Consider the following 57,671-nt stretch of genomic DNA (forward strand, 5'->3'; position numbering starts at 1 on the left):
CTGCTTTGGTTTTTTAATTATTATTAATCCATTAAATTCTTATTTTTTTACCTTCTTTATTTTACTTGAGTCATTTCCATATTTTTCATATGAGTTTTTAGGTAATTTATTCCAAAATTTTAATATGTTAAATCCACATACTTGCAATCTTTTCCCCAAATTTGTGCAACTAATTAATTCTCTTTTGTATTCTTTTAAACTATTACTTTTTGTAATTTCTATAACATTTTTTACATTGCATGCACCAACAAGCTCATCCTCTAAATTGTTAACCTGTGGTATGCAAATAACATCTTTAATTGCACTCTGTTTTTTTAAGAACTTAACATTGTAATCTAAAATATCTATATTCGTTTCAACATCTGTATCATATACTAGTACTACGGTAGTTCCACTTTTTAAAGGTCTTATTCTTGCAATAGAAAATTTGTTTTGTATTACATTAAATTTTTCCACTTTTCCACTTTCAATACAACCTATCTCCTGTTTCAACGCATTTACTATTTTTTTATCATCTTCACCCTCTACATAATATTGGTATATTCCATTTTTTCTCATCCCGCACCACCCTAACTATAAATCAGCAATTTCATATATTCTATTTAATTCCGGAGCAGTACAAAACAAATCATTTTCAACAGCATTTTTCAGCGAATCTGTATTCCTTTTTAAATACTTAGACGCACTAATACATTTTATTGTTGTTTCATCATCTGACATATCCTTTTTCAAAAATGAATAGGCATGTTTTGGTAACTGCATATCTAAAATATCAGAATTGTGGGTTGTGAAAAACAACTGTTTTCTTCCTTTAAGCTTATCTATTATAATCGATAAACATGCCTTCTCAATGTCACTATTAACAAATGAAAATAACTCATCACAATAATATAAATCATGCATATTACATATAAGTGATGTTATTATATAAGATATTTCAAGTCCAGCTTTAGTCCCACTTGACATTACATTACTATTTTCAATTCTTCCATCTTTGATTATTACAGAACAATTCTCCCAAATAATTGCATATGTGTTTTCAACTTCATTTACCTTTACTACTTCTTTTACTGATGGATCTAACGTTTTTAATATTTGTTCTAAAATAAATATATATTTATCATTTTCTTCAATAGTTTTATATTTTTTTTCCTCTATTACATCTATTGGATACGAAAAACTCCAACCATTTGTATTTATCTTATCATATGTTGTACAACTACAATTTTTCTCATTAAGTTTATTTGCGCACATTTCATAATTATCTTTAATTAAAATAGGAGTATAATATATTTTAATGTCCACTTCATCCTCACTATAATCATCTTTTCCTTTTGGCAATACCTTCATTTCAAATCTATAAAGAATATTGGTATCTGTAACAAAATCAATTGAAATTTTTGCTTCTTTTTTTTCATCAGAAATTCTATCTGTAAATCTTCTAAATCCACCATCATTTAAATAATTTGTAAACAACATAAGCAATCGTCCTAATGATGTTTTCCCAGTGGCATTTCCACCCATAATTATATTTACTTTCTTATATCTAAAATTAGGTCTTTCCTCTAAAAATTCCTCTTCTATTGTTGAATCTACTATTTTCTTTGGATAAGACATATTCATATGAAAATTTTTAAAAGCATAAAAATTATCAACTTTAATATCCATAATAATCATAGCTCGTTCTCCTTTGTTTATTTGTTCGTGTTTTATGAAGTAATACTCTTCCATTTATTATACCTCTTTTTGTTTTATTTTCAAGCATGTATAATTTTATACTTTGTGTACTAAAAAACAAATAAGTTTTAGATGTATATTTTAAATGTTTTTATATTAATCCATATATAACGTCGAACTTTGACAAACCAACACTCAATTGAATTTATAGTATACTTTTTAGTCTTCTAATAAATGACATCATTTTACTAAGATAATTTGCAGTAACTTAATATTCTTCCTTACCTCAACTACTTCTTAAAAACTTCCCGAAGCTCACCCGCGACTTTTTTTCTTCGTGTAAATGGCATTTTGCCGATTCTATAAATGTACAAGAATGGGATTGCCCATTTATGCTTGTAAAAAAATGGGAAAAATTCCTCGATTGTATCCATTGAAGGGAAAAGTCTGCGGAATATGTATTTTGCTTTATCGGATGCTTTCTTCTTCTCACCCTTAGTATACCCCATCTTGTGGGCCACACTATTTTCCAAATTTCCGTATGTTCCGGCGTCAAGAATATATGACAACATATCATGTTCTTTATCATCAAATGAATTCCACCACTTGTCTTGCTCTTTAGCATCAAATGAGCCACATAACTTGTCCTGTTTTTTAGCGTCAAATGACTCTCGCAACATATCCTGCTCTTTAGCATCAAATGAATCCTGCAACTCATCTGCTGCCGCATTGCCTTCTTTAGCATTCTCCCCAAACATTTTAAAGGCAAGACTTCTAAATGTCTGCTCAAAATCATAAGCATCAAGTTTCTTTAGCTGCTCCTCAATATAATCAAAATCAAGCTTATCCTGTAAATTATTAAGATACAAATAAACATCCAAAACAGTTCTTAAGCCCATGCCACTATTAAGAAAATGCTTATATGTGTGCACTATAAAATAAACATAAAAATCATTATCAGAAAAATAAAACTGATTTTTGCCATTTGCATCATTTATCAAAATTGACTTAACATCTTTATAATATTCATACCACTTAGGTCTTTCCTTTGAGCTGACCAACTGTCTGTGCATTTCAAAATTATAAGCAGGCGGTTTCAAATACTCGTCATGATATCCTTTGTTATAGTCGTCAGATTTATATCCTCTTGCTGTCATAAAATCATAGACTTCTTTAGAATATTTATTATCAAATAAAATATCATTGTCAGCCATTTCTCTAAGTTCCGGAGCAGGATAATACTTTCTTATAACCATTCCTTTAAGAAGCATGTACCAAATATTATTTTCCTCAAAAAAATCCTGAATTGCCTCACGCTCTACATCCATGAGAACGCTTTTGTAAATAAGCTGATTCTTCTCCTTTAACCAACGTTTCCAAATATCACTATCAGACTCAAATCCCATCTTCTCCATAGCTTGTTCCATGAGCGAAACAAGATTATGTTTCTTTGCAATATAATAAAATCTTCCTATATTGTTAGCCTCCGAATTATTTTCCCCTACATTATTCGTTGCCTGAGAATTTTCTTTATATGCCTTATTAGCCATCGAAGCTTCTTCCCCAGTATTCTCATTTTTCGCCTGAGAATTTTCTTCATTCGGCATATTCATAAATTTCTCATTAAAAAAATCCTTATCAATTGTCTTATTATTAACAAAATTTCTAATAAGTTCTATTGCCGTATAATAAGTTCTTAAATTTATATTTACCATAACAATTTATCTCTTTCACAAATCTTTAAATCTTTGTTACAAGTATAACATATATTTTAAACTATATTTAACATATCTTCCAAATCTTGTATTATGAAATATATCATCTAGTGTATTGATTTCCAAATCATCAGTAATTCTTATAAATATTCCATTAATGACTTTAATTTTTCTGAAAACAGTTCTTTTTCCTGCTCTGTAATAACATAATTTTATGTGCCTATCTGATTGTGCATAATAAATAAAAAAAAGAGAAACCTTTTTCCATCTAAGGTTTCTCCAAAATACTAAGATAGCTTTCTTACGACCTCATCCACATCGCATTCCGCCGGACTATCACCAATTGCTTCACATATTTCTTTTACATATGAAATATCTTCCTCTAACAATTCTGCTATATTCTCCTGTGACATTCCTTTGTTTAACTTCTTGCAAATCAATGCGACCTTTGTTTTAATTGCCCCAACTGCCTGCCCCTCTTCAAAATAGTCTTCTTTTATATGATCCATAGTCTTTGTTTCATCATATTCCATTCTAAGCATATCTGCCACCTCCGACTTATGCTCCAACAGAAAATCCTTTAAAACATCATGGGAAACACAATATTCTATCGCTTTCTCTATTGCCGTTTCCAAATCATATGTCTTCTGCTGGAACTCTCTAATCTTTGAGACCATTGTAGCATATTCGCGCAGAATTTTGCACTTATTCATCAAATCTTTATTGTTGCCTTCATTAACATTGTAAACTGTTGCTGTCCACTCATATTCTCCTTCTCTGCATGGCATTATAAACGCATCCGAAACACTTTGTCTTTATGTTTTATGTTAGCTTCCGCCATAAACCCTCCATATAAATCGCTCTAGCTAAAGTATCATAATATTTGTAAAACGTTTCATATACCTAATATATCATATTATGTGAAATTATGCAAATATATTTTATGTGATGTTTTCCACTGAATATGAACTATATGTTCTTACTCTTGTATTAGCTATCATAAATATAAAAAAGTAGCGCTCTCAGCTGATAAATGTAGCGCTACTCTGTATATTTCTCTTATTGTAAAAATTGGATTCTATGTAAGCAAATAATGTGCCTTTCTATATTCATTTCTTGCATTTAAAAGATTATCATTCATCATCTTTCCAGTTACAAATTCGTTTTCATCTTCATCACTATTAGGGCATAAATAATATGTCTCCACATAATTAACTTCTTCACCTTTAATGATTATCTTAGCTAGTTGTGTCCTTTCCTCAATCTCATGAACCTTGTCACATATAGGACACTCCATATGAATTCTTCTAATAAGCTTGCTTCCATTCATCGCAACTTCTCCTTTCACAAATGTCGTCATTGTTTACATAGGAAAACAAAATTATATTATACTTCACATAATGAATCATCAGACACAACATCCTTTTTAGTCTCTCATCCTCTAACTTTTGTTAATTTGTATTACTTTATTTCTACAATTATTTTTTGTTTTCTTCATTTACCCTTTCTCTTTCAATTTCGTTTAATGCAATTAAAACCGGCTGATATTTCTTTCTATCCTCATTTACAACTGTATAATATAAAATTCCCAAAATAATTGCCACTATTGCTATACTTGATACTATGGTTTTAATTATTTCTTGTCCAGAAATATTGTCAATTACTAGTGATACCGCTGAAATAAATAAAGCTAATGTTGCCATCCAAAATCCTGGAAAGTTTAAGTCCATTTCTTTTTCTAAAACTGATTTATAAGCAAGATATTTGTTCCTATCATCCCCAATTGATTTTTTCAGACTTATTATATACTGTTTCATTCTTTCCTCAAGGTCATTCTCAGCGAACTTTGTATTTACACCATCTATAATACTATCTAATTCTTTTTTACTAGTGTTTTCATTCATTTTCATAACTATACCCTCTTTATCTTTTTTTTTAGTGTCATAACAATTTTTATTTGAACAATATTTTTGTTTCTCACTATTTTTCAATTTTCTATTATCATTATCTATGTAATCTGATACGCTTTTTTCATATTTCATATAAAACTTTTTTTCTTTATAAACGCTTAAAACTGGATATGCTATAGACATCATATATAAACTCTCAGCAATAGCAATAATAACTCCATTTTGATTATATATTACATAAAAATATATAACTATAAATATTATCATTATTCCTGCGCATACAATTGCGATCTTAAAATAATCAATATTTTTATACCAAGTTCTACAAATTTGAGAATCCATTTTTTTAATCAATAACGGAATAAGCATAATTAAACTTGGTAAAACAAACACCATTCCATCTGAAATAATTTCATATATAGTCATTTTAGGATTTTGCCAATAATATAATAGTACTCCTCCTACTCCAACTGCTAATAAAAATATTATTGATGACATAAAATCAAAAGCACTGTTTGTCTCATATTTACTTCTATCCCAGTCAAATTTAAGCAATAATCCTATATAGTCAATTAATCTTTTTTTGTACTCTTCAAACTTTTCTATATCTTCCTGTTCATTTGCGCAATAATCTTCAATTTCGTATATAACCTTCCATATATGCTCGTCCTGCACTATATCAAGATCTTCATCTTTTTTATTTTTACAATTAACAGAACCATAATAATTAAGATTTATTTTCAATTGCGTTAGATATTCGTTAATATTATCTACATTCGATTTTTTAATGTCTAACGCTATGTCCTTTAGTTCCTTTCTCCAGTCTCCTCTTTTGCTTGTTATCATATTCAATTTATTTACCTGATTTTGTTCTATTCCTTTTACTAACGCTGCTACGACAGCTGATGACAGAACAATATTAAATAAACTATCCATTAAACCACCCCTTTTGTAATATAAATTTGTTTAATTAATATTTTTGGAAAATAAAGATTACGATTGCAATATCCTTTGCAATCTTGCTTGAATTTCTTTAGATAATTCAATTATAAATTAAAAAGAAAAATAAGCTTTTCATATCCCCATTTTCATCTTTCAATTTATTATACAACATATTGTTTTATTTTTCAAGTTTAATTTTTATATTCAGGCTAACTACTAAAGTCCAACATCGTATAGTAAAAATAAGTATAACTATTATCTTTATGCTCTTGATACTATAACATTCCAATTGATATAAGTATAAACGTTTTTGCACTGTTAAATTTAACGATAGTTTCTATTTCTGCAAATAAAAAACACCTACGCCGAACGTAAGTGCTTTTCAACCGAAATCAATTCGGTTATCTCTGTACCAGTATATTAACATATAGCTCTAAATATTACAATCCCTATCAATCTTCCCATTGTTCACAAAAATAAGCCATTAAAAAAAGTCCAATCAACGCCTCCTCCACTAAAGAGTTAAGCATCGACCGGACTATAAAATCAAAACGAAAATCTATCCGTTCCTATATCTAAACTTATAAATTATATAATACGCAAGCCCTCCGACAGTTCCACCTAAAGTATTATAAACCAAATCCGATATCTGGAAGGTTCCAAGGTGAAACAGTAGCTGTGAAAATTCAATGACAAATGAAAAAATACCAACTGTTACGGTAGATTTCCATAAAACTTTTACAATTCTTACATCTTCTCCAATAATCTCATTCTTAAAAGCCCAAAGCAGAAGTACTACAAAAGGTATAAAAAGCACAAGATTTTCTATAGGTTCAGTAGATAATGATCCATCTGATTTATGTAATCCCCAGTCTCCTAATACATCACTTAACGGATCAAACCAAATATTTCTATTTAAAAAAGTTCTAAAAAGAATCATTGCAGAATAAAACATCAAAAGAAAAACTCTTCGAAAAGTAGAACTTTTCTTAAAATTTCTAACCCATGTTCCGAATATATTTTTAATTAGATTTCCTTTTTTCCATCCATGTTCCTTCACATAAAGAAAAACGAACATAGACACAAATGCCAAAAGCACTGCTGCTAAAAACGATTGATAAAGTGCTGTAAGTACACTTTTTATAATATTTGCAATAATATCAATTTCTTTACTCATAATAAACTTTCCTATATACTTTTTGTCTAATTTATATTCTTATGTAATACCTTATAAAATATCCATGGCAACAACTACTATAATCTTAAAATTCAAACAATTTTATATAAATTTTATTTTTAATATATTCAGACATTACCATCATTACGATTATTTCTCTAATAAACTTTTCTTTATTAACATAAGCATTTCATCTTTAGTTATAAACAAGTAAATCACAGTTAACAGGCAAAAAAAGACTCCACCTGCAGCCACCTGTACAACAAGTGTCTTTATATAACATCCCATAATACTACCAATTTCTCTTACTATAGCCATCATACCTATTCCGATTCCCATAATAGGAACATATTTTACTATATATCTAATTATAGGTAATTCTCTTCGAACTGCTATTACCTGAATTATCATTACACTAAATTCTGCTACAACTGTACCAATTGCAGCTCCATTTGATTGATAATGTGGTATCAACATATAATTTATAAGGAAATTCAAAACAGCTCCAACAATTGTCGATATTACATATATATTGTCATATCTATTTGGAATCAAATACTGTGTTCTAACAACATTTGCCCAAGCAATAAAGAAAACACTAATTGACAGTAATGTTATAATCTGAGCACAATCTACAAATTCATTTCCCAGATAGACAGGTGCCAACACCGGTGCAATTCCCATTAATCCAAATGCTATCGCTGAACATAATATAGTAACAAGCTTAATTGAAGTTCTAATATATAAAACCGTCTTGCCTTTCTCACCTTTTGCTATTATATTCGACATTCTTGGAAGCATTACTGTTCCTAAGGCGGTAATAATTCCCATAGGAACATTAATAATTTTCTCTGCATTTTGATATAAGCCAACCTGTGTGTATGTAGACATATCTCCGAGCATAATTTTATCCATAACCTTATATATACTATATGCCAATACTGGAATAAACAAAACTAGTACTGGTTTTATATTTTTTAGGACTTCATTAATAGATACTCTAACAAATTTAACCTCTTTCTTTACATATATCCACAGATATACCTGACTAAAAAAAGTTCCAGCAGACATAATTAATGTATATTTCCATAAATCTGCTGGTGTATGCACAAAAATGAACATACAAATTATTGTACCAATTTTAATCAAAAGATTTCGCCCAATTGTAAGTTTGAATTTTTCTAATCCAAAAAACAACCAGGTAATATCAAACATTCCTGATATAACATACAATAACTGTATTAAAAAAATTAGTTCATTATTTTTAGCAAAGAAAATAGCATATATAATATATGCTAAAATTGCTATGATAAAAGTTGATACCTGTAATATATATATACTGCTAAACACTCTATTTAAAGACTCTTTATTATCCCTAACCGCAGCTACACTACGATTTCCATAATTAGAAATCCCAAGCATTGCCAGCATAAGGAAATAGTACGCAACTGAGTTTGTATATGAATAAATTCCTACTGCCGTTGCACCTAATGTTCTTGAAATATACGGTGCTGTAATTAATGGTAAAAAAATCAATAATACTTGGTATACAATATTATATATAAAATTCTTTTTAATAGATTCCATTCTCTGCCTTTCCTCGATTTATGTATAAATACAAAACTATATCTGATTTCTAATTTTTATTCATCAACTAATATTATTTAAAGATTCTTGAATAACTGTTTCTAAATTGCTTCCTATAAAGGCTATACATAAAATTAAAATCAAAAAATTTTGTGAATAAACTTCTGTTATGCAACATGTAAGATATCCACATATACATGAATTAATAATTATATATGATTTCAATTTTGAATATTTCTTGCATTTTTTTAATACTACTCTAAAGACATTAATATAACACAATAGCCCTATAATTCCCGACTGAATTAAAATTTGTAGGAAAAAGCAATGTGCATTTCTATCTTGTATAACAGTTGCCAACGTTCCTGCTCCATAACCTATAATCGGTTCTTTTCCTATCAATGCTAGAGCTTTATCCCATATGATTGTCCTACTTGATAATGTTAATGTTTTTCCAAGTATATTCTCTATTATAAAAGAAAAAATATATTGAATTCTAAATATAACTATAGATATTCCAACTACCACTACTATAGCCATTGCAATTCTAGGAATTTTATATTTTCCGGTAGTTTTTGTTATAATAAAAATTACCAACATCACACAACTTCCAACAATCGCAGTTGCTGAAGACATAAAATAGATATTTCCCAATAGTACAATTCCATACAAAATAACAAATTTTATGTTTTTTATTTCATATTGAAAAAGAGCTGTCATCAACGCTATCAAAAACATAGGTGTTAGCTGATTTCCCAACCCCAAAAACATATAATCTGCTTCTGTTCCGTAGATTGACATTGTTTGCCAAAGACCATTTGGAACTATAATCGCTACAACAAAATTAATCAAAAACAATGAAAATAACATCAAAGTTAACGCATCAAAAAACGCCTTGATATCCGTGTGCTTAGCTTCCTCCACCATAAATATTAATGTACAAATAACAATACTCTCTTTTGCATACTCCACTATACTCTCTTCATTTATAAATACAGATATTCCCCAAACAACAAAATACATTCCTATTGCCATATCTAATACAGAAATATAGTGTCTTATCACTTTTTTACCAAAGTAATAGATAAAAACAAACATCTTTAAAACCAATAAGAATATAGCAAATTTGCTGTTAATAATAGTATACACAACCTGAGATACTAAAATTGGGAATAAGCTCATCATATATATTAAACTATTCTTGTTAATTTTCATCTTTTATCATTCCTTTTTGAAAAACAATTTCCTGTTCAATAAAATTAATTGACTCTTCCACATACGGTTGTAACTTTTTATCATCATATTCTGGTACTTTTAATAAATCCTTTTCCAATGCTTCTTGTGTTTTAATATATCTTTCCGAAAGTCCCATCTGTTTTAATAAAAATGAAGCTCTGTCATCGTTCCCCCCATCTTTATTTAATCCAATATACCAAAAATTTTTCTTAAACACATACGAAAAAACACTACCATGAAACGAAGATGTCACAACCATTGTTGCATTTGAAACAAGTGACAAAAATGCACTTGGTCCACCCTTTGGTGATAATTTAATTCCTTTTCTTCTTAACCCTCTTCTTGCCCATTCTTTTCCATTCATAATATACACGGGCATATCATATTTTTCGCTCAATTTCTTCAATATATTTGCCTGTTCAGCTTTATAAGTCATCGCATACCAAAAGATATATGGACCTTCTATCATAGACTCATCCGTTATTTTAAGCCATTCCTTTTCACTTATCAATAGTGTCGGATCAACGCAAATATTAACTTTACGTCCTATTAGATTTTCAATCCATTTTTTTGCATTTTGCTCCCTAACTGATATTGCTGAAAAATCTTCGATATAACTTTTATACACATCCTTATTGCTTGATTCATTTGGATTTGAAGCGCCCAAACTAACAGCGTATGCAATTTTTTTAATATTTTCAAACGGAAGCATATAATTTTCATCAAAATCCATCGCATTAATATTCCAAACTTGATCACTTCCAGCTATGATTGCTAAATATTCAGATTCATCAATTTTTAAATCTTCACTTTTTCTGTATTTCTTACTTAATTTGTAATATTTTTTAAATTCATCGTATCCTTTTTCTGTCCTAGCTATACTTTTATAATGTGAAAGATATAATATGTCCCTCAACAAGTCCTTAAATGTCTTTGGCTTGCATAGTATAGAGTACATTCTTTGCTGTACCTCATTCGAATAATCTATAATCTCAGTATCAATTTTATATCTTTCTCTAAAAAAATGCTGTAAAGCATATGCCTGTAGCATAGAACCACTATTGTTAGAAGCATGAAATGTCATTATTCCTATTTTTTTCTTCATATCTTTATATAATTCATTATCTATATATTTAATGAACTATTCTCCTTTTCAATTCTTATAATACTCAAATAATAATTTTTATTTTGAAATTCTATTCCTTATCATAAACATAAAAATAACAGAACCATATTTTTTTTCCTTTAGTAGCGAGACCATCATACGTTGTTTTGAATTAATATTTTCCATATTAATATTTTTTGTTATGACTGACTTATAAGGCTCCATCTGAATCATATTTTTTAAAATATTTTTTCTTTCGCCAAACTTCAACTTATTTTCTGTATGACATATATTTTGCCCACATACAATCCAAATGCTGTTAATTATCATACAATTAATTCTATTATTTATTTTTTGCTTTAAATCTATGTTAAAATCTTCACCTAATCTTTTATCTATCTCATATGTAAATATTTTCTCATTTTCCAAACTATTACTCTGAAATTTATGGGTTGCTGATGTATCTGTAGGTATATATTTATAAATCTCTTTGTTAAGAATAACTGCAGTTTTGCATTTTAAAGCAACATCTACATTAAAAAGCAAATCCTCTCCATGGAACAACTTTTCATTAAATCTAATCTTATTACTATCAAGCATCTCTTTTCTATATGCCTTTGCCCAAACAGCATTCATTTTAAATCCAATTGCGTTACTCTCACCAAGCACTTCCAACAGTAATTCATCTTTATTTATTTGTTTTCTATCCCATTCTTGTATTTTTTTTGTCCCAAAGGCAACAAAATCTATGGATGATTCAATACCATCTAACGCATTTATTGCATCACCCTGCACTAAATCATCTGCATCTACAAAAATTATCCATTCTCCTTTTGCGTTATAAATACCTGTATTTCTTGCATTACTCACGCCTGCATTTTTTTGATGTATAATTCTTATTCTTGTGTCATTTTTTGCTATTGAATCACATATAGATGCTGTTTCATCTGTGGAACCATCATCGACAATAATTATCTCATAAGTTCCATTCCAGTTTTCTATAATACTATCAATACTTTTTTTTATAAACTTTTCTCCATTATAAACAGGTATAACTACACTTACCATATCCAGTACTCCTTAACCAAAGATCTTGATTGCTACAAATACCAATCTATATTTTATGTTAAACGATTTATCAATAGCAAACTTCCAATCAACTTTCTTTATTCTGTCTGAAAGTTCCTTTTTGTAGCCTACATTTTCATCATCATTTCTTATCATTTTCCACAATGACAAACAATGTCTTATATATTGATGTTTATAACATCTATACACAGTTTCCTCTCCCCTAATCAGCGGTTTACTTAACAAATAGTCATATGCCTTTATAACTGAAAATCTTTTAGCACTAAATATATTTGCACTGGCACTTACACCTCTGTGTTCATAGTAATACAATGGTTCCAAAATAAATGCTGTGGTTATGTTATTTTCCAAGAAATCAATACAAAAACATAAGTCTTCACACATATGAATATCATCTTTAAATTTTATATCATTTTCAATAACAATGTTTCTTTTAAATGCTTTATTCCATACAAATCCTCTGAAAGAATTCAATCCCGATATTAGTATAGCACTTTCACTCACATCATCACAAAATGGAGAAACCTCTTTTTCTACTTTGTTTACAATTCCATTATCTTTAAAATTGTACATTATCATTTCCGCTTTTGATGAACATTCAGAAATTTTTTCTAATAAATTTTTTTCTACATAATCATCCGCATCCACAAAGATAACGTATTCTCCTATAGCTCTTTCAATTCCTTCATTTCTAGCTGATGAAACTCCTTGATTTGTTCTTTCTATAAGCTTTAGTCTCTTATCTGATGTGCAATACTTCTTTAAAATATCTCCACTTGTGTCACTTGAGCCATCATTAATAAAAATCACCTCAAAATTTTTATATGTTTGACCAATTAAACTTTTTATACATCTTTCAAGAAATTGTTCTGCATTATATACAGGCACAATTATACTATATTTTACTGATTCCATTTCCTAACAATCCAATGCTTTCTTGTCTTATTTATGTAACATATCTATACATATGAATATTTTTAACCATTAAATTTTCTTATGTAATATATACGTTTCATTTTCTCTATGAACTTGTCTTTTAAAGATATCTTCATAAACTTCAAACAATGTTCTTCTATGTTTTCATTATTAATATTATCAAAAAACCTTTCTCGTTTATCATTCCACTCAACCGAATTTTCTACCATAATCCCATCAAGTTCAACCGCCTTTAAAGTATCAATGGGATATTTTTTCAACGTCTTTAAGCCGTCTAAAATTTCTTTTCCTTTATTACTTTGTATTATAATATTGGTATATCCTCTATCATCATCCTCTATGTTTGCTAATTCAGACGCATGCCAACCGTCATAAAGTGTAAGGTCTGATTTATGCTGTATATGCTTAAAATTACATTCATAACATGATGGACGTGAACACAAATCTGAAAAAAATGCTTTAAGAAAATAATTAGTTCTTGCAGAACCAAAATATACTTTTCCATTTCCAAACACAACTTTCATTGTTCCACTGTGATAACCGAATGTTTTGTTTCTAAACCTTACATCAACTATTTTGCTTTTATATTTCTTTTCTAGGTACTCCACATATTTTCCCAAAAAAAGTGGAGATGGATTTCCACGACATATAACATCAATCGTTAATAAATTTTTGTAATCTCTATTTAAATAGCTTTTCAATCCTTCTACTTGACATGGTACTCCTGAAAAGCATACTAATTTACCACTTGTTAAATCTTCCTTTATCTTTGGAAAAATGTCTCTTATTTCACTTCTAACATATTTTGAGCATGGTATTTTTGATATTCTATTATCATTTTGAGAATCCACTCTAATATGCTTTACTACCTTTTCTTCATCTACAATTACTCCGTATACAACTCCGTCTTTCTGTAATACATATTCCATAATTGAAGTAAAAACACTTCCTGATGTTCCCGTCAAGAGAACTTTATCTCTTACATCTCTTGCCAAAATACTTTCAGGAATTCCCTTTTCATTTTCTCTTTTCTTTGTCATAGGGCATACCTGCTCGCATAATTTGCAATCAATACACTCAATTACGTTTACATTAGGATAAATAAATCCCTCATTATCTTCTTTCATGTCAATACATTTTTTAGGACAAATACTTGAGCATGCGGTACATCCGCAACACTCCTTTTTATTTTTTATCTCAATCACGAATTTTCTCCGTTTCACTCTCTATTATTGTTAACACATTCCTATTTAATATCAGCAAACGCCTCATCTAAATACTTATCTGTATCCTGTTTTAGCTTTCTAATTTTATCTGTTACCAACTCATAGTCTATATTTTCATTTAACTGTTCTTCTAAAGTTTTATTAGAGTTATATCTTCTTTCTTGTAAGCCAAGATTATTGCACAGAGTATCTATTCTTGAATTTTTTGAATTCTTTGATCCCGCTGCATATCGATTAAATACTATAAACTTTTTATTATTTATAATTGAAAAGCACGAACCATGAAATGAATCTGTACATACATACGCTGCTCCTCTTAATAAATTTATAAATCGTTCCGGTCCAACATCGTAAAGTGCAATATCTCCAAATGTTTCATCTTCTGGAATGTACTGATCTAAATGTCGTAGTACCACAATCTTATACCCTAATTTATTGGCTGCGGCTTCTACTTTCTTTCGATATTCGACTGTATTCCCCAAAAAGTATGCAAAAATATATTCTTCTGATATTTCATTCTTAACCGGAATCAATTCTTTCCATTGTTCTTTATCAAAATTAAACACTGGGTCTAAAATCACAGGGACCTCTTTTCCTATTAGTTCTTTTACGATTTGACTTCCTCTGTTTTCGCGCATGCTAATATAATCTAAACGTTTTAAATAATTTGCTGTTCTCTTAGTTTGATACCATGGAATCTGGCTTACTCCAAAACTTGATGCATAAGATATTTTTCTAACTTCATCAGGTACAAACATCAAATTATAAAAGTTTGTAGGCAGTCCTGCCGGTGACCAAAGTTGATCACTTCCTGATATAACTGCACTATATTTCTTTGCTCCCTTGCATAACTCCTTATACCCTACATACTCTGTTGAAAGTTTAATGAATTTATTTTTTTTGAACTCATCAAATGCTTTCATACGAATTGCATTATTTTCCGCAAATTCCGGGTGTTTCATCATCCCTTTTTTCTTTAAAAAAGCCTCATATTTATCCTTTAAAAGCACAGTATTCAACAATCTTGGAATTGATTTTATTTTTTTTCTTAAAGTTAGATTCTTTTTGTATCTAATTAATTCATATTCCATTTCTCTTGATTCTAGCATTTTTATTGTTGCAAATGCTTGTAACATTCCACCATAATTTTCATGAAAATATTTAATGCAAACACCTATCATTCTTTTTTCTCCTATCAACTCTTCTTTGCAAGTAACTGTTCATATATCTCACTCATTTGTTTATGTGAAATATCCATTCTGAATTCTTCTGCCTTATCAATACATGCATTTTTCATTGATCTTCTTAAATTTACATCACTTAATAATTTTATTTTATCTGCAAACTCATCCGCATTTAAAGGAGAACACAAATACCCTGTTTTTCCATCAATAACATAATCCTTTATTCCTTGCACTCTGCTACCAATAACAGGAACTCCTGAAGCTAATGCCTCAATTCCCGCAAGTCCCAATCCTTCCCTCAAAGAAGGTAATACTGCAATATCTGCACATTTATTAAGTTCTGGAATATCTTTTCTAAATCCAAGAAATTTTACTCTTACATTTTTTTCTTCAGCATATTTTTTTAAGAAATCATATGTTCCAAAATTAGTCATTGCCTTTCCGCAAATAAGAAAAACATATCTTTCGTCTTCTAACTTAGATAATGCTTCAATAATAACTCTATGATTTTTTCTCTCTGATAACTCGCCCACTTCCAAAACAGCAATGTCTTTATCTGTTAATCCTATAGAATTTCTGTAACTGTATCTATCTATTTTACATTTATGATATCTATCTGTATCTACACCAACACCATTAATATGATAAACTTTCTTGCAGGCCATTTTCTTCATTTGTGCGAAATCTTCATTATTAATAGTAATAATACCATCTGTAATATGTGAGCATATCCTTTCTATACTTCCATATACAATCTTTTTCTTTAAAGAACATCCCTTTGGAAAAGTTAAGCCATGTGTAGTATAAGCCACAACACATCCTTTTCTTCTCTCATGCATAGTTGCAATTCTCACAATTGCCCCCGGTATAGGCGTATGTACATGAACAAAATCAAAGTGATACTTTTTTATTAGTCTTTTATATTCTTTAAATGCTTTAATGCTTTCTTTACTAATCGGAGATGTTGATGAAAAATCAATTTGATGGAACATAACTCCAATAGAAGCAAAAAGTTCTTCCGGTACAAATGTTGACACTGAATTTCCATTTGCCGCACAATGCACTTCATATCCCATTTTTTGAAGCAATTTCATGTCAGATATCAAAAACCCCTTTAAGAATCCCCCTGTAGCTGCTACTATTAGTGCTCGTTTCATATTTTTACCTTTATTCTCCCATCTGTTTTGCAATATCTGCATCAACTATTTCTTCACCGCTCTTATCTTTAAGCTGTTCTCTTGAAGCGTCGCTTAATCCGTCATTAATTGTTGCGCACATATCACAAGTACTGCATTTATCCAATTCCTCTTTAGTTACCTTTCCATCTCTGTAATCACGTACAATTTTGTTTTCATACATGCTATATGGATGTTTGCTAAATAAAGCTTTAAACTTGTGTTTAAGTACCCAGAATCCAGGTTTCCAGATGTACTTGTGCATTGCTGGAGACACTGAACCTATCATCCAACAGTCTCTGTCACAGCAGCGAACCTTTGCTCTAACATGCTCTGCTTCAGGGCTATTCCATAATTCATCCCAGCTCTGATTGTTTAAGTTACCCATTACTTCTTTGTCTTTTGTTCCGTTACATGGCATTACATCACCATATGGATCAATAAAGAATGTATCAAAACTCATATCACAAGGAAGTAATCTTTTCTGTCCATAAATATAATTAATAAGACCATGGTTAAAATATGCTCTCATCCATTTCTTAGGACTCTTTGATCTAAGTAATTCATTAATTAAATCTTCGAAATTCTTAGCTACCATTGGACGATCTTTAATTATATTTTTTGCTTCTACAAAATAGAAACTATTATGTAATGAAGCAGTTGCAAATTCCATTCCCATTTCATTAGAAATCTTATAAAGTGGTACTAAATCAGGTGCATTCTTGTCCTGAACTGTCATTCCGAAACCAACATCCTTCATTCCCATTTCACGTAATTTCTTAAGTGTTGTATAACCTTTGTTATATCCGTCATCTAATCCACGGATTTCATTGTTTGTCTGTTCAAGACCTTCAATTGAAATACGAATTCCGATATTAGGAAATTCCTTACATAAATCAACAATTCTATCTGTAAAGAATCCATTAGTTGAAATAACAATTCTATCGCTCTTCTTATATAATTCTCTAACAATGTCCTTCAAGTCTGTACGTATAAAAGGTTCTCCACCTGTTATATTTGTAAAGTACATCTTCGGTAATTTCTTAATTGTTTCAATTGAAATTTCTTCTTCCGGTTTTGATGGTGCCTTATATCTGTTACACATTGAACAACGTGCGTTACATCTATATGTTACGATAACTGTACCATTTAATTTTTTCTCTGCCATTACGTTCTCTCCCTTTTTCCCTTTTATTCGTATATCTTAATCAATTTATTACAATATTTCTCAATAGTATCAAAGCTAATATTTTTACAGTTTTCACTGTATTTATCTAGCTTTTCTTTGTTATTCCATAGTTCTTCAATTTTATTTTTCAAATCTTCTCCATTGCCACTTTCAAACAACTCTCCAGTACTACCTACAGATATGAGCTCAGGAATTCCTCCAATGTTGGCGCCAAGAACCGGTGTACCATACATCTGGCTTTCCATTACTGAAAACGGACAATTCTCATACCATTCTGATGGATATATAGAAAATCTTGCTTCTCTTATAAGTTTTTCAAGAGCTTCTCCCTTTTGAAAGCCTAAATTTTTAATATTGCTAATTCCATTAATCTCTTCTTCCAAAGGACCTGTTCCCGCAAATATAAACTGAATGTTCGGAAGTTTCTTACAAACATTTATAAGAGTTCCTATTCCCTTTTCCTCTGAAAATCTTCCGAAGTAAAGAACATAGTCTTTCTTCTCTACTTCTTTCCATTCAACTTTATCTATAAAATTATGTAAAGCAATTGTTTTCTTTGCAAACAATGGATTTGTGTCCAATTTTGTTTTCATAAATTCACTACAGCATATCATAGAATCAATATACTTATATGTTCCCTTTATTTTCCAAAACATAGCCTCCATTGTTCCAACTGCTGATTTTGCTGTACTACCATGAATACACTTACCTTTAAAGCAATTCATAAAATGTCCGCCTAAACACTTTTCACAATTTTCGTGTGTATTTGGATTGTTGCACATATGATTTGGGCAAACCAGATTATAATCGTGTGCTGTAAACACAATCTTGCATTTATGCCCTGTCCGTTTTGACCATTTCTTTATTTCTAATATAACACTCGGTGTTATCTGATATGTAAAGTTGTTTAAATGAACTACATCTGGCTGGAAGTCATCAAGAACAAGTCCGATTTTCTTTCTTGCCTCACTTGAATATATAGTTTTAATTGGATAAGTCAGTTTAGAAAGTTTTGAACCTCCATGAAAGTCCATGTCGGATGTATAGGCTTCTGCGTGATTTCCAACACATCTTCCTTCATGTTCCATTCCAAAGTACTGAACTTCATGTCCTTGACTTTCTAAATACTCACCTAATTTGAATATATATGTTTCTGAACCTCCATTTGGATACAAAAACTTATTTACCATTAAAATCTTCATATTTTATTCCTTATATTTTTTACTTTATTTTACTTTCTACAACTTCAAACACTTTTCTGACTATAATTGCAAATATAATCGCTCCTATTAAAGTTAATATTACTGTAATAAAATATTGAATCCATGCATTTCCAAATATATTAGTAATCTTCATTTTTTGTAATATTCTAAACACCATCATATGGCATAAATATATCTCCATACTTATTCCACTTAAGAATTTAGCTATCTTATTGTCCAATACTTTTACATTTGAAGTAATTGCATATAATAGCATCACTACTGAAACTAATAGACACATAAACACATTACCATTCAGCAGATAATATACAACAATAGTAATACTCATAACACTTAATATTTGCCATGCTTTTATTTTTGATATTTCATTTCTATATAAATAAACTAATCCTCCAGCTATAAAGAAACATGCACTATAAAGGATATTTGTTCTGTTTATCTCAAAATAATTTGAACCTATTAAATTATATATCACACTAATTCCGAAAGCTATCCAAGCTCTCTTTTTATTCTGTATTAAAACACAATAAAAAGGAAAACATATGTAAAAGACAAATATCAGTCCTAAAAACCAACCAACTCCAATAACAGAAATATTACCTGCGTTTGGCAAAAAACCAAACATTAATGTCAAATCTGCAAAGGCTTCATATAAAGATTCAATCGAAGGTGACATAATTAAATCTACAAAAACTAATAGTGCAAAAAATGGCAATATTTTTTTAAATCTTTTTACATAAAATTTTTCTAAAGAAATTTCATTTTTTAATATTTTCTCATAATATCCGCAACACATTCCAAAAGCCGAAATCACCATAAACAAAAATACAAAATTAGTAAATGATGGAATAATTTTATTATAAATATATCCACCTATTTCATAGTTATTATTTGCTCCCATATGCATCATAACGATACCAATTGCTGCAATAGCTCTTAAGCCATCTATCGCACCATAATGTTTCTTTTCCATATTCTTACCCTCTATACAACTCCATTGTTCTTTCCACCACATCATCCCAATTATATTTCTCACAAATGAAATCTGCAGCTTCTTCTTTATATTTCTTAACCATCTTAGGCTTATCACAAGCCTCCTGTAGTTTTTCCTGCAATTGCTCTACATTCGACTTTTCAAATACAAGTGCCTTATCTTCAACTACAGATGCGCATTCATCTATATCTGATACAAGACAACAATTTCCATAGCTCATTGCCTCAAGCAGACTAAGTGGCATTCCTTCCAAATCACTTGGCAAAGTGTATACATACGCATTACTATACAACTCATACAATTCCTCGCCCTGAACAAATCCTGTAAATATTATTCTGTCATCGTCCTTTGCCATTGCTTTTATTTCATTTGCAAATTCATCCGTATCTGAACTTCCACCGGCTATTACAAGTTTCTTATTCGTATTCACATTTTTAAATGCTTCCACAAGATATCGCAATCCTTTTTCCGGCACTAATCGGCCAAGATACAATATGTAATCGTCCTTTTCAAGTCCGAATTTATATTTAATTATATTTGCTTCTCTTATAACCGGTCTGTTTACTCCATTAGGAATAAATCTTGTTTCACGGCCATATTTTTCTCTAAAATAATCCTGTACGCCCTTACTTAACACTATTATTTCATCAGCATGTTTTACTGCACATTTTTCGCCCATCATTATGTATGTACTTGCAAGTTTTCCCCATTTTGCTCTTTGGTGGTCAAGTCCGTGAATTGTTGCCACGCATCTTTTCCCAAATAATTTAGGTAGCCATAACATGGCACAAGGACCCTCTGCATGAAAATGTACTACATCATATTTGCCAAATGCAGCGCATACTCCTCCCGTCACAGAAGCAGTCATAGCAGCTAGTCCTTTCTTATCTAATGTAGGAACTGTTTTTAATCTGATTCCCTTATATTCTTTTTTATTTTTTTCATCGAATTCTTTTCCACTTACATGATGCCCGGCACGGTTAAGACAAGTAACCTCATTGCCTCTTTCCACCATTCTGGTAGCTAATTCCTCAACTACTATTTCGACTCCGCCTTCTCTTGACGGTATTCTTTTATGACCAAGCATTGCTATTCGCAACTGTCCATTTTTCATATTATCTGTTTCTCATTTCTCTTATTTTTATTATCGGTATCCTACCTATTATTCCATATAGTGCCAGGCATCGCCCGGCACCACATTTCACTTATCTCATCATTTTTATCAGCTAAGTTTATTTAGCCAAATAATTTTCACATAGTTATTTTCGTCTGTACTTAAACCTTATCAAATCATTTTATACTGACCCTTTTCTGGCAATTACCACAAGAAAAGTCTTAAGTATAATCTTTATATCCAGTCCAAAGCTCCAGTTCATTATGTACTCATTATCAAGTTTTACTATTTCTTCAAAGTCCGTCATATCGCTTCGACCGCTTATCTGCCACATTCCTGTAAGTCCCGGTTTTGTTGCAAGACGGCTCTTGTGATGAGCTTCGTACTGTTCGTATTCATCCATTGTTGGCGGACGTGTTCCTACAAGACTCATGTCGCCTTTTAATATACTGTAAAAATTCGGAAATTCATCTATTGATGTAGCCCTAAGGAAATGACCAAGTCCTTTCTTTGTGCCATCTTTTCCGCTTCCTATAATTCTAGGGTCTGCGTCCATTTTAAACATAAGTCCGTCCATCTTGTTCTGTTCCATAAGTTCTTTTTTGCGTTCTTCTGCATCTGAATACATTGAACGGAATTTGTAGAACTTAAATGGTTTTCCATTTTTCCCTGCTCTTAACTGGCAGAAAAATATTGGTCCGTTAGGGTCTGCAATCTTAATCGCAGGCGCTACAAATATAAACAATATTCCTGTAACAAGGCACCCTACAAGTCCTGCGCATATATCAAGTGCTCTCTTTGCAAATGCTCCAACCGGTGACACCTGATTTATACTTGTCGTTACAACTGCTACCTCGTTAATTGTCTCAAATCCTGCATTTGGCAAAGCGTGTGTAAGAAATTCTACATTTATATGAACCTTAATTCCCATATTCAAAAATCCATATGCCATGCCTTCTACGACGAAACTGTTTACTCCGCTTACTCTGATAAATACGTCATTTATGACATTTGCCCTCGCATATTCGTATACGGAATTGGCATCGGCAACTACAGGTATTCCTTCTATTTCATCTATGTCTGATTCTTTAATGTCCATCACATCTGTCAATGCGATTCCCACTATCTCAAATCTCTTGTCCGGTCCGTTGCTTATCTTGTTGATAGTGTCTGCTGCCATGTCTGATGATACAACAAGCAGCATATTTTCCTTAGCATTATCATAATTCTTACGTACTGCATAAAATTTCTTAAATGCTATATGGCTTATGTACATTAGTATTGTGTCCATCACAAAGAATATTAATATTACTATTCTCGACACGTTATTCGCCTGGTGTATCAAAAACAAATATACAAATAGCACTGCCATTATTATTGCGTTATGATACACTACGTCCTTCATTTCTTTCAGATATCCTCGTCTAAGGATTCCTGAGTATCCGTTCCTGAAAAATGCCACGCAAAAGTGTATCAGTGTTAATGATATTGTTACATTTCTATATAGGGAAGTGTTGTACATATGCCCAGACCCTGAATATATCAGTGTAGCTAGAAAGAACGCTACATTAATGCATATAACATCTACTATTATGAAATCAAAATGCTTTGTCCACTTATTACTTGTTCCGTTGTACACTCTCTATCCTCCCCCTTTGTATTTTCTCTAGTTTGCTTTATATATTAGTTAGGCGAATGATTTTATTACTTATTTACTTAATGAATATTTACCCTATCATTATTTGATGTATAATCTTCTTGTTTATTATCCAATAAACAATCACTTTATTTACCGTTTGGTGAATAATATTCATATTTTTATTAAATTATCTATATAATTTTCATTCTTACAACTTGTTTTATTTTTCGTTCAATATGTAAATTTGTTGCTTATTTTTTTAGACACAATCTTTTATTATTATATCATCTACGACATTCTTTGTACATTGATTTTGTTAGTTTTATCAATATTTTCTGCTTTTCTTATGGAAAAGTTACAATAAAAATATTTTTATTATATATTTACTATATATGTATTTTAGTTCATTTTAAAAATTTCCCATAATATTTATGCTATTTTCTATCTTTTTTATACTATTTGCGTTGTTTTGTTTTTACCTTTTATCTGTTTGTTTATAATATACACCAATTTTTTTCAGTTTTTTTCGCATACTGACCTTTCTTGCATTCTTCTTTTGTCTATTTTGTTAACATTTGTAACGGATTTGTTAATTCTCTTTATATTACCTTGTTTTTATTTTTCATTAGGGTTAATATTTCTTATAAGTAAGGGGCAAAGTTTTAAGGTTTTATGATAGACTTTAGAACTTTTCTTATTTTTATATGGAAGGAGTCTTAGATTTGCGTGAAAAATTAGCGAAGTTAATGTACGGGAGGTATGGAGTAGATCAACTTGGCAGAGCAATGCTTATTTTCGCACTGGTTTTATGCGTGCTTTCGTTATTTGTCCCAAGACGTTTGTCCGGGATTATTTATTATATTTCACTTATTTTAATTATTTTGATGTATATAAGAATGTTTTCAAAAAATATTCAGAAGCGCTACCAGGAAAATAACAAATATTTAAGTTTAAAAGCTTCCTTCTTAAGAAAATTTCATAGAGAAAAAGAGATTTTCAGTCAAAGAAGATTTTATCATTTTTACAGATGTCCACGTTGCAGACAACGCATTCGTATTCCTCGTGGCAAAGGCCGCATCGAAATCCGTTGTCCAAAATGCTCACAGACATTTATCAAAAAAAGTTAATTTATCAGATGCATAAATAGTCTGCAACTGATTATATAATTTAACAACATGCGTAAGAATTTCCTTTTAAGAGGGCATTAAGTATTTACGACTGATTGTGTGATTTAACTTAGAGCCGATTTGATTTGTGGTTCTTTACTTATTTTGTCTGGAGGACTCCATGTTTGGATATGTAGTTGTAAACAAACCCGAACTCAAATTTAGGGAATTTGATGTCTATCGGGCGTATTATTGTGGCTTATGCCACTCACTTAGCAAGCGACACGGTCTGTCAGGGCAATTAACCCTGTCCTATGACATGACCTTTTTAGTTATCCTTCTTTCTTCACTTTATGAGCCGGAGCACAGCGTAACTTCAAAGCGTTGCATTGTGCACCCTCTAAAGCGTCAGAACATCATTTCCTCAGAATTTACGGATTATGTTGCTGACATGAACGTCATCCTTTCTTATTTCAAATGTCTGGATGACTGGCACGATGACAGAAGCGTTCTTAAACTTGCTTATTCAAAATTATTAAAAAAAGGTTCAATTGGGAAAAATTTAAATAATGTACATGCCACTTCTGATTCAACTGCCGATGGTTCAGTTGCAGCTATTCAGTCAAGCGCTGTTGACGATGGTTCAGTTGCAGCTACTCAGCCAAATTCTGACAGTAACAATCAGAATTCTTATTTTACTGACGATTCCGGGCATTTGCATATTTCTCCTGATTATTCCTATAAAAATAAAATCGAAGCTATTTCATCTTTGTTGGACGAACTCGGTACCCGCGAAAAAATGAATGAAACCAACGTTGATGTGGTAGCCGGTTTATTTGGCCGGATAATGCAAATCCTATTCGTGCCTTTTGACGATATTTACGCCAACGGTCTTGGTCGTATGGGCTTTTACCTTGGGAAATTTATATATATTATGGATGCATTTGACGATGTTGAGGACGATGTCAAAAAGGGACGTTACAATGTATTTTCGAAGTACTATACTGACCCGGATTTTGAAACTCATGTCAAAGATATGCTTACAATGATGATGGCTGAGTGTTCCGATGCTTTCGAAATGCTCCCTGCTGTTGACAACGCTGATATTCTTCGTAATATTTTGTATTCCGGAGTTTGGAATTCCTATGAACGGCGTGTTTCAAAAAATTTAGAAAACAAATAATTTTTTATTGTGATGTTTTAATTTTTCAGAATTAATTTTTATTAACAATATTCTATCGCATTATAACATAATCACAGCAAAAATTTAGAAAGAGAATAGATATATGAATCCTTATGATGTTTTAGGGGTTAGACCAGATGCCTCTGAAGATGAAATAAAAAAAGCATACAAGGCTCTAAGCCGCAAATACCACCCTGATGCAAACATTAACAACCCTAACAAGGAACAGGCTGAAGAGAAATTCAAGCAGGTTCAACAGGCATATAGTCAGATTATGGATGCACGCAAGCATGGTGCAAATGGCTATGGTGGTTCTTCTTATGGCAGTGGAACTTATGGCGGCTATGGCTCCGGCTATGGTAATTCAGGCAGTTATGGATCTGGAAATTCCGGTGGTTCCGGTAGCTATGGCTCTAATGGTTCCGGTGGCTATAATTCCGGTGGTTTCGGCGATTGGGACTTTGGTGGATTTGATTTTGGAGGTTTTGGCAATTTTGGTGGCTTTGGTACAGGCTACGGTGGCGCAGGTAATTATGGCAACTCTTCAAATATGTCAGAAGACGAGATGCATATGCGTGCCGCAGCCAATTACATCAACAATCAACATTATGCCGAAGCTCTGAATGTATTAAATACAATTTCCAACAAAACAGCTGCATGGTATTATTACAGTGCGATTGCAAATAAAGGCGTGGGCAACAATGTCCAGGCTCTTGAGCACGCCCGCATGGCATCTTCAATGGAGCCTAATAATGCTACTTACCGGCAACTTGTCCGTACATTCGAAAGTGGTGGCAGCTGGTACACTTCTCGTCAAAGCAGTTATGGTGGAATGCCTACAATTATTTGCAGTAACCCACTCTTAGCCTGCTGTCTTGCAAATCTTTGTTGCAATGCTTGTTGCGCAGGTTGTGGTGGTGGATACACTTACCGATAAAATAAATTACAATTTAATTTATTAATAAAAAGAACTCAAAGTTTGAAAATTATTAATAACTTTCAGGCTTTAAGTTCTTTTTTATTAATAGATATTTTATTATGCTTTATCAGGCATCAAAATCACTACTTTTAATCTCACATGAGCTTAATCATAATTTGGTTCTTTTGCCCCGACATCATTACAAAATAAGTCCACATATACAATTCGGCCAAATGCTATACATTCCAATTGTTATATGTGGACTTAACTTATTCATCGGTTATTGTTTAAAAAACAAATCTACATGACCTGCCATTCACTATGGCGTAACGATTTATTCTTCCACAAAATCACTTTCATCTTCTTCGTCGTCTTCAAATAAATCATCGAAATCATCTTCAAAATCATCATAATAATCTTCTGTAATTTTATTGTAAATTGCATAAGCTACTCCGGCAATTGCTGCCACTACTGCAAGCACTCCAAGTACGATCCCAACTATCTTAACTACGTCAGACTTCTTTTCTTCTTTGCCGATAATCTTGCCAATCTTAACTCCCTTGATTAATTCGTCCATATCCGTACTCCTTTCACTACAAGTTATATTTCATAAGAATAGTATATCATTTTAGTGCTGTTTTTACTACAGTTTTTTAAGTTTTGCAAATGAAGCCATCATAATTTTCTGACCTGCTTTGTCAAATGCTACCGTAACCTGATAATCTTTCGGACCATCCTCAATATTAAGCACTGTTCCTTCACCAAACTTAATATGTTTAACTCTGTCTCCAATTACATAATCAACCGGCTGTTTTGTAATTGTAAATGATTTACCAAATGCAGGTTTTGTGCTAGGTTCACCATACGAAGATTTCATAAATGGTTTATTTCTAAATGCATTCTGACTTGCTCTGCTTGCATTTCCAAATTCTTCTTTCTTTGGAATCTGTCCTGCTGCGACTCTGTCTGTTACATTTTTACTATTAATAAGCTGTGTTGGTATTTCCTTTATAAATCGTGAAATAATATTATATCTTGTTTCTCCATGAACCATACGTCTCTTTGCATAACTAATTACAAGATTTTCCTTTGCTCTTGTAATTGCAACATAACACAGACGTCTTTCTTCTTCAATTTCACTTTGGTCTTCGGCACAAATTGCTGAAATTCCCGGAAATAATCCTTCTTCCATTCCACATAAAAATACATTAGGAAATTCAAGCCCCTTTGCACTATGTATGGTCATAAGGACCACATAGTCACTATCCTCATCAAGACTATCTATGTCCGCTACCAAAGCAACGTCTTCAAGAAATCCTGCCAAATCCGGATTTTCTGTTGTCGATTCATATTCTACAACCTTACTTATCAATTCTTCTATGTTCTCGATTCTTGCCTTGCTTTCGTCTGTATTTTCCAAAACAAGTTCTGTCACATATCCTGTATCTTCAATAATCTTATCTACTAATTCTTTTATTGAATGCTCCTGACTGTACTCTCTTAATTCTTCAATAAAATCAGTAAATTTCTTAATCTTTGCTGAAGCTCTGCTAAGTTCAGGATTCATATATGCAAGTTCTAACGCATTATACAAATTAATGTTATGGTCAACTGCATATGCCTGCGCCTTTCCAATAGAAGTAGCTCCGATTCCTCTCTTTGGAACATTAATAATTCTTGCTACAGCAATATCATCCGTAGAATTATTTACTGTTTTCAAATAACACAAAATGTCTTTAATTTCTTTACGCTGATAGAAATTCTGTCCGCCGATAATCTTATAAGGAACATTTGCCAAAAGAAGTTTTTCTTCTAATGTTCTTGACTGAGCATTGGTTCTATACAGGCATGCAAAATCACTGTATTTATAGTCTCCTGCATTCACTTTTTTTCTAATTTCTTTCGCAACCATGTTAGCTTCATCATAAGCATCTTCCGCCTGATACAAATCAATCTGCGTTCCTTCTTCATTGTCACTCCACAATGTTTTGTCTTTTCTTCCCTGATTGTTTGCAATTACTCCATTTGCGGCAGCTAAAATATTCTTTGTAGAACGGTAATTCTGCTCTAACTTGATAACACGTGCATTTTCAAAATATTTTTCAAATGAGAGAATATTTGTAATATTCGCTCCTCTAAACTTATAAATTGATTGGTCATCATCGCCTACAACGCACAAATTTCTATATTTTGATGCAAGAAGGCGAATCAACTGAAACTGTGCTGTATTTGTATCCTGATACTCATCTACCATAATGTATTTAAATCTTTCCTGATAATAATCCAGTACATCTGGATATTTCTTAAATAATTCTACTGTTTTTACAATCAAATCATCAAAATCTAAAGCATTATTTTTCTTAAGCTGAACCTGATATTCAAGATAAATCTTAGCAACTGTATTTTCTCTCAAATCACCTTTTGTTATCTCTATTGCACGTTCAGGACTTATGAGTTCATCTTTATAGGAAGAAATCTTTCCTGCCACAGCTCTTTCTTTGTAAAATTTAGAATCTAAATTCATTCTCTTTACAATATCTTTTATCAGACTCTTCTGATCATCTGCATCGTAAATTGTAAATCTATTATCATATCCTAAAAATTCAATATGTCTCCTCAAAATTCGTACACATGTAGAATGGAATGTACTTACCCATATCTGATCAGCACCAAATCCAACTATGTTGTTAATTCTTTCACGCATTTCTGATGCGGCCTTATTTGTAAAAGTGATTGCCATAATATTCCATGGCGAAACACCCTTTTCTTCTATAAGATAAGCTGCTCTGTGTGTAAGCACTCTAGTCTTTCCACTTCCTGCACCGGCAAGAATAAGCAATGGACCTTCCGTGTGAAATACAGCCATCTGCTGCATATCATTTAATGTATCATATCTGCTCATAAATATACCTTTTCCTTATTTTTATAATCCACTTAGGCAAATTTTTATATACTTCTGCTATCATATCATATTTTCTAAAAAAATCGAACATATTTTCTGCTATTTGTAATAAATTTTATTTGTAGTTTTCATTACTATGTATTATAATATTTTTTGTACATAAGGAGGTATATATGGAAAGTGATAAAATAATTGAGTCTATATTAAACGACTTTAACTCATTTAACATAGACGATATACCAAACATTGATTTATATATGGACCAGGTAACAACCTATTTAAATAATAAATTTGAGGGAAGCAAACGTAACGATGACGACAAACTCTTAACAAAAACCATGATTAATAATTATGCTAAAAGTCGTTTATTACCACCTCCCGAAAAGAAGAAATATTCAAAAGACCATTTAATTCTTTTAATGATGATATTTTATCTTAAAAATATTATTTCAATTAATGATATTGATACAGCTTTGTCCCCATTAATTAAAGATTATTTTAATGATGGAAATAATAGTCTCGAAGAAATTTTTAAATTATTTATTCAATATATGAAAGATACTGATGATAATCAGTCAATTATTGATGCGTACGTAAAATCCAATGAGTATTTTTCAAATCTGGATAATGAAGATAATAAAGAATATTTGCAGACACTTACGCTAATTGCTACTTTGACTTACGAATGCCTTGCAAGAAAAATGATTATCGAAAAACTGATTGATTCTCTTCCAAAAGAAGAAAACTCAAAAGATAAATCTGATAAAAATAAGAGTGATAAGAATAAAACTGATAAATAGTAGAATTTAGTGTAACTGTATTTTAAAAGCCTTAAATTTTGTTTCTAATTCAAAATTTAAGGCTTTTAATTTGTATAAGGTAAGACCTTATTTATGAAACTGAATTTTCAAAAAGCGAAGTGTTAATTACTTTAATATTAAATACTATCTTCTAATCCAGACTGCTCAAAGCTAATCATCATATTTGGCTCTCTTTAATACCATATCATAACCATCATTACCATAATTAAGAGATCTGTTAACTCTGCTGATTGTAGCTGTTGATGCCCCTGTGTCTTCTGAAATCTCTAAATATGTCTTTCCTTCTCTAAGCATCTTAGCCACTTCAAATCTCTGTGATATTGATAATAATTCATTTATGGTACATACATCTTCAAAAAATGTATAACATTCTTCCTTTGTTTCCAATGATAATATAGCTGCAAATAAATGATCTACTTCCTTTGTTCTAACTGACTTACTCATAAATTGCCTCCTGTGCTATCTTTTTCTCTTTCACATTTTAACACTCTAAAGTCTGAAAGTCCAGTCATTTCTTATATTATTTAACTCTTACTTTTTTACTCTTGCTCCATTTTCCGTAAATTTTCTTTCCATCCTGTTTTATGTAAGCTCTGACCTTAAAATAATATTTTTTATTTGAGCTAAGTTTTTTAAAGTTATAAATATTCTTTTTTATCTGCTTTGTGTTATAGCCATAATATTTTTTATTTGTACTATATTTGATAACATAGCCTGTAACATTAGTCTGCTTTTTAATAATTATTTTTACGCTTCTCTTCTTTTTGCTCTTTGCACTAATTATTTTAGTTTTACTATTCTGAATCTGCTGTATAGAAATGTTATCAATATTATTTACATCAGAAACATTGTTAGTTATGTATGTGTTATTTATATTACTGTTATTTATATTACTGTTATTTGTTTCATTATTACCGGCATTTCCATTATTAGTTGTGCTGTTGTTCCCACTATTTCCATTATTAGTTGTGCTGTTGTTCCCACTATTTCCATTATTAGTTGTCGTTTCTGCATAACTTGGGTCAGGAATTACTGCCGTTGTTGAAAATGATAAATTCGTTATTTTTGCACTAAAACTTCCATTCTGAGCCATTGGATCCCCATCACTTCTTCCAAATCCAAATTTCAAATCAAGCTTTCCTGCATAATCACTTGGTATGCTCACTTTTTTCTCATAGTTATATGGCTGGTTTTTTACCAATGTAATGTATTCTCCACTAATTGACTCTTCATCGTCTCCTGCAATTTTTACAAATACTTTTTTGCTTTCAGTTGAAACTAATGTACATTTTAATACGTAATCATTTCCGGCATAGTATTTTAATCCTTCTATATTCGCCTGAGCACTCCACTGACTATCACCTTGTATTATTCCTGCATCTGTTACATTTATAGTAACCCCATCTGTTACCTTTGCTCCATTACCAATTACATTTCCATAAGTTCCACACCATGTTTGTCCAAAGAATGAAGTCCATGCACCTGTATATTCACCTATTGCATCCTGGTTAACTGTAATCGTTGGACCTGTATATTTTGTTGATTCCTCCTCAGGCTTCTGATAAACCCTTACCCAGTCAACTTCCATTGTTGCAGGAAAACCATTTTGATTAATATTATATCCTGGGAGTTGTCCACCTACAGCAAGATTTAATATAATAAATTGAGCTTTTCTAAATTCCTCCATTTCAGACTGTGTTGAAATGGTATATCTTTCATATACATATCCATCAACATAAAATGCGGCACTATTCTCATCCCACTCCATTCCATAAGTATGCCATTGGGTTCTGTCACCCACATCATATTTTTTTCCTTTTGTATCAGCCTGCGTATTTTTATATGACCAATGTAGATTTGCAAATACTGTATTATTATCATTTATTGCTTCCATGATATCCATTTCACCACATTTAGGCCATCCTACAGTGTCGTAATTAGCACCTAATGTCCAAAAAGCCGGCCAAATTCCTGAAAATCTTGGAAGTTTCATTCTAGCTTCAATTTTTCCATATTTAAATTCCTGTTTTCCTTTAGAATTAATTCTTCCTGAAGTATAACTTTTACCACCATAGTTTTCTTTTCTGGCAGTAATCTTTAATGTGCCATCACTAACCTGAATATTGTTTGTACGGTCAACATAATACTGAAGTTCATTATTTCCTCCACCATTACCGTTAACTTCTACATTCCAATTATTTCTATTAAGCTCTGTACCATCAAATTCATCACTCCACACCAACTGGTATTCTCCGTCGGCCTTTACATCTTTTGTACTTTCGTTTCCAACAATATACATTCCACTGAACGCAATTGTTGCAGCGCACAATGACGCCATACATTTTCTAAACCACTTTCTCATATTTCTTTTCTCCTAAATCATTTTCTCTTTTTATGATATATGTATATTTAAACAAATGAAAACGTTTTTTACAATATTTTTTGTTAATTTTCACCTATTTTCTTACAAATTTGTTTACTTATATAAATAAAGACCTAATATTTACAATTTTACTTTTGCAAACAATAGGTCATAATTTATTTACTAAAAACTTTTTTACAGTAATTTTTTTAATTCTTCAACACTAAAATTATAATTTGTGTTACAGAAATGACAATTCACTTCAATGTCCTTACCCTCATTAATCATATCTTTAATTTCAGCCTTGTTAATTCCCATTAATGCCTTTGTAACTCTCTCTTTACTGCAGTTGCAATAAAACTGTGTTGGCACCTTATCCGTTATTTCTACGCCTAAATCTCCTAATACAAATTCTAAGATATCTTCCGGTGTCATCCCTTTTTCAAGCATATCTGTTACTGAAGTTATCTTTGCTATTTTTTCTTCCAATGCAGATATTACTTCTTCTTCAGCAAATGGCATAAGCTGTACTATAAATCCTCCTGCCTGCTTTACTGTGTTATTTTTTTCCATCAGAACACCTAACGCTACTGCTGAAGGAACCTGTTCTGATGTAGCAAAATAATATGTTAAATCTTCTGCGACTTCACTTGTTCCAAGTGGCACCTGACTTGAGTATGGTTCTTTCAATCCCATGTCCTTAATTACAGTCAATGTTCCATATCCAATTGCAGCTCCGACATCTAATTTTCCTGCATAATTCGCAGGGATGATTACATTAGGATTGCCTACATATCCTTTTACATTTCCATGAGAATCTGCTGTTACCGTAACTCCATTTATCGGTCCATCACCTTTCATCATAAGTGTAAGGATGTCATTATCACCTTTCATCATAACACCCATCATCGCTCCTCCTGTAAGAAGTCTTCCAAGAGCTGCTGTTGCAACGGGACTCGTATTATGATGCTGTCTTGCTGTTTCTACTATATTTCTTGATGTAATTGCAAATGCTCTAATCTGATTATCAGCCGCCATTGCTCTTACAATATAATCTTCGCTCATTTAATTTCTCCTTTATTTTTATTTCTATATTTCATTTCCTCGATTGTTTTTCTATTTTTACTTATTTGCTCTGGCAATCACATAAACCCTTTCCTGATTATCATTTGCCAGATTTTTAGTAAATGCCTCATACGCCGTTATATATTCAAGTCCTGCTTCCTCTAAAGCCTGACGTATTTCTTCTAAATAATAAGCTTTTTCATAATGATTTTCCGTAAATTTGTCATATCTGCCATCTTCACCCTGAACAAATATTGACAAATTATATTCATTTATGCGCTCTTCTTCATAAAATGTATTTTCCCAAATAAAGCTACAGTCTTCTCTGTCTTCCGCTATTACTGACTCTCCAATCTGTTCAAACTTTCCAACCGTATTTAAGTCAAATATGAAAATTCCTCCCGGGTCTAAATAATTTCTTACGAGTTTAAATGTTTCTACAACATCTTCATATTCAGTAAGATAATTTAGCGAATCGCAAATGCTTACAACTGCAGCAACTGTTCCATATAATTCAAATCCCCTCATATCCTGAAGCAAATATAATATAGATGTATCATCGCCTCTTTTTTCCATCGCTATATTAAGCATTTCCTGAGAGTTGTCCACTCCAATCATATCATAGCCATTATTTGCAAGAATCTCTGTAATATTTCCTGTGCCACAACCAAGATCCAATACGATTCCATCTTTTATTCCATATTCATTTAACAAATCTATTAAATATTTGCCCCATTCTTCATATGGAATATTATCCATTAATTCATCATAAACTGCGGCAAATCCGGTATAAGCATCCATATTTTTCTCCTAAAACTATAACATTCTTTTGGCTAAAACCATAATAGTTTACCTTAAAGCTAATATAAAAATATACAATGTCACCACACGCATAGCAGGTGGTTTATAGTTCTAAAACAATCACACGCTGCGTGATTGTCTTACTCAGACTAAAGTCCATAATAAACTAAAGCGGCCAAGCTAACAGCCGGACCGCCCTATAATTATCTTCCACAACAGAATTTGTATTTCTTTCCACTTCCACATGGGCATGGATCGTTACGTCCAATCTTCTTTTCCTTAACGATTGTTCCTGACTTTTTCTGTTCTCTATATAATTCCTTCTGTCTTTCTGGTGTAAGAATGTCATTCCATTCTTCTAAGCCGTATAACCAATCTGCCTTAGCTTCAACCATGTTCTTGTATAACAATTCAGGATCATATTCAAGACTTACTTCTGTATCTTCTTCAAATGTATCAATTGGGTTAGATACCTTTAAGCTATCATTAATTCCATCTAAAAATCCTACCATTGTAAGTACTTCCATATTGTACTTATCAGCAAGTTCTTTAATAGTTCCTTTTACTACAACATCTTTGTTTCCAAGAATATCTTTGTAAACTTCTTTTTCCTGAACAAAATATGCATCCCAAAATGCGTCAAACTGCTGCTGAGTCTGATTCTGATTGTAAGCAATTTCTCTCCAAGTTTCTAATAAGTATTTTTTCTCTGCCATTACGCAAATTCCTCCATAACTTAACTTTCATTATAATTTAATATCTGTAATTACATTTTTAATTGATTTGCGTAAACAAACTACGCATACTTTAGATATTATACGAATAAATGTTAATAATTGCAATAAAACTTTTTATTAGATTTTTCTTATTAAATAATATTTTTGTTACTTTTATGCTTTTATTTTCTAATTTATTATTCTATAATACAAAAAGTATTTGTATATAAAGAAATAATATTACTTCTTAAAGGAGCATTCTTATGGATAAAATTAAAAAAATTTTGGTTTTTGCTACAATTGGAATTCTTACTGTTTTAATTATTGCCTGTCTTGTTTTTGCGATAATGGGAAACAATTCAGCATTTATGGCCTGTGCATGGAGCATCGTTGTTCTTCCATGTTTGATATACGCTATTTTACTGATAGCTAAGGTTTTAGGTAGGAAATAGTTACATTTAGATGGAGACTGGCAATTCTATTATTATGCGTAAGAATTTAGACTTGTTTTTTCGGATATTTTTATTCTCCAACTTGGGCATCATAGATAGGCAATGTGCCATCTGTACTCATAGACCTTCGGTCTATTTCGTCAGTGGCTTCGCCACATACAAAAAGAGAGAGAGATACTCTCTTGTGAGTAAACTCACATCGTGTATCTCTCTCTCTTTTTGTGCGATGGCTCATTGCCTATCTGTATATGATTTCATGTCTTCCCGGACCATTTGATACCATTGTGATTGGTACTTCTAATTCTTTTTCTATAAATTCAATGTATTTACGGCAGTTTTCCGGAAGTTTGTCATATTCTGTAATTCCTCTGATTTCTTCTTTCCATCCAGGAAGTACTTTATAAACAGGTTTTGCTTTTGCAAGCTTTGCTGTTACAGGGAAGTCTCTTGTTACTTCTCCATCTATTTCGTATCCTACACATACCGGAATTTCATCTAAATATCCAAGTACATCTAATACTGTAAGTGCAACTTCTGTAGCACCCTGCATTCTACATCCGTATCTTGAAGCAACTGCATCAAACCATCCCATTCTTCTTGGACGACCTGTTGTAGCTCCAAATTCGCCACCGTCACCACCACGGCGTCTAAGTTCATCTGCTTCATCTCCAAATATTTCACTTACGAATTCACCTGCTCCTACTGCACTTGAATATGCCTTAACAACAGTAATAATATCTTTAATTTCATATGGTGGAATACCTGCTCCAATTGCACCGTATGCTGCAAGTGTTGAAGAAGATGTAACCATTGGGTAAATACCAAAATCAGGATCTTTTAATGAACCTAACTGTCCTTCTAAAAGAACTGTTTTACCTTCTTTTAATGCATTGCTGATAAATAATGATGTATCAGCAACATATGGTTCAACGATATCTCTGTACTCATGTAATGTCTTTAATAATTCTTCAGGGTCAATTAATGGCTTGTGATACATATGTTCAAGCATAACATTTTTCATTTCTGCTACTCTGTATACTTTTTCCTTTAAAATGTCATCATCAAACAATTCTGAAACCTGGAAACCAATCTTTGCATATTTATCTGAATAAAATGGAGCAATACCTGACTTTGTTGAGCCAAATGACTTTCCTCCAAGTCTTTCTTCTTCGTAAGCATCAAAATCAATATGATATGGCATAAGAATCTGTGCTCTGTCTGAAACAAGGATGTGTGGTTTTGGAACACCCTTTGAAACTATTTCATCTATTTCTTTCTGAAGGTATGGAATATTGAGTGCAACACCATTACCGATAATACATGTTGTATGCTGGTAAAATACACCTGATGGAAGTAAATGTAATGCAAATTTACCATAGTCATTTATAATTGTATGACCTGCATTGCTTCCTCCCTGAAATCTAACGATTATATCAGACTTTTCACCAAGCATGTCTGTAATTTTACCTTTACCTTCATCGCCCCAGTTGGCACCTACTATTGCTCTTACCATTTAGTATCCTCCTAAACTTTGTACCTGGTAAATAACTGTTTACCTGTATTAGTCAAACTCCTAAAATATGGTTTACATAACTAAAGCCCATGGTTTGACCACATACATTATACTATCTAACTGCAAAAAATGCTAGTAAATGTTTATAAACCTTATAAATTTCTTAATCTGCATCCGGTTCTTACATATTATCGGTAAGTATATGCTATAATACTTTTAAATGTCAGATAAGATTTTACAAATATCTAGCACATAACAGTTCATATATTAAAAAGAAATACAAAATATAAACATATATAAGGAGGATTTTTATGAATTACCGTATTGAGGGAGATACACTCCCAGTTGTAATTATGAACTTGGAAGCCGGTGAAAGCATTATTACCGAAGGTGGTGGAATGTCATGGATGTCACCAAACATGTTAATGGAAACAACTACTAATGGTGGAATTGGAAAAGTACTTGGAAGAGCATTTTCAGGAGATACCTTATTTCAAAATATTTACACAGCCCAAGGTGGTCCCGGTGAAATTGCTGTTGCTTCATGCTTTCCGGGTTCTATTAAAGCATTTGAAATAACTCCAGGCAATGCAATGATCTTACAAAAATCTGCATTCTTAGCTTCATCACGTGGAGTTGAACTTTCTATGCATTTTAGAAAAAAATTAGGTTCAGGTTTATTTGGTGGTGAAGGCTTCATCATGCAAAAGGTTGCAGGCAACGGAATTGTATTTGCAGAATTTGATGGTCATGTTGTTGAATATAATCTTGAAGCAGGTCAACAAATTGTTGTAGACACAGGACATCTTGCAGCTATGTCTGAAAGCTGTCAGATGGATATTAAGACTGTTCCGGGCGTAAAGAACATCTTATTTGGTGGCGAAGGAATTTTCAATACATATATTACAGGTCCTGGAAGAGTATGGCTTCAGACAATGCCTATTTCAAATATGGCATCTACACTTGCCCAGTACATCCCAACATCTTCAAAATAATTTTTGTTTAAATTAAAAATATAAACATAAAAGCACCTACCTTTTACAACTATAGTGTATTATGCAAATTCAAATCTAAAATTTGAAATTGTTTCACGTTTGTTGAAGGATAGGTGCTTTTTATTTATAATTCATTATCTCTAGATTGAATTTTACAAAATAATTTTAACTTTCATGATTTTATATGACTATGATTTCTCATTATTCAACTTCATGTCATCATATTAATTCTGTAAATCCATGTCATCATCCATTGAATCATTGAAAAATTCATTTCCTCTGATACGTTTTTTATCTCTCTGTTCATCTACATTATCAGAAAGCAAATCTCTTACCTTTACAGCCTCCTTTATAGGTCCAACAATAAAATTAGTTGCTGATTTATCAGCTGAATCACAGAACAATTTGCCAACTCCAAACATTCTTTCCCAAAGACTTGCCTTATATGTAATGTCTGTAATTCTGTAAAGCATGATTTCATCTTCTTTAATGTTTAAAAATCCGCTTTTAATAATAAGTCTCGTATCTGTAAGTGTATATTTTGTAAATGAAATTGGAAGTCCAAATATTGTTCTTTTCTTATCTGACCACAATTCCTTTTCTGCGCTTCTTCGTCCGTTTTCTTCTATTACTCTGCTCATAATAAAACCCTCATTTCTATCTTTGTTATTAATTACTCATTTTATTTTAATAAAATTTCTGTAATATGTAAACTAATTATCTCCTGATAGTCTTTCTCATTTTTTTAATCAACTGGCAAAATCTTTATTCCATATCTTCTAATTTCAGTTTCATCATTCCTGACATTATACATCCGCCTGCTGCCCCACAATCTGTAATTAACTTTATTTGTTCATCTGACAGCTTAATTCCCCCAATTGCATAGACCGGAATGTTTACCGCTTGACACACTTCTTTTAAAAATTCTAATCCTCTTGGTGGAACACCTTTTTTGCAATCTGTTGCAAATATATGTCCTGCACTTATGTATGTCGCACCTAGATTTTGTGCTTCAATTGCTTCCTCTACCGAATGAACCGAAGTCCCTATTATTTTAAATCCTGATAAGCATTTCTGATTTTCTCTAAGTTTAAAAAGAGGCAGATGGATTGCATCACACTCTAACTTTTTTGCCACATTAGGATAAAAATGTAATATGCACTTAACATTATTTTTTTTGCAAATATCAAGTATCTCATTTGCAAGAGTCATATACTCATCCTCCGGCAAATCTTTTTCTCTCAAAATTATAGCTTTTGGATGAAATTTGCATACTATTTCTACCTGCCTGGCTAATGACTTTTCGCTTAAATGTCTGTTTGTAACGCATATAACTTTATCATTTATATATCCGTTTTCTTTGATTTTATTTTCATATGTGTCACTCATAAACTTCACCTACCACAAAAATAAACTCTCTTAACTTCCACTTGTTATACATAACAAATTTTGTGTGTTATGCATAATAAGCATTTATAAGTTTTCTTACTTTTCTAAAATAGCTCATAAACTCCATCTGCTATACATAAATATAGTCACTCATTACAGGTTGCATTCCGACCTTTAATAAATCGTTATAGATTTCATCAACCGAACGTCCGTCAGAGATTTCAAACTGATCATCACCTTTATCTTCAATATCCTTTGCATGACTTCCAATTCCTGTACTAACGCCGGCTGAAATCTTAGTAGCAGCTATCTGGACAAGATTATCTCTGACTCTTGCACATTCTCTTGTTGATACTGTTATGCTGGCAAATGGCATAAATAATCTGTATGCGCATACAACCTGCAAAAGCTGAGTCTCGTGAACATCCATAGGATTAATTCTATCGTTATTAATAATCGGTCGCAATCTTGGACACGAAAACGCAATCTCTGCATGTGGATATTTTCTCTGTAAAAGATATGCATGATATCCTGTAGCAAATGCATCTTTTCTAAAGTCATCAAGTCCTAAAAGTGCACCGAATCCAACACCTCTCATGCCACCTTTTAATGCTCTCTCCTGTGCATTCACTCTATATGGGAAAATTCTCTTATGCCCCGCTAAATGCAAAGTTTCATATTTGTCTGAATTATAAGTTTCCTGAAATACCGTAACATAATCAGCTCCACATTCATGCAAATATGCATATTCGTCTGAGTTTACAGGATAAATTTCAAGTCCGATTACCTTAAAATATTTTCTTGCTATTTTGCAGGCATTTCCAATATATTCAACTGTTGATTTTGCACGGCTCTCCCCTGTTAAAATCAAAATTTCCTGAAGTCCTGTATCAGCGATTGCCTTCATTTCCCTATCTATTTCTTCATCATTAAGGCAAGCTCGTTTTATTTTATTGTGGCAGTTAAATCCGCAGTAAATACAGTAATTTTCACAATAATTTGCAATATAAATTGGTGTAAACATATAAGTGCTGTTTCCAAAATGTTTTCTTGTTTCTATCTGTGCTGCCTTGGCTATCTCTTCAATAAATGGAAGCGCTGCCGGTGATAGTAACGCCTTAAAATCCTCAACACATCTTTCTGTATTGTTAAGTGCTCTCTTTACATCATATTCTGTATATTTGTCATAGTCATAATTGTTCATTTCACTAACTACTTTATTCATTATCTCTGAACCTATGTTTTCCATTCCCGGCAAATATTCCATATGATTAATTCTATTTTTCTTCTGGTCTTCTAAAATCTGTTCGCTTAAAATACTCTCATTTACATGATTGTTATTCTGTTCATTTTTCATTTTTTAAAGCCTCCTGTTAATCATGCAAGAATCCTGTTAATGGTGATGATGCACTTGCACCTTTTTCTATAGTTTGTCCAAGTCCGGCTAAATATGCACTTCTTCCGGCCTCAATTGCTTTCTTAAATGCTTCAGCCATAACTTCCACGTCTCCTGAAGTAGCAATTGCCGTATTTGCCATTACAGCAGTAGCTCCCATTTCCATTGCCTCACACGCCTGTGAAGGTCGTCCAATTCCTGCATCTACAATAATTGGCAAATCAATTTCATCTATAAGTATCTGGATAAACTCTTTTGTTGCAAGTCCTTTATTTGAACCAATTGGAGCTCCTAACGGCATTATGCAGGCTGCCCCTGCTTCTTTTAACGCCCTTGCTGCATTCAAATCAGGATACATATATGGCATAACAACAAATCCTTCTTTTGCTAAAATTTCTGTTGCTTTAATCGTCTCATAGTTATCCGGAAGCAAGTATTTAGAATCATGAACTACTTCTAATTTAACAAAATTGCCACATCCCATTTCTCTTGCCAGACGTGCAATTCTTACTGCTTCATTTGCATTCCTTGCTCCTGATGTGTTAGGTAATAAAGTAACATTGTCCGGAATGTAATCCAGTATATTTGCCATTCCACCTTCATTTGCACGGCGAAGTGCTATTGTAACAATCTGTGTCTGTGCTTTTTCAATACATGCTTTAACTAAATCAAGAGAAAATTTTCCTGATCCCAAAATAAAACGAGATTCAAACTCATGTCCTCCAATTGAATATGTATCCTTATTCATAATGTTCCTCCTTTAACACTGCTTCTAAATCAAAATCTTAACTCTACAATATTCTTAAAATAAATGTTGCAATTACCTATCGCTATAATTTTTCCTGCTTAAATGTCACAGTTTCATATCGCTATAATTTTTCCTGCTTAATTAAGCATCTTAGCCTGACATATTATATTTTCAAATCAGCCTCCACCCATAAAAGTTAGGATTTCAAGGCAGTCTTCGTCTTTTAAGTATGTTTTTTCATACATATTTTTTGGCAAAATTTTTTCATTTAATTCAACAACTATATGCGTCTGAACATATCCGTTTTTTTCTAAATACTCGCTTACTGTAGTTGATTTATTCAAAACAAAATCTTTTCCATTTATCTTCATTATTTTCCTCCTTCCATATCACTAGCCAAATAAAAAAAGAGTCCACAAAGAAACTACACCCGTGGTGGTGTACCCCTTCATGAACTCCTGTTCAATCTCAACTGTACAATATTTAAATTTAAATTATTTTAATTTAATGATGTCAAAATTGTATGAATGCTTTGTATATTATCTCCTACAAGCCACACTTTTTTCTAACATCATTTACTGTTCTTAAGTCTTGACTTTATTTAATCTATTTTAGACTCGCCTTAAAGTATAAAATACATAAATTTAATTGTCAACATGCTTTATTGGCTTAAAATTGTTGCTTATACTAAATCTATTTTTTCAAAAGCAATTTTTTTGACAAATTACATAATTGATATAATTTTAACTTTCTATTTTTGCTCAATAACAGGATTTTTATACAATTCTTTCTATATTTATGCAGTTTTTGGAATTGCGTACTTTTTCCTACTATGGTATACTAGTGAAGATTTTAAGTAGAATATAAATATTTATTATGTTAAGGAGTTTACTATGTACAAAATTTTAAGAAGAAAACAGCTTAACGATACAGTTGTACTTTTAGAAATAGAAGCACCTTTTATCGCAAAAAAAGCAAAAGCTGGACAGTTTATTATTCTTCGTATTGATGAATATGGTGAAAGAATGCCTCTTACAATCGCAGATACAGATCCCAAAAAGGGTTCTGTAACAATCATTTTCCAGATTGTAGGTCAGACAACAATGATTCTTTCTAAGTTAAATGAAGGAGACGCTTTATTAGATTTTGTTGGGCCATTAGGTGCAGCAACAGAATTAGACGGAGTAAAGAAAGCCTGCGTTATCGGTGGTGGTGTTGGATGTGCCATCGCTTACCCATCAGCTAAAGCTTTATTTAATAATGGTGCTAAGGTTGATGTTATCGCCGGATTTAGAAATAAAGATATCGTTATTCTTGAAGATGAATTCAAGGATGTTTGCGACAATTTATATATAACAACTGATGATGGTTCTTATGGCGAACAGGGATTTGTAACAAACAAATTACAAAGCCTTATCGATGCCGGAAATGACTATGATTTAGTTATCGCCATCGGACCTGTTCCTATGATGAAATTCGTTGCAAAAGTAACAGAACCATACAATATTAAAACTTTAGTTTCATTAAACCCTATTATGATTGATGGAACAGGTATGTGTGGTGGATGTCGTGTTACTGTAGATGGAAAAATTAAATTTGCATGTGTAGACGGTCCTGACTTTGACGGACATAAAGTTGATTTTGATGAATTAATGAAACGTAATTCTACATATAAAGAAAAAGAAGCTCACGACAAAGAACATTGTCGTATGTATAAAATGGCTGGAGGTGACAAATAATGGCAAATATGTCTTTAACAAAAGTTCCTATGCCTGAGCAGGAACCAAATGTAAGAAATAAGAATTTTGAAGAAGTTGCCATGGGATACACTCCTGAAATGGCTATTGAAGAAGCAACAAGATGTTTAAATTGTAAGCACAAACCATGTGTAAACGGTTGTCCTGTAAATGTTAGAATTCCTGAATTCGTTGAACAGGTAGCTGCCGGAGAATTTGAAAAAGCTTATGAAATCATTACAAGCACAAACGGGCTTCCTGCTGTATGTGGTCGTGTATGTCCACAGGAATCACAGTGCGAAGGAAATTGTGTTCGTGGTATAAAGGGTGAACCTGTAGCAATCGGACGTTTGGAAAGATTCTGTGCTGATTACCATATGGCAAACAGCCTTGCTGCACCGGAAAAACCTGTTAGCAACGGAAGAAAAGTTGCTGTTATCGGTGCCGGTCCTTCAGGACTTACATGTGCCGGAGATTTAGCTAAGAAAGGTTACCAGGTTACTATATTTGAAGCATTCCACAAAGCCGGTGGTGTTTTAGTTTACGGTATCCCTGAATTCAGACTTCCAAAGGCTATCGTTCAGAAGGAAGTTGATAACCTTGCTGCTCTTGGTGTTGACATTGAGACAAATATGGTTGTAGGTAAGGTTCTTTCAATCGATGAAATTTTTGATATGGGCTATGAAGCATGTTTCGTAGGTTCAGGTGCCGGACTTCCATCATTTATGGGAATCGAAGGCGAAGCTTTAATCGGTGTTTATTCAGCAAATGAATACTTAACACGTGCTAACCTTATGAAAGCTTACTTACCTGAATATGATACACCTATTATTAAGAGCAAAAATGTTGCTGTTGTAGGTGGTGGTAATGTTGCTATGGATGCTGCAAGAACTGCAAAGCGTCTTGGTGCTGAAAATGTATACGTAGTTTACCGTCGTGGTATGGAAGAAATGCCTGCACGTAAGGAAGAAGTTCATCATGCAATTGAAGAAGGAATCATCTTCAAGAACTTAAATAATCCTGTAAAACTTATCGGCGACGAAAATGGTCGTGTTTCTAAAATGGAATGCGTTAAAATGGAACTTGGTGAGCCTGATGCTTCAGGAAGAAGACGTCCTATCGAAGTTGAAGGAAGTAATTTTGAACTTGATGTTGATACAGTTATCATGTCAATCGGTACTTCACCAAACCCATTAATCAGAACAACTACTGAAGGTTTGGAAGCAAATAAGCGTGGATGTTTAGTTGTAAACGAAGAAACTCTTCAGACAACACGTGAAGGAATCTACGCAGGTGGAGATGCTGTTACAGGTGCTGCTACTGTTATCCTTGCTATGGGTGCAGGAAAACAGGCTGCTGAAAGCATTGATGCTTACTTACAGAATAAATAATTAATTAATATATAATAAAATGCCAGGGTGTGTTTAAATGCGTAGCGTATGACAATCCGTAGGCATCAAAGTCAAGGATTTTTGACCCCGACTATATAAAAAAGACCTGCTCAATTTAATATACATTTATAATCTTAAATGTATATTAAATTGAACAGGTCTTTTTATAACTTATGCCATCAGTTATTTTTCATTATTATCATCTGTTGTTTTTGCCACAATGTATCGTGGTCTCATTTTTACTTCCTCATAAATCTTTGAAATATAGAAACCAATTACACCTAAACTCATCATCAAAATACTACCTATAATAAGTAAAAGTAAAATAACTGTTGTAAATCCTTCTAATGATTTTCCACTAAAATATTTCACTAATGAAAAAATTCCGAAAATAATAGAGAACACAAATAAAAACATCCCACAACCGGTAACTATCTGCATAGGTGCAACTGTAAATGACGTAATATTGTTAATTGCATATTTAAAAAGAGATTTAAATGACCATTTTGATACTCCGGCTTCTCTTTCCTGGACATCGAATTCCACATATGTAGTTTTAAATCCAACCCATGATGACAATGCTCTGAAAAATACCTGTCTTTCAGGTAAAGCAATAAACGCATCTACAACCTGTCTATCTAACAGTTTAAAATCTGATGCCCTTGACATATCAATCTTTGTTGCATCACTTATAATTTTATAAAATGTCTTTGCAAATAATTTATGAATTGCACTTTCTTTTCCTCTTGTCGCCTTTACTCCTTCAACAACCTGAAATCCCTGCTTCCAAAGTTTATACATTTCCACTAAAGTTTCAGGCGGATGCTGCAAATCGCAATCCATAACTGCGCAACAATCACCATGAGCGAATTCAAGCCCCGCAAATACTGCTCCTTCTTTTCCAAAATTTCTTGAGAAGCAAATTCCTTTAACTTTTGGATTAGCCTTACTTGCTATTTCAATTTCTTCCCATGTATTATCTTTTGAGCCATCATTTACAAATACTATTTCATAATCTATATTATTTTCCTCTAAAATAGTTGATACAACATTTGCTGTTTTATGAAGCATCGCTCCCTCATTGTATGCCGGAATTACCACCGATAAAATACTCATTTTTTTAGTTTCTCCTTGTAGTCCAATTATTTTTAATACTGCATTAGTAAATACTTATCATCTTAATTGCTTTATTATTTATTTTAAATCTTCATATAGTCAGAAAACTTTCGTTTTTAACTTATTCTTCACTATAGAAAATGGCACATTTGACAGCTTTATGCCACCCTTTTACCATTCTTTCTACCTTTTTTTTATCCATATCAGGCTCAAATGTTTTTTCAATTCCCATATTGGCTTTTATTTCTTCCTTGCTTGCCCAATACCCTGTTGCAAGTCCTGCAAGATATGCTGCACCTAAACCTGTAGTTTCAATTACATTTGGGCGTGCTACATTTGTCTGCAATATATTTGACTGGAATTGCATAAGAAGGTTATTTGCGCAAGCTCCTCCGTCTACTTTTAACGAATTAATTGAAGTATCTGAATCACTTTCCATTGCCTTTACCAAATCATATGTCTGATATGCCAATGACTCAAGTGTTGCCCTTACAAAATGTTCTCTGCTTGTTCCTCTTGTAAGTCCTACAACCATTCCACGGGCATTCTGCTTCCAATATGGAGCGCCCAAACCTGTAAAAGCAGGTACAACATAAACTCCATTTGTATCTTCAACTTTAGAAGCCATATCCTCACTCTCCGGTGCACTTTCCACAAGTTTCATTTCATCACGAAGCCACTGAATCGCTGCTCCCGCTACAAAAACACTACCTTCAAGTGCATACTCAACTTTTGCATCGGTTGATGCTGCTATTGTTGTAATAAGCCCATTTTGCGATTCAACAGGTGTGTTTCCTGTATTCATCAATAAAAAGCATCCTGTTCCATATGTATTTTTAACATCGCCTTTTTCAAAACATCCCTGTCCAAACAATGCTGCCTGCTGGTCTCCTGCCACTCCTGTAATCGGAATATTATTTCCCAATATATCTTTGCTTGCATAACCAAATATTCCACTTGAAGGTTTAACCTCAGGAAGCATTTGCTTTGGTATGTTTAACAATTCAAGCAATTCATTATCCCATTTCAATTCCTTAATGTTAAATAACATTGTTCTTGAAGCATTTGTATAATCTGTTACATGAACACTTCCACCACTTAATTTCCATATAAGCCATGTATCAATAGTTCCAAATACAAGTTCTCCCGCTTCCGCTCTCTTTCTCACTCCGGAAACATTGTCTAAAATCCATTTAATCTTTGTCCCTGAGAAATAAGCATCGGGAATCAATCCTGTCTTTTTCTTTATCAAATCACTCTTTCCCTGTTTTTCCAAATCATCAATAATATCAGCAGTTCTTCTACACTGCCATACAATCGCATTATACACCGGTTTTCCTGTATTCCTGTCCCACACAATTGTAGTTTCTCGCTGATTAGTGATTCCTATTGCTTCTATATTATTGCCACTAACTCCAGCCATATTCATTACTTTTCTTATTGAAAGTAACTGTGTCAGCCAAATTTCTTCCGGATCATGTTCAACCCAGCCGGGTTTTGGGAATATTTGTGTAAATTCCTGATTTGCCTGAGCTATTATTTCACCTTTTTTATTAAACAAAATGCATCTTGAACTTGTAGTTCCCTGATCAAGTGCCATAATGTATTTTTCCATATGTAACTTCGCGTAATTCCAAATAATCATCACACAGAAATATTTAAATTACGCTCCTCCTTCATTATTTTCACGTTCTAAAACTCATATATAATTGTACCATATTTTATTAAGATGAAATATTAATATTTTCTTTTTATATTGTAAATTTATTCTTTATAAATGCAAGAATTCATGCTTGCATTGCAAATGATTTTTCGTCTTTCATTTACTACGTTTCCTCCATTTTTCAATTCACAATTGTTAAATGTTTTATTATAACAGAGTCAAAATGTCTAAATCCACATGAACATAAGCTGGCAAAAATTCTTAGGCACGTCCCGATACGCTCATTAAAGGCGATTGCTTTTTACCCCGATGTCATATTTCCCTAACATAATAGCTAAATATTTTATCATATTTTTAAAAATAAGTGTTGACAAATTAGGATTCATTAGATATTATAATATCAGTAATCGTTACTATTATTGTTATGGAGGAAAGCAAATGGTCAAATACAGTAAGCAACGTGAGTTAATCAGAGAAAACTTATTAAGCCGATATGATCATCCTACAGCAGACGATGTTTATGCAAGTGTTAAGCTAATACTTCCTAACATCAGTCTTGGAACTGTATATCGTAATCTTTCATTTCTGGTTGAACAAGGTGAAGTCCTTTCATTAAAATTAGGCGATGGTAAGGAACATTTTGATGGGCACACAGAACCCCACTACCACTTCATCTGCACAGAATGCGGTAAAGTTGAAGATATATTTATGAAAGAGTTACAGATTAACAAGATAGCTCAAGATCATTTTGACGGAATAATAAAAGGTCACCAAACTTACTACTACGGCATTTGTCCTAAGTGCAATAAGAAAGATTAGTAAGTCACTAAAAAATAATTATATATAATGGAGGAATTAAAAATGGCAAAATTTGTATGTTCAGTATGTGGTTATGTACATGAAGGAGATTCAGCACCTGAAAAGTGTCCAGTATGTGGTGTAGGTGCAGATAAGTTTAACAAAGTTGAAGAAGGCGAAAAAGAATGGGCTGCAGAACACGTTGTAGGTGTAGCTCAGGGAGTAAGCGAAGATATTCTTGCTGACTTAAGAGCAAACTTTGAAGGTGAATGCTCAGAAGTTGGAATGTACCTTGCAATGGCAAGAGTTGCTCATAGAGAAGGATATCCTGAAATCGGTTTATACTGGGAAAAAGCTGCTTATGAAGAAGCTGAACACGCTGCTAAATTTGCAGAATTACTCGGTGAAGTTGTAACAGACAGCACAAAGAAAAACCTTGAAATGAGAGTTGAAGCTGAACACGGTGCAACAGCTGGAAAATTTGACCTCGCAAAGAGAGCAAAAGCTGCAAACCTCGATGCAATCCATGACACAGTACATGAAATGGCAAGAGACGAAGCAAGACACGGCAAAGCATTCGAAGGCTTATTAAAAAGATACTTTGGCTAATTACGAGCAACGTTAAAATAAATAGCTTACACCTGGGAGTTTACTCACAAAGGTGTAAGCTATTTTATTTTAATGTTGTGACAATCTCCAGCGAGAAGTAGTGAAGCGGATTCGAGCTGGAGGTTGCTCGTAATTTATACGACAGCCGTCCATGAAATAGCCCGCAGGGCTATGAATGGTGCTCGGCTTTTTTTAATATTGCGACATAAACTGCTCGTAATTTACCATTGAATTATTTATATAAATTTGATACTATAGATATAGAAAAAGGTACTACCGATAGACGGTTAGTCACAAATATTTTAGTTAAAAAAGTAACCAAACCATTTGCAGACGGCGGTTACTTTTTTAAGTTATTTATATATTCTATAAGTATGGTAACTATAATCGAAATAATCATCAACACTATGTATAAAATCTCAAAATCACTCATTAAGTAAATCCAGATTTCTTCCTATGAAGATTTCCATGTAATCAGAGGATTTAGTCCCTCTTCTGAAGGACTAACCGCCTACCGTTTCTAGGTAGTACCCAAAGATATCATATCAAATCCGCTAAATTGTTGCAACAAATTGTTTGTGCATCAGCTTAATCTCATTATTTATTTACAAAATTCACTAATATAAAAATATGAAAAATTACTACCGATAGATATTTCGCCCTCAATAATTTTATTTAGAATAAAATGTGCATAAATAATGATGTATCTATTACTTCAACTTAATAAAAACTCCTACTCCTCTATCTCCTCGAACTTTAATCCATATTCTATGGCATAGGCCTCTACAAGAGAACCTTTAACTCCAATAATTGTACATTCAAGAGGTATTGGCTCTTCATCCCTAGAATAATTAGGATTTTTAATCCATGCATCTTTCAGTATATCTACTTCTCCCGCATAAACAGTTACACTTTCTAAGAAAGTACATCCGGCAAAAGCTCTCATTCCTATTTTTTCTAAAGTTTCCGGTAAAACAATATTTTTCAAACTTGAGCAATTTTCAAATGAAAGAAATCCAATTGCTCTTGTTTTCTTTCCTAAAGTAACGCTTTCTAAATTTTTACAATTCATAAACGTTTTAGAAAGAATAGCTGTAACTTTATCAGGAATAACAATATTTGTAATTCCACTTCCATTAAATGCGCTACTATCAATTTCTTCTAAATCATCAGGTAACTGTATACTAGTTAAAGAACTGCAACCCATAAATGTCTCTTCACCTATAGTCTCTACACCCGATGGCACATTAACACTCTCTAACTCATAACAATTTTTAAATGCTCTATCACCTATTCCTGTAACACTTTCCGGTAAAACAACTGTCTTTAAATAATCACATCCTTCAAAAGCTGAACTTCTGACAATCTGAATTCCATATGAAACTACGACTTTCTCTACATCCATATTGTCCATAAATGCGTCAGAATCAATCAACCACACTTTCACACCATTAAGTTCATTAGGAACAGTTATTTCTTTATCACTTCCATGATAACCCTCTATTGCATATCTTCCATCTAAATCCATCACTACCCATTTACCTATAGTAATATTATTGTTCGTTTCTTCTTCATTATCTGTGCCGTTATCAATTGGCTTTTTCGTTGTAATTTCTTCTTTTACCGGTTCTTTAGTAGTAGTTTCTTTAGTAATAGATTCTTTAGTAGTAGTCTCATTTACAATTGTATCTTTATTATCATTCTTAATAACATCTTTATTTGTCACCTTTTCATTAACTATAATCTTGCATTTTAATACTTTCTTCCCAAATTTAGCATAAATTACAGTTCTACCTTTCTTTACTGCCTTAACCTTTCCTTTTTTAGTAACTACGGCTACCTTTTTATTCTTACTGCTCCACTTAATCTTAGACTTTGTTCCCTTAACCTTTAAAAATATGCTGTCACCTTCATACATAGCTACACTTTTCTTAGTAAGCTTTACCTTAGTGGCTGCGTCAACAGTTACAAATACTGCACATAAGCTAATAATCATTGCAGTTAAAACAACTAAAATTTTTTTCTTGTTCATATACCCTCCATTAATTAATACATTTTTAGTTCCGATTAATTTTAACATAACAATATCGTCTTTGCAATATTTAGTATATGTGACATTTCTTATTTATATTGCAACTTTTATTTTCCTGATAACTTGACTAAATTTAATTTATTTTTCTTGTATCATTATCTAAAAGCATTTATAATTTTATTGGGGTAAGAAATAGGTTCAATAGAACCATAATAAAAGTATTGGAGGTAGTACATATGTACAAATTTTTGCGTGCAACATTATGGACTGTTGTCTTAATGTTGTTTGGCTCTACAGTGGCTTTCTGTGCCACTACAGACTTTGGCAATGTAGGTGAACCATCTTATAAACTTGTTCACACTCTAGATTCGTCAGAGGTATTCGTGGCAACATATGATGTAACCGATTACGGTGCCGTTGCCGACGGACAGACAGATAACACAAATGTTTTTCAAAAACTTCTAAACAAAGTTGGAGATTTAGGAGGCGGTATTGTATATGTTCCAAGCGGGCGTTATGCAATAAAAGGCGCTCTTTCCATTCCTAAAGGAGTTACACTTCGTGGTGACTGGCAAAAGCCTAGTCGAAATAACAGTGCTCCAATTGGGACATTACTTATGGCCTATACAGGACGAAATGGAAATGAACGCACAACACCATTTGTTGAAATGGCTCCTGAAACAGGAATTATGGATTTAACAATATGGTATCCTGAACAGGACCCGAATAACATTACTCCATATTCACCAACTATTCGTTATGGATTCAACAATTATTTTGGAAACGAATATTGTAACACTAAAAATGTCACTTTATTAAATTCATATATTGGCATTTTATTTAACTACGACAACGGTGGTGCTTCACCTGTAGTTAACGGACTTTATGGAACAACATTATGTAAAGGTATAGAAATTGATAAAATAGCTGATGTTGGAAGAATTGAAAATGTAAACTTATCACCTGACTACTGGAAGAATTCAGGTGTTGCAAATGCCCCAACCACAACTTCTTTCAACGATTACATGTACAACAATTCAATCGGTATCGTAATGAGACGTAACGATTGGTCATACACATGTAACATTAATATTAATGGTTATAATATCGGATACGATACAGAAAAAACTTTATCAACTGATGACAAAGCTACACCAAACGGCCATCACTATAACTTTGATTTATCCGAATGTAAAACAGGTATTCAGATTAATGCGACTAACTCTGTAGGTATTTTATTTGACGAGATAAATATTCATAATTGTGAAAACGGAATCGTGCTTGGCGAAAACACATCAGATGCAGCACAGTTTACAAAAACAAAAATTGACGTATCTAAATACGCTATACGAATTCCTAATACTTCAAGCACAAAACTTACATTTAATTCATCAAAAGTATCAAGAGGTCGTGTTGCAATTAACAGTGGAACATTTGTTGCAAATAATACAACATTTAGCAACAGTACTCCGCAGATTTATTATGGTACTTCAGGTCGTGGTAACATAACAGAATGTGCATTTACTAAAGGTCAAAAAATCACAAATAAATCTGTTTATGAATCTTCTTTAAGCGATAGTACGGCAGTAACCGGTGAAGTTTCAGATTTCACTAAAGTAGAATATGACCCACATACACCTGCAAGAACAGTTTTATATAATGCTACTGTTTCACCATATAATGCCAGTACAGGTTCAAATGATAACACTTCTGCTATTCAGGAAGCATTAAATCAGGCTTCTAATGATGGTGGTGGAATCGTATTTTTACCTAGTGGCAAATACAAAGTTCGTGGTCATTTGACAATTCCATCAAACGTTGAGCTTCGTGGCGCAGTTGATTTATGGAGCGTTCCTCATGGTTCAGGCACAATACTTGAAGCATATGAGAATAGAAACAATCCGGATGGTGATTCTTTTATTCAGCTAAAGGCTGACAGTGGTATCCGTGGCATTGTAGTCGACTATCCTGAACAGGTATTTTCAGGAAGCGCAGACTGGCTTCCGGCAAAGTACCCTTACACAATTCAGGGACAGGGAGCTAATGTTTATGTAATTGATTCAGGCGTTCGAGCTGCTTATAAAGCATTAGACTTATTTACATATAAATGCGACAACCACTATGTTGATTTTTTAGGTGGTCACGCCTTTGATACGGGTGTGCGTGTAGGTGGAAATTCAGTTAACGGAAAGCTTTATAACCTTATGTTTAACGTAATTGTTTATGCCTGCGGAAATGAAAGTAAATTTGGAAGCTTTAGTAATATGCCAAATGGCGTTTCTAACGCGCCTTTGTATTCATATGGACTTGAGCATTTAGATTTTCTTATTTTAGGAGATTGCGATAACGAAACATTATACAATGATTTCCACTATGGTTCATACCGTGGAACTTCATTACAAAATGATGGTAACGGTGGTCCTTCCGGTAGAAGTATGGGATTAGGTGTTGATGGTTCAACAAGAGCTGTCTATTGGACTTCAGGTTTAACTAAGAGTTTTGACTTTGACAATTCCCAGATTGTTTCCATTGGAGATAACAATCCAAAGACAGCTTATTTCTATTCAGAGGAAAATAGCAATTTTAAATCAACATTTAATAATTGCGATTTTTGGGGACAGCCACAACGTGGACTCATTTTAGATTCAGGTAATTTAACATTATACGGTGCTCATTTTAACAATCCGGGACAGCAGACATTAGCAAGTGTATCAAATGCAAATTTAAATATTCTTGCCAGTGCTTCTAACCAAAATGGTAGTGCATTTGTTGATTCAGGAAGTGAAAAGAATATTTCCATATCAGGTTCTATTCTTAATAATAGAAATAATAATGCCGACTCATTTAAATCATTTGATAGCAATATGGGACTTGGTTCAACAGTATCTTCATCAGGTGCTCTTGCTCAGGTTTCAGGACGTGATTCATGGAAAGCTACTGCTTGTAACAATAACAACAATGCTAAAAATGCTTTAGATGGAAATGCAGCAACAAGATGGGATACAAGCGGTTCTCAGACTCCAGGTCAATGGTTTATGGTTGACTTTGGAAAAACATTAACATACAACACCATTATTTGCGATGTTGGCTCAAGTACTTCAAGCGATGCTCCTGCAGCTTATGAAATATATGTATCTTCTAATGGAACAGACTGGGGAAATGCAATCGCAAGTGGTACAACTACTAACGGAATTATTAAAGTAAATGTTCAAAATTCAAGATATGTCAGAGTTGTTCAGACCGGTTCAAAATCTAACTACTGGTCAATTCATGAATTTTATGCATTAAATGCTGCCGCAAATAATTACCTTATTTCAGATGAAGATGAGAGTAAAACACCAGAAGAAACTACTACAGAAGAGACTACTAAGCCTCAGGAAACTACTACTGTGAAACCAACTACTAAGCCTGAAGAAACTACTACTGTAGAACCAAAAGGTGAATTCATTAGTAATGATGTAAAAGTCATAGGCTATCAGATTAGTGCTGTACTTAGAGGTTCAAGAGTACTTTATTCATCTGAAGCTACTATAAAGGGACAAAAAGTTGTTTCATCCGGATTAATTTATGGTTTTGCTAATGGTCCGATAACCAAAAATGATGTTGTATTTAATTCAGATAACAAATATATTGCTTCATACGAAGCTACTGCTAAGGGTGTAATTTCAAATTATAATGGTGATTCAGCAACTGCAACCTACTATGTCCGCACAATGACACATAACGGCTATGGTGCTGCAAGATATAATGCTAAATATTATGTACGTGCATACTCAGTTCTTGAAAACGGAGCTATTGCTTACAGCGAGGTGTATGACTTCTCATTATATAGCATTGCTGATACATTATATCAGAATAACTTAATGCCTACTTATGACGGACATCAATATTTATTCTACAATATATTAACTGTTGTACACCCTGATTATAAAGAAATTCCTTATAAATGGGAGAATACAGTTAACAAATAATTATTGGACTGACACTAAATTTATTTAAAGTGTCACTATAATATACAACAAAAAAGAGACTTCATTTACCAAGTATATAACGGTAAATCCAGTCTCTTTTTCATATTACAGTTTCATATTACAGTTTTATATTTCATTAATATGATAAAAATAGATTATACTCCAGGCTTTTATAAGTTATCTCATATTAATTTAACATTTTTTATTCCGGTACTACTTATGCCTTTTATTTTTATATAGTAAAAACGAATAAGCTGTAGGCACACAAACCATAACAATAATTAATATTATAATTGACACTTCTCCCACTCTTCCTAAAAATGCACTTATTGCAAAGAGTATTCCACATATTATCCACAAAACTCCTGCCATTCTGTGTGTTTTGTTCCAATTATTTATATCATTCAAGGTCCATGGTAGTTTTATTCCTACTGTATAATTCTGTCTGCATTTAGGAAGATAATTTCCAATGAATATAATTAAAATTCCAACTGCAACAATTACATATTTTGTAGAAGATAAATTATATCCTAATCCGTAAATAGAACATAAAGCAAAAACTATAACTGAAACTACCGGTATTGTCCATTTACTTATAGTAGCCACCACACTACCTCCACCATTATTTTTGGGGTCATTATTAATAATCACATGTAAAAGCAAATTAGCAAGTAACATAATTAACGGTAATGCAAAGCATACAAAAGCTTTAGGAGCATAATTATCTGCATTTCCTGAATAATTAAAATGTATCGGCATCTGCTTCGGTAATTTACTATATATAATTGCTCCGATAATCATAGGTAAAACACATACAATAGATGTAATTATCATCTGTTTTTTATTATTTATCTTCATCATTATTTTCCTCCCTTTCACTCTCTCCAAACTGTGAAAGCCATAATATTATTTCTTCCATAACTGATGTATTAAGCTGGTAATAAATGTAGTTTTTCTCTTTATTTTCATACACTAATCCGGCTTTCTTTAACTGATTTAAATGATATGACATTGTCGCTCCCGTCAAATCAAAATGCTCACCTATCTCTCCAGCTGACATTGCTTTATCTCTTAACAAAACAAGTATATCCCTTCTCACAGGATCAGACAAAGCCTTAAAGGTTTCATGAAAGCTCATATATTATACTCCTTTCTGCTATTTAGATTTTTTTCTAAATAGAATATACCACTTCAGAAATAAAAAAGCAATATCTATTTAGATTTTTTTCTAAATAGATATTGCTAACTAAAGAACTTTACAGTTCTAATCTATTTAAAGCAACAGACGGTTAATGTTATTGAACGATTGCTCGTCGTAAAAAAGTCTTATTGCTTGTTGTAAATAGATTATATTTGTGTCTATTTGTATAACACTTATTAAATTATTATTTCATACATAATCTGTAAAAGTTTAAATTTTCTAATCTTTTAACACTTATTACATTGTATGCTCAACTTATCAGTTTGTGATTTAACCATAAATCATTTCTGAATATATTTCATAATATTTTGTAATATATCTCAATATACTTAATCCTGATAATCCATATATTTGAGAGGGTCTTTCGGTTTATTTTTCTTTGTTACCTGGAAATATAAATTATCTCCTTCTTTTTCATAACTTGATGTTGGTTTATTTACATAGCCTATTACGCTACCTGCTTCTACAGTCTGTCCAACCTCATACTGTGGGTTTATTATCTGTCCATAAGTTGCAAAATAGTCATTTCCCATAGCAACTTTCATATAAACTCCATATTCATCATTTTGTCCTAATTCAGTTACCACACCCTTTGCCGCTGCTTTTACTTCGGCACCTTCTTTACTTTGGATGGCTATCGCAGGACTGCATTTGTACTCATCAAGAGTTGAAAAGTAAACTGTATTTTCCATATTATATTCAAGTAAAATATTTCCTTCTACAGGCCAGAGCAATTTACTGTTTTTATTGAATTTTAAATTGCTTACAACTGCTGCTGCCTCTGAAGAAAGTCCATACATATTATCTTTTTCATCCATATTTGATGCTGTATTTTCCTCTACAACCTTAGCAGTTGTAGGTTCTTCATTTACAATTTTAGTTTCTCCTTCATAACTTGAAGCTTCTTCCTCTGCCATACTTATTCTGTCACCTTCTGTTGTAACTTCTTTGCCTAAAGCATTCTGAGCAGCTTCAATGTTTTCAGAATCTACTGTTGTCTCAACCTTTGCAATTTTTTTTACATTAATTGTCTTTTCGTCTTTTTTCTGACCAATATAATAAGTACCCGCCGCAACCATGGTAAGTGCAACAAAGCACACCACTAATGAGGCCATAAATTTTTTGTCCATAAAACTATCGCATGTCATATTTTATAAAATAATCCATGCTCTCCTTTCTTTAACTTTGTTATAGTTAAAGTATGGACCAAAATATTATTTTCTATTCAGCTATCGTCACATCATAAAATTTTTTTAATATTTCTTCGTATCCCATTCCCTGCTCTCCATATTTTTCAGCCTGATTCATGCTTAATCCAAATCCATGCCCTTTTCCTTTAGTAGTTATTTTTATTTTGTCATCTATGTACTCTAACGTGATATTTGAACTATCTACATTTAAAGCATTCGCAAAATCTTCACCCGATATACCGGTTTCAAATATTTTTACAGACACAGCATATTCACTACTATCCTTTGCTATATTCGTATTTTCTATCATTTCATTTACCGTTATGTTTTTTAAATCGATTTCATTCTTTTCATTATCGTAAATTATAATTTTAGCTTTTTCCATTTTATCCGCTAATTCAGCCATTGTAAAATAACGTTCCATTTTGTAATCACTATTGTTATAGTCATCCTGACATACACCTGCTAACAAATAGCC

The 57,671-nt window shown here is 32.3% G+C and carries 51 protein-coding genes (1 of these 51 cut by a window edge); 11 read left to right on the plus strand and 40 right to left on the minus strand.

Annotated features, from left to right (window positions below):
• Positions 1 to 39: 39 nt before the first annotated feature.
• The 20 genes from ABMA45_RS05740 to ABMA45_RS05835 form a co-directional block, all read right to left on the minus strand.
• Positions 40 to 558, minus strand: coding sequence for a hypothetical protein (locus ABMA45_RS05740; RefSeq protein ID WP_022088930.1), 519 nt, complete (start codon positions 556 to 558; stop codon positions 40 to 42).
• Positions 559 to 573: 15 nt separating this feature from the next.
• Complete coding sequence (locus ABMA45_RS05745) at positions 574 to 1,677, minus strand: AAA family ATPase (RefSeq protein ID WP_347996197.1); 1,104 nt, start codon at positions 1,675 to 1,677, stop codon at positions 574 to 576.
• Positions 1,678 to 1,967: 290 nt separating this feature from the next.
• Positions 1,968 to 3,392 (minus strand): nucleotidyltransferase domain-containing protein, encoded by a 1,425-nt coding sequence (locus ABMA45_RS05750; RefSeq protein WP_022088932.1) that lies wholly within the window; start codon positions 3,390 to 3,392, stop codon positions 1,968 to 1,970.
• Positions 3,393 to 3,679: 287 nt separating this feature from the next.
• Positions 3,680 to 4,180 carry a hypothetical protein gene (locus ABMA45_RS05755; protein ID WP_022088933.1) on the minus strand — a complete coding sequence of 167 codons (501 nt, stop codon included), beginning with the start codon at positions 4,178 to 4,180 and terminating at the stop codon, positions 3,680 to 3,682.
• A gap of 290 nt (positions 4,181 to 4,470) precedes the next feature.
• Positions 4,471 to 4,722, minus strand: coding sequence for a hypothetical protein (locus ABMA45_RS05760; protein WP_022088934.1), 252 nt, complete (start codon positions 4,720 to 4,722; stop codon positions 4,471 to 4,473).
• A gap of 148 nt (positions 4,723 to 4,870) precedes the next feature.
• The gene (locus tag ABMA45_RS05765; RefSeq protein ID WP_022088935.1) at positions 4,871 to 6,238 is read right to left on the minus strand and encodes a hypothetical protein; all 1,368 of its coding nucleotides are present in this window, start codon (positions 6,236 to 6,238) and stop codon (positions 4,871 to 4,873) included.
• Positions 6,239 to 6,803: 565 nt separating this feature from the next.
• Positions 6,804 to 7,421: a VanZ family protein gene (locus ABMA45_RS05770; protein WP_022088936.1), complete on the minus strand. Its 618-nt coding sequence runs from the start codon at positions 7,419 to 7,421 to the stop codon at positions 6,804 to 6,806.
• Positions 7,422 to 7,571: 150 nt separating this feature from the next.
• The gene (locus tag ABMA45_RS05775) at positions 7,572 to 9,008 is read right to left on the minus strand and encodes a flippase (protein ID WP_022088937.1); all 1,437 of its coding nucleotides are present in this window, start codon (positions 9,006 to 9,008) and stop codon (positions 7,572 to 7,574) included.
• 63 nt (positions 9,009 to 9,071) lie between these two features.
• On the minus strand, positions 9,072 to 10,223 hold the full coding sequence (locus ABMA45_RS05780; protein WP_022088938.1) for an O-antigen ligase family protein: 1,152 nt from the start codon (positions 10,221 to 10,223) through the stop codon (positions 9,072 to 9,074).
• Positions 10,213 to 11,349, minus strand: a complete 1,137-nt coding sequence (locus ABMA45_RS05785; protein WP_022088939.1) for a polysaccharide pyruvyl transferase family protein — start codon at positions 11,347 to 11,349, stop codon at positions 10,213 to 10,215. Before ABMA45_RS05785 ends, ABMA45_RS05780 begins: the two co-directional genes overlap by 11 nt.
• 78 nt (positions 11,350 to 11,427) lie before the next feature.
• Positions 11,428 to 12,417, minus strand: a complete 990-nt coding sequence (locus ABMA45_RS05790; protein WP_022088940.1) for a glycosyltransferase family 2 protein — start codon at positions 12,415 to 12,417, stop codon at positions 11,428 to 11,430.
• Between the two features lie 12 nt (positions 12,418 to 12,429).
• Positions 12,430 to 13,353 (minus strand): glycosyltransferase family 2 protein, encoded by a 924-nt coding sequence (locus ABMA45_RS05795; RefSeq protein ID WP_022088941.1) that lies wholly within the window; start codon positions 13,351 to 13,353, stop codon positions 12,430 to 12,432.
• 62 nt (positions 13,354 to 13,415) lie between these two features.
• Positions 13,416 to 14,579 (minus strand): Coenzyme F420 hydrogenase/dehydrogenase, beta subunit C-terminal domain, encoded by a 1,164-nt coding sequence (locus tag ABMA45_RS05800; RefSeq protein ID WP_022088942.1) that lies wholly within the window; start codon positions 14,577 to 14,579, stop codon positions 13,416 to 13,418.
• A gap of 41 nt (positions 14,580 to 14,620) precedes the next feature.
• Entirely contained in the window at positions 14,621 to 15,781 is a 1,161-nt protein-coding gene (locus tag ABMA45_RS05805; RefSeq protein WP_022088943.1) for a polysaccharide pyruvyl transferase family protein, read from the minus strand.
• A gap of 14 nt (positions 15,782 to 15,795) precedes the next feature.
• Entirely contained in the window at positions 15,796 to 16,941 is a 1,146-nt protein-coding gene (locus tag ABMA45_RS05810) for a glycosyltransferase (protein ID WP_022088944.1), read from the minus strand.
• Between the two features lie 10 nt (positions 16,942 to 16,951).
• Positions 16,952 to 18,127 carry a radical SAM protein gene (locus tag ABMA45_RS05815; protein WP_022088945.1) on the minus strand — a complete coding sequence of 392 codons (1,176 nt, stop codon included), beginning with the start codon at positions 18,125 to 18,127 and terminating at the stop codon, positions 16,952 to 16,954.
• A 23-nt stretch (positions 18,128 to 18,150) separates the two neighbouring features.
• Positions 18,151 to 19,350 carry a glycosyltransferase gene (locus ABMA45_RS05820; RefSeq protein ID WP_022088946.1) on the minus strand — a complete coding sequence of 400 codons (1,200 nt, stop codon included), beginning with the start codon at positions 19,348 to 19,350 and terminating at the stop codon, positions 18,151 to 18,153.
• Between the two features lie 19 nt (positions 19,351 to 19,369).
• Positions 19,370 to 20,344 carry an acyltransferase family protein gene (locus tag ABMA45_RS05825; RefSeq protein ID WP_022088947.1) on the minus strand — a complete coding sequence of 325 codons (975 nt, stop codon included), beginning with the start codon at positions 20,342 to 20,344 and terminating at the stop codon, positions 19,370 to 19,372.
• Between the two features lie 4 nt (positions 20,345 to 20,348).
• Positions 20,349 to 21,479, minus strand: a complete 1,131-nt coding sequence (locus ABMA45_RS05830) for a glycosyltransferase family 4 protein (protein ID WP_022088948.1) — start codon at positions 21,477 to 21,479, stop codon at positions 20,349 to 20,351.
• 181 nt (positions 21,480 to 21,660) lie between these two features.
• On the minus strand, positions 21,661 to 23,118 hold the full coding sequence (locus ABMA45_RS05835; protein ID WP_022088949.1) for a sugar transferase: 1,458 nt from the start codon (positions 23,116 to 23,118) through the stop codon (positions 21,661 to 21,663).
• A gap of 722 nt (positions 23,119 to 23,840) precedes the next feature.
• Between ABMA45_RS05835 and ABMA45_RS05840 the strand changes: the two genes are divergently transcribed.
• The 3 genes from ABMA45_RS05840 to ABMA45_RS05850 all read left to right on the plus strand — a co-directional run bounded on the left by ABMA45_RS05840 (position 23,841) and on the right by ABMA45_RS05850 (position 26,344).
• Entirely contained in the window at positions 23,841 to 24,245 is a 405-nt protein-coding gene (locus ABMA45_RS05840) for a hypothetical protein (RefSeq protein ID WP_022088950.1), read from the plus strand.
• A 160-nt stretch (positions 24,246 to 24,405) separates the two neighbouring features.
• Positions 24,406 to 25,407, plus strand: a complete 1,002-nt coding sequence (locus ABMA45_RS05845) for a DUF5685 family protein (RefSeq protein ID WP_022088951.1) — start codon at positions 24,406 to 24,408, stop codon at positions 25,405 to 25,407.
• Positions 25,408 to 25,510: 103 nt separating this feature from the next.
• Positions 25,511 to 26,344, plus strand: coding sequence for a J domain-containing protein (locus tag ABMA45_RS05850; RefSeq protein WP_022088952.1), 834 nt, complete (start codon positions 25,511 to 25,513; stop codon positions 26,342 to 26,344).
• Between the two features lie 316 nt (positions 26,345 to 26,660).
• Here the strand turns inward: ABMA45_RS05850 and ABMA45_RS05855 are convergent, their stop codons facing one another.
• Both ABMA45_RS05855 and pcrA read right to left on the minus strand, forming a co-directional pair.
• Positions 26,661 to 26,903, minus strand: coding sequence for a hypothetical protein (locus tag ABMA45_RS05855; RefSeq protein WP_022088953.1), 243 nt, complete (start codon positions 26,901 to 26,903; stop codon positions 26,661 to 26,663).
• 66 nt (positions 26,904 to 26,969) lie between these two features.
• Positions 26,970 to 29,228: a DNA helicase PcrA gene (pcrA, locus tag ABMA45_RS05860; protein WP_022088954.1), complete on the minus strand. Its 2,259-nt coding sequence runs from the start codon at positions 29,226 to 29,228 to the stop codon at positions 26,970 to 26,972.
• Between the two features lie 173 nt (positions 29,229 to 29,401).
• Between pcrA and ABMA45_RS05865 the strand changes: the two genes are divergently transcribed.
• Positions 29,402 to 30,028: a DUF1836 domain-containing protein gene (locus ABMA45_RS05865; RefSeq protein WP_022088955.1), complete on the plus strand. Its 627-nt coding sequence runs from the start codon at positions 29,402 to 29,404 to the stop codon at positions 30,026 to 30,028.
• Positions 30,029 to 30,199: 171 nt separating this feature from the next.
• Here ABMA45_RS05865 and ABMA45_RS05870 read toward each other — a convergent pair whose 3' ends face one another.
• The 5 genes from ABMA45_RS05870 to ABMA45_RS05890 all read right to left on the minus strand — a co-directional run bounded on the left by ABMA45_RS05870 (position 30,200) and on the right by ABMA45_RS05890 (position 34,993).
• On the minus strand, positions 30,200 to 30,493 hold the full coding sequence (locus ABMA45_RS05870) for a YerC/YecD family TrpR-related protein (protein WP_022088956.1): 294 nt from the start codon (positions 30,491 to 30,493) through the stop codon (positions 30,200 to 30,202).
• Positions 30,494 to 30,569: 76 nt separating this feature from the next.
• On the minus strand, positions 30,570 to 32,411 hold the full coding sequence (locus ABMA45_RS05875; protein WP_022088957.1) for a family 16 glycosylhydrolase: 1,842 nt from the start codon (positions 32,409 to 32,411) through the stop codon (positions 30,570 to 30,572).
• 195 nt (positions 32,412 to 32,606) lie between these two features.
• On the minus strand, positions 32,607 to 33,476 hold the full coding sequence (hslO, locus tag ABMA45_RS05880) for an Hsp33 family molecular chaperone HslO (RefSeq protein ID WP_022088958.1): 870 nt from the start codon (positions 33,474 to 33,476) through the stop codon (positions 32,607 to 32,609).
• A 57-nt stretch (positions 33,477 to 33,533) separates the two neighbouring features.
• A complete protein-coding gene (locus ABMA45_RS05885; protein ID WP_022088959.1) occupies positions 33,534 to 34,277 on the minus strand; it encodes a class I SAM-dependent DNA methyltransferase in 744 nt (247 codons plus the stop codon).
• A 203-nt stretch (positions 34,278 to 34,480) separates the two neighbouring features.
• The gene (locus ABMA45_RS05890; protein ID WP_022088960.1) at positions 34,481 to 34,993 is read right to left on the minus strand and encodes an SEC-C metal-binding domain-containing protein; all 513 of its coding nucleotides are present in this window, start codon (positions 34,991 to 34,993) and stop codon (positions 34,481 to 34,483) included.
• Between the two features lie 263 nt (positions 34,994 to 35,256).
• Here ABMA45_RS05890 and ABMA45_RS05895 point away from each other — a divergent pair, with 263 nt between their 5' ends.
• Positions 35,257 to 35,445 (plus strand): hypothetical protein, encoded by a 189-nt coding sequence (locus ABMA45_RS05895; RefSeq protein ID WP_022088961.1) that lies wholly within the window; start codon positions 35,257 to 35,259, stop codon positions 35,443 to 35,445.
• A gap of 238 nt (positions 35,446 to 35,683) precedes the next feature.
• Here the strand turns inward: ABMA45_RS05895 and ABMA45_RS05900 are convergent, their stop codons facing one another.
• Positions 35,684 to 36,958, minus strand: coding sequence for an adenylosuccinate synthase (locus ABMA45_RS05900; protein WP_022088962.1), 1,275 nt, complete (start codon positions 36,956 to 36,958; stop codon positions 35,684 to 35,686).
• Between the two features lie 311 nt (positions 36,959 to 37,269).
• On the opposite strand from ABMA45_RS05900, the gene ABMA45_RS05905 reads away from it, so the two are divergent.
• Entirely contained in the window at positions 37,270 to 37,953 is a 684-nt protein-coding gene (locus ABMA45_RS05905; protein WP_022088963.1) for a TIGR00266 family protein, read from the plus strand.
• Positions 37,954 to 38,177: 224 nt separating this feature from the next.
• Here ABMA45_RS05905 and ABMA45_RS05910 read toward each other — a convergent pair whose 3' ends face one another.
• The 5 genes from ABMA45_RS05910 to thiS all read right to left on the minus strand — a co-directional run bounded on the left by ABMA45_RS05910 (position 38,178) and on the right by thiS (position 41,857).
• On the minus strand, positions 38,178 to 38,594 hold the full coding sequence (locus ABMA45_RS05910; protein WP_022088964.1) for a PH domain-containing protein: 417 nt from the start codon (positions 38,592 to 38,594) through the stop codon (positions 38,178 to 38,180).
• Between the two features lie 124 nt (positions 38,595 to 38,718).
• Positions 38,719 to 39,342, minus strand: a complete 624-nt coding sequence (locus ABMA45_RS05915; RefSeq protein WP_022088965.1) for a thiamine phosphate synthase — start codon at positions 39,340 to 39,342, stop codon at positions 38,719 to 38,721.
• Positions 39,343 to 39,472: 130 nt separating this feature from the next.
• On the minus strand, positions 39,473 to 40,609 hold the full coding sequence (gene thiH, locus ABMA45_RS05920) for a 2-iminoacetate synthase ThiH (protein ID WP_347496338.1): 1,137 nt from the start codon (positions 40,607 to 40,609) through the stop codon (positions 39,473 to 39,475).
• Between the two features lie 106 nt (positions 40,610 to 40,715).
• Complete coding sequence (locus ABMA45_RS05925) at positions 40,716 to 41,486, minus strand: thiazole synthase (protein ID WP_022088967.1); 771 nt, start codon at positions 41,484 to 41,486, stop codon at positions 40,716 to 40,718.
• 176 nt (positions 41,487 to 41,662) lie between these two features.
• The gene (gene thiS, locus ABMA45_RS05930) at positions 41,663 to 41,857 is read right to left on the minus strand and encodes a sulfur carrier protein ThiS (RefSeq protein WP_022088968.1); all 195 of its coding nucleotides are present in this window, start codon (positions 41,855 to 41,857) and stop codon (positions 41,663 to 41,665) included.
• A gap of 522 nt (positions 41,858 to 42,379) precedes the next feature.
• Here thiS and ABMA45_RS05935 point away from each other — a divergent pair.
• Positions 42,380 to 43,225, plus strand: coding sequence for a sulfide/dihydroorotate dehydrogenase-like FAD/NAD-binding protein (locus ABMA45_RS05935; protein ID WP_022088969.1), 846 nt, complete (start codon positions 42,380 to 42,382; stop codon positions 43,223 to 43,225).
• Positions 43,225 to 44,613: an NADPH-dependent glutamate synthase gene (gltA, locus tag ABMA45_RS05940; RefSeq protein ID WP_022088970.1), complete on the plus strand. Its 1,389-nt coding sequence runs from the start codon at positions 43,225 to 43,227 to the stop codon at positions 44,611 to 44,613. Before ABMA45_RS05935 ends, gltA begins: the two co-directional genes overlap by 1 nt.
• A gap of 183 nt (positions 44,614 to 44,796) precedes the next feature.
• Here the strand turns inward: gltA and ABMA45_RS05945 are convergent, their stop codons facing one another.
• Complete coding sequence (locus tag ABMA45_RS05945) at positions 44,797 to 45,729, minus strand: glycosyltransferase family 2 protein (protein ID WP_022088971.1); 933 nt, start codon at positions 45,727 to 45,729, stop codon at positions 44,797 to 44,799.
• Between the two features lie 121 nt (positions 45,730 to 45,850).
• The gene (gene glpK, locus ABMA45_RS05950; RefSeq protein WP_147586663.1) at positions 45,851 to 47,344 is read right to left on the minus strand and encodes a glycerol kinase GlpK; all 1,494 of its coding nucleotides are present in this window, start codon (positions 47,342 to 47,344) and stop codon (positions 45,851 to 45,853) included.
• Between the two features lie 486 nt (positions 47,345 to 47,830).
• Between glpK and ABMA45_RS05955 the strand changes: the two genes are divergently transcribed.
• The gene (locus ABMA45_RS05955) at positions 47,831 to 48,211 is read left to right on the plus strand and encodes a Fur family transcriptional regulator (protein WP_022088973.1); all 381 of its coding nucleotides are present in this window, start codon (positions 47,831 to 47,833) and stop codon (positions 48,209 to 48,211) included.
• A 42-nt stretch (positions 48,212 to 48,253) separates the two neighbouring features.
• The gene (locus tag ABMA45_RS05960) at positions 48,254 to 48,799 is read left to right on the plus strand and encodes an NADH peroxidase (protein ID WP_022088974.1); all 546 of its coding nucleotides are present in this window, start codon (positions 48,254 to 48,256) and stop codon (positions 48,797 to 48,799) included.
• 733 nt (positions 48,800 to 49,532) lie between these two features.
• On the opposite strand, the gene ABMA45_RS05965 is transcribed toward ABMA45_RS05960, so the two are convergent.
• Positions 49,533 to 50,831, minus strand: coding sequence for a leucine-rich repeat domain-containing protein (locus tag ABMA45_RS05965; protein ID WP_022088975.1), 1,299 nt, complete (start codon positions 50,829 to 50,831; stop codon positions 49,533 to 49,535).
• Positions 50,832 to 51,067: 236 nt separating this feature from the next.
• On the opposite strand from ABMA45_RS05965, the gene ABMA45_RS05970 reads away from it, so the two are divergent.
• Entirely contained in the window at positions 51,068 to 54,802 is a 3,735-nt protein-coding gene (locus ABMA45_RS05970) for a discoidin domain-containing protein (protein WP_022088976.1), read from the plus strand.
• Positions 54,803 to 55,015: 213 nt separating this feature from the next.
• On the opposite strand, the gene ABMA45_RS05975 is transcribed toward ABMA45_RS05970, so the two are convergent.
• From ABMA45_RS05975 to ABMA45_RS05990, 4 genes are all read right to left on the minus strand, one after another.
• The gene (locus tag ABMA45_RS05975) at positions 55,016 to 55,663 is read right to left on the minus strand and encodes an SdpI family protein (protein WP_022088977.1); all 648 of its coding nucleotides are present in this window, start codon (positions 55,661 to 55,663) and stop codon (positions 55,016 to 55,018) included.
• The gene (locus ABMA45_RS05980) at positions 55,647 to 55,940 is read right to left on the minus strand and encodes an autorepressor SdpR family transcription factor (protein ID WP_022088978.1); all 294 of its coding nucleotides are present in this window, start codon (positions 55,938 to 55,940) and stop codon (positions 55,647 to 55,649) included. The genes ABMA45_RS05975 and ABMA45_RS05980 overlap by 17 nt, the downstream gene beginning before the upstream one ends.
• A gap of 392 nt (positions 55,941 to 56,332) precedes the next feature.
• Positions 56,333 to 57,133 carry a peptidoglycan DD-metalloendopeptidase family protein gene (locus tag ABMA45_RS05985; protein WP_158562667.1) on the minus strand — a complete coding sequence of 267 codons (801 nt, stop codon included), beginning with the start codon at positions 57,131 to 57,133 and terminating at the stop codon, positions 56,333 to 56,335.
• 91 nt (positions 57,134 to 57,224) lie between these two features.
• A protein-coding gene (locus ABMA45_RS05990; protein ID WP_022088980.1) for a SpoIID/LytB domain-containing protein crosses the window boundary here: on the minus strand, positions 57,225 to 57,671 show its final stretch. It continues 576 nt past the right edge of the window; 447 of the gene's 1,023 nt are visible here — the last part of the coding sequence; its start codon lies beyond the right edge, outside the window; its stop codon occupies positions 57,225 to 57,227.

This window comes from Eubacterium sp. CAG:156 (assembly GCF_000434315.1).
Lineage (GTDB): Bacteria > Bacillota > Clostridia > Lachnospirales > Lachnospiraceae > Eubacterium_U > Eubacterium_U album.

Bases quoted from the DNA above. Each gene is read 5' to 3' on its own strand.
- ABMA45_RS05740 (WP_022088930.1), bottom strand. From the start codon at position 558: ATGAGAAAAAATGGAATATACCAATATTATGTAGAGGGTGAAGATGAT.
- ABMA45_RS05745 (WP_347996197.1), bottom strand. From the start codon at position 1,677: ATGATTATTATGGATATTAAAGTTGATAATTTTTATGCTTTTAAAAAT.
- ABMA45_RS05750 (WP_022088932.1), bottom strand. From the start codon at position 3,392: ATGGTAAATATAAATTTAAGAACTTATTATACGGCAATAGAACTTATT.
- ABMA45_RS05755 (WP_022088933.1), bottom strand. From the start codon at position 4,180: ATGCCATGCAGAGAAGGAGAATATGAGTGGACAGCAACAGTTTACAAT.
- ABMA45_RS05760 (WP_022088934.1), bottom strand. From the start codon at position 4,722: ATGAATGGAAGCAAGCTTATTAGAAGAATTCATATGGAGTGTCCTATA.
- ABMA45_RS05765 (WP_022088935.1), bottom strand. From the start codon at position 6,238: ATGGATAGTTTATTTAATATTGTTCTGTCATCAGCTGTCGTAGCAGCG.
- ABMA45_RS05770 (WP_022088936.1), bottom strand. From the start codon at position 7,421: ATGAGTAAAGAAATTGATATTATTGCAAATATTATAAAAAGTGTACTT.
- ABMA45_RS05775 (WP_022088937.1), bottom strand. From the start codon at position 9,008: ATGGAATCTATTAAAAAGAATTTTATATATAATATTGTATACCAAGTA.
- ABMA45_RS05780 (WP_022088938.1), bottom strand. From the start codon at position 10,223: ATGAAAATTAACAAGAATAGTTTAATATATATGATGAGCTTATTCCCA.
- ABMA45_RS05785 (WP_022088939.1), bottom strand. From the start codon at position 11,349: ATGAAGAAAAAAATAGGAATAATGACATTTCATGCTTCTAACAATAGT.
- ABMA45_RS05790 (WP_022088940.1), bottom strand. From the start codon at position 12,417: ATGGTAAGTGTAGTTATACCTGTTTATAATGGAGAAAAGTTTATAAAA.
- ABMA45_RS05795 (WP_022088941.1), bottom strand. From the start codon at position 13,353: ATGGAATCAGTAAAATATAGTATAATTGTGCCTGTATATAATGCAGAA.
- ABMA45_RS05805 (WP_022088943.1), bottom strand. From the start codon at position 15,781: ATGATAGGTGTTTGCATTAAATATTTTCATGAAAATTATGGTGGAATG.
- ABMA45_RS05810 (WP_022088944.1), bottom strand. From the start codon at position 16,941: ATGAAACGAGCACTAATAGTAGCAGCTACAGGGGGATTCTTAAAGGGG.
- ABMA45_RS05815 (WP_022088945.1), bottom strand. From the start codon at position 18,127: ATGGCAGAGAAAAAATTAAATGGTACAGTTATCGTAACATATAGATGT.
- ABMA45_RS05820 (WP_022088946.1), bottom strand. From the start codon at position 19,350: ATGAAGATTTTAATGGTAAATAAGTTTTTGTATCCAAATGGAGGTTCA.
- ABMA45_RS05825 (WP_022088947.1), bottom strand. From the start codon at position 20,344: ATGGAAAAGAAACATTATGGTGCGATAGATGGCTTAAGAGCTATTGCA.
- ABMA45_RS05830 (WP_022088948.1), bottom strand. From the start codon at position 21,479: ATGAAAAATGGACAGTTGCGAATAGCAATGCTTGGTCATAAAAGAATA.
- ABMA45_RS05845 (WP_022088951.1), top strand. From the start codon at position 24,406: ATGTTTGGATATGTAGTTGTAAACAAACCCGAACTCAAATTTAGGGAA.
- ABMA45_RS05850 (WP_022088952.1), top strand. From the start codon at position 25,511: ATGAATCCTTATGATGTTTTAGGGGTTAGACCAGATGCCTCTGAAGAT.
- ABMA45_RS05855 (WP_022088953.1), bottom strand. From the start codon at position 26,903: ATGGACGAATTAATCAAGGGAGTTAAGATTGGCAAGATTATCGGCAAA.
- pcrA (WP_022088954.1), bottom strand. From the start codon at position 29,228: ATGAGCAGATATGATACATTAAATGATATGCAGCAGATGGCTGTATTT.
- ABMA45_RS05865 (WP_022088955.1), top strand. From the start codon at position 29,402: ATGGAAAGTGATAAAATAATTGAGTCTATATTAAACGACTTTAACTCA.
- ABMA45_RS05870 (WP_022088956.1), bottom strand. From the start codon at position 30,493: ATGAGTAAGTCAGTTAGAACAAAGGAAGTAGATCATTTATTTGCAGCT.
- ABMA45_RS05875 (WP_022088957.1), bottom strand. From the start codon at position 32,411: ATGAGAAAGTGGTTTAGAAAATGTATGGCGTCATTGTGCGCTGCAACA.
- hslO (WP_022088958.1), bottom strand. From the start codon at position 33,476: ATGAGCGAAGATTATATTGTAAGAGCAATGGCGGCTGATAATCAGATT.
- ABMA45_RS05885 (WP_022088959.1), bottom strand. From the start codon at position 34,277: ATGGATGCTTATACCGGATTTGCCGCAGTTTATGATGAATTAATGGAT.
- ABMA45_RS05890 (WP_022088960.1), bottom strand. From the start codon at position 34,993: ATGGCAGAGAAAAAATACTTATTAGAAACTTGGAGAGAAATTGCTTAC.
- ABMA45_RS05895 (WP_022088961.1), top strand. From the start codon at position 35,257: ATGGATAAAATTAAAAAAATTTTGGTTTTTGCTACAATTGGAATTCTT.
- ABMA45_RS05900 (WP_022088962.1), bottom strand. From the start codon at position 36,958: ATGGTAAGAGCAATAGTAGGTGCCAACTGGGGCGATGAAGGTAAAGGT.
- ABMA45_RS05905 (WP_022088963.1), top strand. From the start codon at position 37,270: ATGAATTACCGTATTGAGGGAGATACACTCCCAGTTGTAATTATGAAC.
- ABMA45_RS05910 (WP_022088964.1), bottom strand. From the start codon at position 38,594: ATGAGCAGAGTAATAGAAGAAAACGGACGAAGAAGCGCAGAAAAGGAA.
- ABMA45_RS05915 (WP_022088965.1), bottom strand. From the start codon at position 39,342: ATGAGTGACACATATGAAAATAAAATCAAAGAAAACGGATATATAAAT.
- thiH (WP_347496338.1), bottom strand. From the start codon at position 40,609: ATGGAATATTTGCCGGGAATGGAAAACATAGGTTCAGAGATAATGAAT.
- ABMA45_RS05925 (WP_022088967.1), bottom strand. From the start codon at position 41,486: ATGAATAAGGATACATATTCAATTGGAGGACATGAGTTTGAATCTCGT.
- thiS (WP_022088968.1), bottom strand. From the start codon at position 41,857: ATGAAGATAAATGGAAAAGATTTTGTTTTGAATAAATCAACTACAGTA.
- ABMA45_RS05935 (WP_022088969.1), top strand. From the start codon at position 42,380: ATGTACAAAATTTTAAGAAGAAAACAGCTTAACGATACAGTTGTACTT.
- gltA (WP_022088970.1), top strand. From the start codon at position 43,225: ATGGCAAATATGTCTTTAACAAAAGTTCCTATGCCTGAGCAGGAACCA.
- ABMA45_RS05945 (WP_022088971.1), bottom strand. From the start codon at position 45,729: ATGAGTATTTTATCGGTGGTAATTCCGGCATACAATGAGGGAGCGATG.
- glpK (WP_147586663.1), bottom strand. From the start codon at position 47,344: ATGGAAAAATACATTATGGCACTTGATCAGGGAACTACAAGTTCAAGA.
- ABMA45_RS05955 (WP_022088973.1), top strand. From the start codon at position 47,831: ATGGTCAAATACAGTAAGCAACGTGAGTTAATCAGAGAAAACTTATTA.
- ABMA45_RS05960 (WP_022088974.1), top strand. From the start codon at position 48,254: ATGGCAAAATTTGTATGTTCAGTATGTGGTTATGTACATGAAGGAGAT.
- ABMA45_RS05965 (WP_022088975.1), bottom strand. From the start codon at position 50,831: ATGAACAAGAAAAAAATTTTAGTTGTTTTAACTGCAATGATTATTAGC.
- ABMA45_RS05970 (WP_022088976.1), top strand. From the start codon at position 51,068: ATGTACAAATTTTTGCGTGCAACATTATGGACTGTTGTCTTAATGTTG.
- ABMA45_RS05975 (WP_022088977.1), bottom strand. From the start codon at position 55,663: ATGATGAAGATAAATAATAAAAAACAGATGATAATTACATCTATTGTA.
- ABMA45_RS05980 (WP_022088978.1), bottom strand. From the start codon at position 55,940: ATGAGCTTTCATGAAACCTTTAAGGCTTTGTCTGATCCTGTGAGAAGG.
- ABMA45_RS05985 (WP_158562667.1), bottom strand. From the start codon at position 57,133: ATGGACAAAAAATTTATGGCCTCATTAGTGGTGTGCTTTGTTGCACTT.